General features: G+C 36.3%; 50 protein-coding genes, 1 tRNA gene and 1 other RNA gene. 48 read left to right on the forward strand and 4 right to left on the reverse strand.

Features of this window, described 5'->3' with window-relative positions:
• Nucleotides 1-604 precede the first annotated feature (604 nt).
• Nucleotides 605-1249 (forward strand): DedA family protein, encoded by a 645-nt coding sequence (locus tag ACQKMD_RS15635; RefSeq protein ID WP_427753121.1) that lies wholly within the window; start codon nt 605-607, stop codon nt 1247-1249.
• A 156-nt stretch (nt 1250-1405) separates the two neighbouring features.
• Nucleotides 1406-1873, forward strand: coding sequence for an S-ribosylhomocysteine lyase (locus tag ACQKMD_RS15640; RefSeq protein WP_427753069.1), 468 nt, complete (start codon nt 1406-1408; stop codon nt 1871-1873).
• 39 nt (nt 1874-1912) lie between these two features.
• Here the strand turns inward: ACQKMD_RS15640 and ACQKMD_RS15645 are convergent, their stop codons facing one another.
• Nucleotides 1913-2689, reverse strand: a complete 777-nt coding sequence (locus tag ACQKMD_RS15645; protein ID WP_427753070.1) for an enoyl-CoA hydratase-related protein — start codon at nt 2687-2689, stop codon at nt 1913-1915.
• 265 nt (nt 2690-2954) lie between these two features.
• Here ACQKMD_RS15645 and ACQKMD_RS15650 point away from each other — a divergent pair, with 265 nt between their 5' ends.
• The 21 genes from ACQKMD_RS15650 to ACQKMD_RS15750 all read left to right on the forward strand — a co-directional run bounded on the left by ACQKMD_RS15650 (nt 2955) and on the right by ACQKMD_RS15750 (nt 21393).
• A complete protein-coding gene (locus ACQKMD_RS15650; RefSeq protein ID WP_427753071.1) occupies nt 2955-4187 on the forward strand; it encodes an EAL and HDOD domain-containing protein in 1233 nt (410 codons plus the stop codon).
• 254 nt (nt 4188-4441) lie between these two features.
• On the forward strand, nt 4442-4771 hold the full coding sequence (gene cccB / locus ACQKMD_RS15655; RefSeq protein ID WP_427753072.1) for a cytochrome c551: 330 nt from the start codon (nt 4442-4444) through the stop codon (nt 4769-4771).
• A 372-nt stretch (nt 4772-5143) separates the two neighbouring features.
• Nucleotides 5144-6070 (forward strand): HPr(Ser) kinase/phosphatase, encoded by a 927-nt coding sequence (gene hprK / locus ACQKMD_RS15660; protein WP_427753073.1) that lies wholly within the window; start codon nt 5144-5146, stop codon nt 6068-6070.
• 35 nt (nt 6071-6105) lie between these two features.
• The gene (gene lgt / locus ACQKMD_RS15665; RefSeq protein WP_427753074.1) at nt 6106-6915 is read left to right on the forward strand and encodes a prolipoprotein diacylglyceryl transferase; all 810 of its coding nucleotides are present in this window, start codon (nt 6106-6108) and stop codon (nt 6913-6915) included.
• Between the two features lie 156 nt (nt 6916-7071).
• Nucleotides 7072-7737 (forward strand): pyrophosphatase PpaX, encoded by a 666-nt coding sequence (gene ppaX, locus ACQKMD_RS15670; RefSeq protein ID WP_427753075.1) that lies wholly within the window; start codon nt 7072-7074, stop codon nt 7735-7737.
• A complete protein-coding gene (locus tag ACQKMD_RS15675) occupies nt 7724-8248 on the forward strand; it encodes an acyltransferase (protein WP_427753076.1) in 525 nt (174 codons plus the stop codon). Before ppaX ends, ACQKMD_RS15675 begins: the two co-directional genes overlap by 14 nt.
• A 121-nt stretch (nt 8249-8369) precedes the next feature.
• Nucleotides 8370-9527, forward strand: a complete 1158-nt coding sequence (locus ACQKMD_RS15680; RefSeq protein WP_427753077.1) for an ATP phosphoribosyltransferase regulatory subunit — start codon at nt 8370-8372, stop codon at nt 9525-9527.
• 3 nt (nt 9528-9530) lie between these two features.
• Complete coding sequence (gene hisG, locus ACQKMD_RS15685) at nt 9531-10154, forward strand: ATP phosphoribosyltransferase (RefSeq protein WP_427753078.1); 624 nt, start codon at nt 9531-9533, stop codon at nt 10152-10154.
• 15 nt (nt 10155-10169) lie between these two features.
• On the forward strand, nt 10170-11465 hold the full coding sequence (gene hisD, locus ACQKMD_RS15690) for a histidinol dehydrogenase (RefSeq protein ID WP_427753079.1): 1296 nt from the start codon (nt 10170-10172) through the stop codon (nt 11463-11465).
• The gene (hisB, locus tag ACQKMD_RS15695; RefSeq protein ID WP_427753080.1) at nt 11452-12054 is read left to right on the forward strand and encodes an imidazoleglycerol-phosphate dehydratase HisB; all 603 of its coding nucleotides are present in this window, start codon (nt 11452-11454) and stop codon (nt 12052-12054) included. The genes hisD and hisB overlap by 14 nt, the downstream gene beginning before the upstream one ends.
• Nucleotides 12051-12686 carry an imidazole glycerol phosphate synthase subunit HisH gene (gene hisH / locus ACQKMD_RS15700; protein ID WP_427753081.1) on the forward strand — a complete coding sequence of 212 codons (636 nt, stop codon included), beginning with the start codon at nt 12051-12053 and terminating at the stop codon, nt 12684-12686. Before hisB ends, hisH begins: the two co-directional genes overlap by 4 nt.
• A complete protein-coding gene (hisA, locus tag ACQKMD_RS15705) occupies nt 12686-13423 on the forward strand; it encodes a 1-(5-phosphoribosyl)-5-[(5-phosphoribosylamino)methylideneamino]imidazole-4-carboxamide isomerase (RefSeq protein WP_427753082.1) in 738 nt (245 codons plus the stop codon). The genes hisH and hisA overlap by 1 nt, the downstream gene beginning before the upstream one ends.
• A complete protein-coding gene (hisF, locus tag ACQKMD_RS15710) occupies nt 13423-14178 on the forward strand; it encodes an imidazole glycerol phosphate synthase subunit HisF (protein ID WP_427753083.1) in 756 nt (251 codons plus the stop codon). Before hisA ends, hisF begins: the two co-directional genes overlap by 1 nt.
• Nucleotides 14175-14795 (forward strand): bifunctional phosphoribosyl-AMP cyclohydrolase/phosphoribosyl-ATP diphosphatase HisIE, encoded by a 621-nt coding sequence (gene hisIE, locus ACQKMD_RS15715; RefSeq protein WP_427753084.1) that lies wholly within the window; start codon nt 14175-14177, stop codon nt 14793-14795. The genes hisF and hisIE overlap by 4 nt, the downstream gene beginning before the upstream one ends.
• 73 nt (nt 14796-14868) lie before the next feature.
• The gene (locus ACQKMD_RS15720) at nt 14869-16395 is read left to right on the forward strand and encodes a tetratricopeptide repeat protein (RefSeq protein ID WP_427753085.1); all 1527 of its coding nucleotides are present in this window, start codon (nt 14869-14871) and stop codon (nt 16393-16395) included.
• Between the two features lie 105 nt (nt 16396-16500).
• Nucleotides 16501-17445 carry a thioredoxin-disulfide reductase gene (trxB, locus tag ACQKMD_RS15725; protein ID WP_427753086.1) on the forward strand — a complete coding sequence of 315 codons (945 nt, stop codon included), beginning with the start codon at nt 16501-16503 and terminating at the stop codon, nt 17443-17445.
• 296 nt (nt 17446-17741) lie between these two features.
• The gene (locus ACQKMD_RS15730; protein ID WP_427753087.1) at nt 17742-18224 is read left to right on the forward strand and encodes an NUDIX domain-containing protein; all 483 of its coding nucleotides are present in this window, start codon (nt 17742-17744) and stop codon (nt 18222-18224) included.
• A complete protein-coding gene (gene rapZ / locus ACQKMD_RS15735) occupies nt 18217-19101 on the forward strand; it encodes an RNase adapter RapZ (protein ID WP_427753088.1) in 885 nt (294 codons plus the stop codon). Before ACQKMD_RS15730 ends, rapZ begins: the two co-directional genes overlap by 8 nt.
• Nucleotides 19102-19105: 4 nt before the next feature.
• Entirely contained in the window at nt 19106-20086 is a 981-nt protein-coding gene (locus ACQKMD_RS15740; RefSeq protein WP_427753089.1) for a gluconeogenesis factor YvcK family protein, read from the forward strand.
• A 43-nt stretch (nt 20087-20129) separates the two neighbouring features.
• Nucleotides 20130-21077 carry a DNA-binding protein WhiA gene (gene whiA / locus ACQKMD_RS15745; RefSeq protein WP_427753090.1) on the forward strand — a complete coding sequence of 316 codons (948 nt, stop codon included), beginning with the start codon at nt 20130-20132 and terminating at the stop codon, nt 21075-21077.
• 58 nt (nt 21078-21135) lie between these two features.
• The gene (locus ACQKMD_RS15750) at nt 21136-21393 is read left to right on the forward strand and encodes an HPr family phosphocarrier protein (protein ID WP_427753091.1); all 258 of its coding nucleotides are present in this window, start codon (nt 21136-21138) and stop codon (nt 21391-21393) included.
• Between the two features lie 58 nt (nt 21394-21451).
• Here ACQKMD_RS15750 and clpP read toward each other — a convergent pair whose 3' ends face one another.
• On the reverse strand, nt 21452-22042 hold the full coding sequence (clpP, locus tag ACQKMD_RS15755) for an ATP-dependent Clp endopeptidase proteolytic subunit ClpP (RefSeq protein WP_427753092.1): 591 nt from the start codon (nt 22040-22042) through the stop codon (nt 21452-21454).
• A 177-nt stretch (nt 22043-22219) separates the two neighbouring features.
• On the opposite strand from clpP, the gene ACQKMD_RS15760 reads away from it, so the two are divergent.
• The 8 genes from ACQKMD_RS15760 (at nt 22220) to ACQKMD_RS15795 (ending at nt 26429) form a co-directional block, all read left to right on the forward strand.
• Nucleotides 22220-22291, forward strand: a tRNA-Arg gene (locus ACQKMD_RS15760).
• A gap of 168 nt (nt 22292-22459) precedes the next feature.
• Nucleotides 22460-22696 (forward strand): hypothetical protein, encoded by a 237-nt coding sequence (locus ACQKMD_RS15765; RefSeq protein ID WP_427753093.1) that lies wholly within the window; start codon nt 22460-22462, stop codon nt 22694-22696.
• Nucleotides 22687-23265: a hypothetical protein gene (locus tag ACQKMD_RS15770; RefSeq protein WP_427753094.1), complete on the forward strand. Its 579-nt coding sequence runs from the start codon at nt 22687-22689 to the stop codon at nt 23263-23265. Before ACQKMD_RS15765 ends, ACQKMD_RS15770 begins: the two co-directional genes overlap by 10 nt.
• A gap of 294 nt (nt 23266-23559) precedes the next feature.
• Nucleotides 23560-23694 carry a hypothetical protein gene (locus ACQKMD_RS15775; RefSeq protein WP_427753095.1) on the forward strand — a complete coding sequence of 45 codons (135 nt, stop codon included), beginning with the start codon at nt 23560-23562 and terminating at the stop codon, nt 23692-23694.
• 55 nt (nt 23695-23749) lie between these two features.
• Nucleotides 23750-23881 (forward strand): hypothetical protein, encoded by a 132-nt coding sequence (locus tag ACQKMD_RS15780; RefSeq protein ID WP_427753096.1) that lies wholly within the window; start codon nt 23750-23752, stop codon nt 23879-23881.
• Between the two features lie 338 nt (nt 23882-24219).
• Nucleotides 24220-24552 (forward strand): hypothetical protein, encoded by a 333-nt coding sequence (locus ACQKMD_RS15785; protein ID WP_427753097.1) that lies wholly within the window; start codon nt 24220-24222, stop codon nt 24550-24552.
• A gap of 641 nt (nt 24553-25193) precedes the next feature.
• Nucleotides 25194-25736 (forward strand): hypothetical protein, encoded by a 543-nt coding sequence (locus tag ACQKMD_RS15790; RefSeq protein WP_427753098.1) that lies wholly within the window; start codon nt 25194-25196, stop codon nt 25734-25736.
• Between the two features lie 519 nt (nt 25737-26255).
• Nucleotides 26256-26429 (forward strand): hypothetical protein, encoded by a 174-nt coding sequence (locus ACQKMD_RS15795; RefSeq protein ID WP_427753099.1) that lies wholly within the window; start codon nt 26256-26258, stop codon nt 26427-26429.
• A gap of 206 nt (nt 26430-26635) precedes the next feature.
• Here ACQKMD_RS15795 and ACQKMD_RS15800 read toward each other — a convergent pair whose 3' ends face one another.
• Nucleotides 26636-27544 (reverse strand): TetR/AcrR family transcriptional regulator, encoded by a 909-nt coding sequence (locus ACQKMD_RS15800; RefSeq protein ID WP_427753100.1) that lies wholly within the window; start codon nt 27542-27544, stop codon nt 26636-26638.
• Between the two features lie 170 nt (nt 27545-27714).
• Between ACQKMD_RS15800 and ACQKMD_RS15805 the strand changes: the two genes are divergently transcribed.
• On the forward strand, nt 27715-29256 hold the full coding sequence (locus ACQKMD_RS15805; RefSeq protein ID WP_427753101.1) for a DHA2 family efflux MFS transporter permease subunit: 1542 nt from the start codon (nt 27715-27717) through the stop codon (nt 29254-29256).
• Between the two features lie 58 nt (nt 29257-29314).
• Here the strand turns inward: ACQKMD_RS15805 and ACQKMD_RS15810 are convergent, their stop codons facing one another.
• Complete coding sequence (locus ACQKMD_RS15810) at nt 29315-29938, reverse strand: spore coat protein (protein WP_427753102.1); 624 nt, start codon at nt 29936-29938, stop codon at nt 29315-29317.
• A 187-nt stretch (nt 29939-30125) separates the two neighbouring features.
• Between ACQKMD_RS15810 and ACQKMD_RS15815 the strand changes: the two genes are divergently transcribed.
• From ACQKMD_RS15815 to ACQKMD_RS15890, 16 genes are all read left to right on the forward strand, one after another.
• On the forward strand, nt 30126-30707 hold the full coding sequence (locus ACQKMD_RS15815; RefSeq protein ID WP_427753103.1) for a LemA family protein: 582 nt from the start codon (nt 30126-30128) through the stop codon (nt 30705-30707).
• Nucleotides 30704-31504: a TPM domain-containing protein gene (locus ACQKMD_RS15820; protein WP_427753104.1), complete on the forward strand. Its 801-nt coding sequence runs from the start codon at nt 30704-30706 to the stop codon at nt 31502-31504. The genes ACQKMD_RS15815 and ACQKMD_RS15820 overlap by 4 nt, the downstream gene beginning before the upstream one ends.
• Nucleotides 31505-31609: 105 nt before the next feature.
• The gene (gene rpoN, locus ACQKMD_RS15825; protein WP_427753105.1) at nt 31610-32884 is read left to right on the forward strand and encodes an RNA polymerase factor sigma-54; all 1275 of its coding nucleotides are present in this window, start codon (nt 31610-31612) and stop codon (nt 32882-32884) included.
• A 12-nt stretch (nt 32885-32896) separates the two neighbouring features.
• On the forward strand, nt 32897-33130 hold the full coding sequence (locus tag ACQKMD_RS15830) for a glutaredoxin family protein (RefSeq protein WP_427753106.1): 234 nt from the start codon (nt 32897-32899) through the stop codon (nt 33128-33130).
• A gap of 191 nt (nt 33131-33321) precedes the next feature.
• The gene (locus ACQKMD_RS15835; RefSeq protein WP_427753107.1) at nt 33322-34350 is read left to right on the forward strand and encodes a sugar-binding transcriptional regulator; all 1029 of its coding nucleotides are present in this window, start codon (nt 33322-33324) and stop codon (nt 34348-34350) included.
• 25 nt (nt 34351-34375) lie between these two features.
• The gene (gene gap, locus ACQKMD_RS15840; protein ID WP_427753108.1) at nt 34376-35383 is read left to right on the forward strand and encodes a type I glyceraldehyde-3-phosphate dehydrogenase; all 1008 of its coding nucleotides are present in this window, start codon (nt 34376-34378) and stop codon (nt 35381-35383) included.
• Between the two features lie 238 nt (nt 35384-35621).
• Nucleotides 35622-36806, forward strand: coding sequence for a phosphoglycerate kinase (locus ACQKMD_RS15845; protein WP_427753109.1), 1185 nt, complete (start codon nt 35622-35624; stop codon nt 36804-36806).
• A 17-nt stretch (nt 36807-36823) separates the two neighbouring features.
• Entirely contained in the window at nt 36824-37585 is a 762-nt protein-coding gene (tpiA, locus tag ACQKMD_RS15850) for a triose-phosphate isomerase (protein ID WP_427753110.1), read from the forward strand.
• Nucleotides 37578-39104: a 2,3-bisphosphoglycerate-independent phosphoglycerate mutase gene (gene gpmI / locus ACQKMD_RS15855; protein ID WP_427753112.1), complete on the forward strand. Its 1527-nt coding sequence runs from the start codon at nt 37578-37580 to the stop codon at nt 39102-39104. The genes tpiA and gpmI overlap by 8 nt, the downstream gene beginning before the upstream one ends.
• 20 nt (nt 39105-39124) lie before the next feature.
• Nucleotides 39125-40420, forward strand: coding sequence for a phosphopyruvate hydratase (eno, locus tag ACQKMD_RS15860; RefSeq protein WP_427753114.1), 1296 nt, complete (start codon nt 39125-39127; stop codon nt 40418-40420).
• A 245-nt stretch (nt 40421-40665) separates the two neighbouring features.
• Complete coding sequence (gene secG / locus ACQKMD_RS15865) at nt 40666-40893, forward strand: preprotein translocase subunit SecG (RefSeq protein WP_427753115.1); 228 nt, start codon at nt 40666-40668, stop codon at nt 40891-40893.
• A gap of 118 nt (nt 40894-41011) precedes the next feature.
• Complete coding sequence (locus tag ACQKMD_RS15870; protein ID WP_427753116.1) at nt 41012-41758, forward strand: alpha/beta hydrolase; 747 nt, start codon at nt 41012-41014, stop codon at nt 41756-41758.
• A 43-nt stretch (nt 41759-41801) separates the two neighbouring features.
• The gene (rnr, locus tag ACQKMD_RS15875; protein ID WP_427753118.1) at nt 41802-44213 is read left to right on the forward strand and encodes a ribonuclease R; all 2412 of its coding nucleotides are present in this window, start codon (nt 41802-41804) and stop codon (nt 44211-44213) included.
• 33 nt (nt 44214-44246) lie between these two features.
• Nucleotides 44247-44714, forward strand: coding sequence for an SsrA-binding protein SmpB (gene smpB, locus ACQKMD_RS15880; protein ID WP_038188785.1), 468 nt, complete (start codon nt 44247-44249; stop codon nt 44712-44714).
• Nucleotides 44715-44896: 182 nt separating this feature from the next.
• Nucleotides 44897-45256: a transfer-messenger RNA gene (ssrA, locus tag ACQKMD_RS15885) on the forward strand.
• Between the two features lie 163 nt (nt 45257-45419).
• Entirely contained in the window at nt 45420-46394 is a 975-nt protein-coding gene (locus ACQKMD_RS15890; RefSeq protein WP_427753119.1) for a tyrosine-type recombinase/integrase, read from the forward strand.
• Nucleotides 46395-46581 lie beyond the last annotated feature (187 nt).

The raw sequence follows: 46581 nt of genomic DNA on the forward strand, positions 1-46581 counted from the left end.
GGACAGTCCAAGACCCTGCAGGAGCATAGCGACGAAGCGGCTTGGCGCCCGCCCGCGGAAAGCGCCCACTGTAGCGGAAATCAACGGTCTTATCTATTTTTAAAAAAAGACCGTTGGTAAATTTGGATTTCTTCGAGTTTGTCTACAGTCTGGAAGGATCTCGTCATTATTTTTCATCGCCTCAAAAGTTTTGTTTTTATTCCATGTGTAGTTGATTGGAGCGGAGGTGGCGACTCCTGCGGGAAAAGCGGGACAGTCCAAGACCCTGCAGGAGCATAGCGACGAAGCGGCTTGGCGCCCGCCCGCGGAAAGCGCCCACTGTAGCGGAAATCAACGGTCTTATCTATCTGTTTTTTTATTGTTAAAATTTTTTAATGAAATGATAGTCTAACTTTTATTAAATTCCACTTCCATCGTATCCATCATACATTCATGGTGATATCCGGTTGCGAATAAATTAACAAAAGGTTCCGTATAATATACGGAACCTTTCACTTTTCACTACGTTCATTAAAAGACATACATATTTATAAATCCGTGACAGTATAGTGAGAAAACAGTATGATAAACAAGTGACAAAAAAAGATTGCGAGTGAATTGAATGATTGGACTAATACAGAACTTATTTAGCTTTATAATGCATATTGATCAGCATCTCGTTGAAATAATTCAGCAATTTGGTGTTTGGTCATATGGCATACTCTTTTCTATTGTTTTTGTAGAAACGGGTGTGGTAATATTCCCGTTCTTACCAGGTGATTCTTTACTATTTGCCAGCGGTGCGTTTGCAGCACTTGGCGCCTTTAATTTACCGATTCTTCTTTTAGTGTTTTTCGTAGCAGCTGTATTTGGAGATTCAGTAAACTATGAGATTGGACAAAAGGTTGGAACTGCTATTTCACCGAAGAGCTTTTTAGGGCGTATTATTAATCAGGATCGTATGCAAAAAGCACAGGACTTCTTTAATAAGCATGGTGGAAAAACGATCATTTTTGCTCGTTTTATGCCATTTATTCGAACCTTTATCCCGTTTATAGCGGGTGCGAGTCGAATGCATTATCGTCAATTTATTATGTATAACATTATAGGCGCATTTCTATGGGTTACGATTTGTACATTAGCAGGATATTATTTTGGTAATATTCCAGTAATTAAAGATAACTTCTCAAAAGTTATCTTAATTATTATTTTCGTTTCAGTGTTACCAGCGATTATTGGTTTTATGAAATCCAGAGTAAAGAAAAAATAGATTCAAAAACACTTTAGTTACTTGGCTAAAGTGTTTTCTTTTTTTTATATCCTATTTAACTAATAAGAATTATTGGAATATTTAGTGAAAAGTAGAGTGGAAAATGTTAGTATTGAAGTTATATAAAGAAAAAATTTATTAAAGGAGTTTGATATCATGGAAAAAATGAATGTTGAAAGCTTTAATTTAGATCACACAAAGGTCGTTGCGCCGTTTGTCCGTTTAGCAGGCCTTAAAAAAGGTGTAAATGGTGATGAAGTTTATAAATATGATATTCGCTTTAAACAACCAAACAAAGAGCATATGGAAATGCCTGCCCTACATTCAATTGAGCATCTAATGGCTGAGAATATTCGTAATCATACGGATCATGTAGTCGATCTAAGTCCAATGGGATGCCAAACGGGCTTCTATTTATCAATGATTAATCATGATAACTTTGATGAAGTTCTGGATATTTTAGAAAAAACTTTTGAAGACGTTTTGGCTGCAACGGAAGTACCAGCGTGCAACGAAGTACAATGTGGTTGGGCTGCGAGTCATAGTTTAGACGGTGCAAAGGAACTTGCAACAGAAATGCTTGCGAAGCGTAGTGAGTGGAAACAAATCTTTATAGAAGAATAAACAGCAAAGAGGCTGCGCATACTAGCAGCCTCTTTATTATTATCTTCCTGTAAAGTTTGGTTTTCGTTTCTCAGAGAATGCATTGAGTGCTTCAATACGATCTTCTGTAGGGATGGTGATTTCATATGCTTTACGCTCAATTTGAAGGCCTGTTTGCAAGTCGGTATTCATACCATGTTTGATAGCAAATTTTGCTTGTTGTAATGCAACTGGACCATTAGCAAGCATCAACTCTGCGAAAGCGACTGTTTTTGCAAGAAGTTCATCACGTTGTTCGATTTTAGTCAGCAGACCATAAGTTAAAGCTTCATCAGCCTTTAATCTTTTTGCAGTTAAAATCAGCTCGAGTGCTTTCGCTTCTCCTATGAGTCTAGGAAGTCGTTGTGTTCCACCAGCTCCAGGAATAATGCCAAGACTCGTCTCTGTTAAACCGAGAGTAACATCATCGGCTGCAAAACGGAAGTCACATGCTAATGCTAATTCGGTACCCCCACCGAAAGCATAGCCATTAATCATTGCAATAGTCGGTTGGGGCAAGTTTTCGATAGCTGAAAAAACTTCACCGATTTTATAAAGATTACGCTTTACTCGTTGTTCTGTTAAAGTTTTTCTTTCTTTTAAGTCAGCACCAACACTAAATGATTTGTCACCTGAACCTGTAAAGATGACAACACGAATATCAGGATTAATACGAATAGATTCAACAACTTGCCCTAGTTCAGCTAATAAATCATAATTGAATGCATTCATCGCAAGCGGCCTATTTAACGTAACAAATGCCAAATGTTCTTGTTGTTTATAAATTAGTGTTTCCAATAGAATTTCCCCCTTATTGTAAAAAATTACTCCCAAATTAACGATAGCATGTCTACGATTTTTCGTCATCTTTAAATAATCACTTCCAGTTATTCACCTCTGATAACTATCCGTATATTTCAAATCACAAAAAATAATTATATAAAATGTGTATAACCATAAAGTTATAGGTAAAATGAAAGGGGTAATGTAATGAGTAAACTAAATAATTTAAGTAAAATTACCGATATAATGAAATGGAAATAGATTTTAAAGGAGAAACCATATGGAAGTATTTATTGGTCGACAACCTATATTTAATAAACATAAGCAAGTTTTCGCATATGAATTATTGTATCGAGACGGAGCTGTCATGAACGAGTTTCCAGCTATTGACTCAGATAAGGCAACTGTTGAAGTTTTGATCAATTCATTATTTTCAATTGGTTTTGATGAGCTTGCAAATGGTAAACCATGCTTTATAAACTTTACTGAAAACCTTTTAATGAGTAACATATTTGATCATTTACAGCCTGATCAAATAGTAATTGAAATTTTAGAAGACGTTCCCATTACGGCAAAACTGGTGAAGAGAATCAAACAATTAAAAAGCCAAGGTTATAAAATTGCTCTTGATGATTTTGAATTGCAAAATAACGTGACAATTTATAATGAATTATTTACATATACAGATTATATAAAAGTAGATTTTCTCCTTTCTTCAGAAGATGAAAGAAAAGAAATTGAGAATCGTGTAAGAAATGAATTTCCACAAATTATTTTATTAGCTGAAAAGGTAGAGACACGTTCCCAATTTCACATTGCTAAAGAAAACGGGTATCAACTTTTTCAAGGTTATTTCTTTAAACAACCGCAAATTATCCGAGGTAATGATATACCAACCAATGTATTACAATATTATCGTGTTATCTCATTATTACGTGGAAGGGATCCGGATATTGATGATATCACAAAGCAAATTGAACATGACGTCGCGATGTCGTTCAAATTATTGAAACTGATTAATTCATCGTCTAAACGTAAAAAATCTAAAATTCGATCAATTAAACAAGCTATTCTGTTATTGGGGTTAGCGGATTTACGTAAATGGATATATATTTTAGCGTATCGTGAATCACAAAATGATGAGCAAGCTGACGTGTATGATGAATTGATGAAGGCTTCATTATGTAGAGCTAAAATTTGTGAAATGTTAGCACGTTATAAATATAAAGAGAATTACTCCGAATATTTCTTAGTAGGAATGTTTTCATTAATTGACGCAATCTTACAGAGGTCGATGAACAATATATTATCGCAGTTGCCTTTAGCAGATAATATTATCGAAACAATTTTAGAGGGAGAAACAGAGATGACGCCGTATTTACAAATGGCTATTGCTTTGGACAAGTTAAATTGGGATAAAGTTGCAGAATTGGCGGTTGAGATTGGGATAAGCGGAAAAGATTTATTTGCTATATACCAAGAAGCAAATAAATGGTCAGATAATATGCTTTAATTTGTACTATAGTTATTGTTCTAAAAGAGCTAAAACGATATACCTAAAGACTAACATAGTAGAATAAGCCCTTCATTTTTGGGGATACTGAAAAAGTAAAATTCACAAAGTTGAAACAACTAGATGAAAGCGTTGATATACCTGTGTTTACTGCGTTTTCTAACTGAAACACTTGGCAGTGCAAGGTTCTAAAAATACCTATATTTGGTATAATTATTTATGAAGTAATACAAATTTTTTGGGAGGGTAAAAGAATGAAAAAAACTCTACTTGCTATTTTATTCGGTTCAGCTCTTGTACTCGGCGCATGTGGTGGTAAAGAAAAAGTAAAAGAAGAAAATGTAAATACTTCTGAAACTGCTGCTGTTGATACGCAACAAATTATTCAATCTAAATGTATTTCTTGTCACGGTGAAAATCTTAAAGGTCAAGGTAACTTCCCTGACATTTCAAAAATCGGTGCGAAACTTTCTAAAAAAGAAATTTTAGATGTTATTAATAATGGTAAAAATGGAATGCCTAAAGGACTTATTACTGGTGACGATGCTGAAGCAGTAGCTAAATGGTTATCTGAGCAAAAGTAAGTTCTATATCAAAACTAGCTTTCTGAGGGGAAGCTAGTTTTTTTGTGGAGAAAAAATGACCTAATATGAGCAATCTAGGTAGTATATGGATTGCTTTTTTTGTTGTGAAATAATGTAACGGCTGTATTCTTTAACCTCATAGTGTCAATCATAGTTGGACAAACGCGCTCAGCATTAAAGAAGATATCCAGCTTCGCGCGTTAGCTACTCGGTCACTTCAGTCTCTCAAACAAAGGCAAAAAGCGCCTTTGTTTCGATTCTTCCAGTGTCTGATGTAGCGGTACGAACGCGCTCAGCATTGAAATTTATGTTAATATATATTGCAAGTGTTGTTGATATTAATGGGTAGTTTTATGGAAGGAAGTGTTGATTTTGGATCAAGTCTGTACAAAAGATGTTATCAAGATGTTTGATTTGAAACTTATCAGTGGCCATGAGGGAATTGGCCGACATATATTAACAAGTGATATATCTAGACCAGGACTTGAGATGGCAGGGTATTTTACGCATTATCCTGCTCAACGTGTTCAGTTATTAGGAAAAACGGAGTTATCATTTTTTGATATGTTGCCAAAAGATGTGCAGTATGATCGAATGAACAAACTTTGTTCACAAGATACGCCTGCTATTATAATTTCGCATGATATGGAAGTTCCTGAAGCATTGTTTGTTGCTTCTAATGAACACCATGTTCCGGTACTATCGACGAAAATGGCTACAACACGTTTCTCTAGTTTGTTAACGAATTATCTTGAAAGTCAGTTAGCACCAACGACAGCTGTCCATGGTGTATTAGTAGATATATATGGTATTGGTGTTTTGATTACAGGTAAAAGTGGTGTAGGTAAAAGTGAAACCGCGCTTGAACTTGTAAAAAAAGGACATCGCCTTGTTGCTGATGACTGTGTAGAAATTCGTCAAGAAGGAGAAAATACATTAATAGGTAATGCTCCTGCTCTAATACAATATTTACTTGAAATTCGTGGCATTGGTATTATTGATATTATGACATTATTTGGTGCAAGTGCAGTTAGAAAGCATAAGCGCATTTCACTTGTCATTGATTTAGAAGTATGGGATTCTGATAAAATATATGATCGTTTAGGTTTAGAAACTGAAACGATGAAAATCATTGATACAGAATTACCAAAGTTAACAATTCCCGTAAAACCTGGTCGAAACCTATCCGTTATCATCGAAGTAGCAGCGATGAATTATCGATTGAAAAAGCTTGGTGTCAATGCAGCTGAAGAATTTTCAAGAAGACTAGATAGTGTGATTGAGTCGAATGAAAATTAATGTAAATAGACTTCGTAGTTTGAAAGGAGAAAAGTATGGATTCAATATTATTAGGAATTAATCCTGTAGCGCTTGAGTTAGGGCCAATTTCAGTTAGATGGTACGGGGTTATTATTGCAACAGGCATTATTATTGCCTTTTTAATCGGACAACGTGAAATGGTGAAACGTGGGTTTCATGTTGATTTTTTAACAGATTTATTGATTTGGGCAGTACCAATTTCTATTATTTCCGCGCGTATTTACTATGTGATTTTTAAATGGGATTTTTATAGTGCAAATCCAAGTGAGATTATTCAGATTTGGCATGGTGGAATAGCCATACACGGTGCATTAATTGGTGCATTTATTACTACATATATTTTTGCTAAAAAACGTGGGGTTAGCTTTTGGAAAATTGCAGATATCTTAGCTCCGAGTCTAATTGTCGGTCAAATTATTGGGCGTTGGGGTAATTTTATGAACCAAGAGGCTTTTGGTGGTGCTGTAACTAGAGATTTCTTAGAAGGATTGTATTTGCCAAACTGGATCATTGAACAGATGAATGTGAACGGTATTTATCATCATCCCACTTTCTTATATGAATCGTTATGGAATATAATAGGCCTCGTATTGTTACTTGCTTTACGTAAAGTGAACTTACGACGTGGCGAAATATTTTTAACTTACATTATTTGGTACTCTTTTGGCCGTTTCTTTGTAGAAGGATTACGTACAGATAGTTTATTAATAGGTGATTTACGCATGGCACAAATTATGTCATTAGTCGGTTTAGTAATAGGTGTTGCACTTTTCATTTATAGAAGAATGATGGTAAAACCAGTTGTGAAGTATTTAGATAAATAGAATATCAGAAAAAAGTGATGCGACGGGTTGATCCGTTATGAATTTCGATACTGCCGTTGTTTTTAATCTGTGTTACGACAGCATTCACTTTGACCATTGTTGTACCGACACTTTGACGACGAGCTGAAGAAAAGAAAGAAAAGGAGCTGCATTCGTATGACAACTAAAAAAATTAAAGCACTATTATTCGACTTTGACGGTACTTTACTAGATACAAACGAACTTATCATTCAAACTTTTTTACATGTATTAGATACGAAATTCCCCGGGAAATATAGCAGAGAAGATGTTCTACCTTTTTTAGGACCTTCTTTAAAAGAAACATTTTCAATTGTCGATTTAGAGCGTGTAGATGAATTAGTACAAGATTATCGTAAATGGAACATTGCTCATCATGATGAGCTTGTAACAGAATTTGATGGTATTTTAGAAACATTACATGCATTGAAAGCTGCCGGGATTCGACTTGCGATTGTTTCAACAAAACGACAAGAAATGCTAGCAAGAGGACTTCATGTATTAAAAGCAGAGGAATTATTTGAAGTTATTATTGGATTAGATGATGTGAAAAATGTTAAACCAGATCCTGAACCGATTTTATTAGCTTTAGAAAAAATGAACCTGCAAAAAGACGAAGTAATAATGATTGGTGATAACTCTCACGACATTGAAGGTGGTAAAAACGCTGGTGTAAAAACAGCAGGAGTTGCATGGTCATTAAAAGGCGAAGCTTTCTTAGCACAGTTTAACCCAGATTATATGTTACATCATATAAGTGATTTACTAAAGATTGTTGAGGAAGTTGCCAATGAGAAGAACTGAGAGATATCCAGTTAAAGGGGCTAGTTCGCTTTGGCAAATTTATAAAACAGTTTCCTTTTGGAAAGTAGCAAAAACATTCATCGTTATACAAATGGCGCGTTATACGCCGTTTTTATCGATGAAAAACTGGCTATACCGTACATTTTTGAACATGAAAATAGGAGACAAGACGGCTTTTGCCTTAATGGTGATGCCAGATACGATGTTTCCTGAACGTATTCAAGTAGGTAGTAATACTATAATTGGTTATAATACGACGATATTGGCACATGAATATTTAATAGAAGAATATAGATTAGGCGATGTAATTATTGGGAATCGTGTAATGATTGGTGCAAATTCAACAATATTACCTGGTGTTATCATAGGAGATGATGCAATTGTCTCTGCAGCAACATTAGTTAATAGAGACGTTCCAGCTGGCGCATTTGTCGGAGGTAATCCGATGCAAATCATTTACACGAAAGAACAAATGGATGCAAAAAAGTCAGTTAATTCGAAAAACTCATAAAGTTTATATGCTTTATGAGTTTTTTCTATTGACGATAAATAATAATTAAGATAAAATACTTTCATGCATTATCACTCTATCGCTCTAGTGAAGTAAAGTATATAAGTTAGGAAGTGTCCCTATGTCACCAATTCGAAAGTTTGAAAAACCGCTTGGAATGCGCGATACGTTTCCGAAGATTTTTGAGAAAAAAGAAGTTGTTAGACAGACCGGCAGAGACTTTCTACAATTGAGGGGCTTTGACTTTATAAAAACACCAACCCTTGAATATTACGATACAGTTGGTAAAGCCTCTGCAATCGTCGAGTCATCTTTATTTAAGCTAGTAGATAGTCAAGGTAATACATTAGTCCTTCGCCCAGATATGACAGCACCAATCGCACGTGTTGCTTCATCAAAGCTGTTAAAAGAAAAAATTCCACTACGTTTAGCTTATTTCGCAAACGTGTTCCGTGCTCAAGAAACAGAAGGTGGACGCCCAGCAGAATTTGAACAAATGGGTATTGAAATTATTGGAGACTCCTCCGTCTATGCAGACGCTGAATGTATATTAACAGTGATCGACCTATTAAAAGCATTAGAAGTAAAGCAATTTAAGTTAACAATCGGAAATGCAGGGATTTTAAATACGATTCTAACTCAAAATGTCAGAACAGAAGAGCAATTCAAAGAATTGAATAAACTACTTGTGAAAAAGAACATTGTAGGCTTTGAAGAAGCAGTTAAACTTTTCGAGTTACCTCAGAAAAACAAACAAACATTGTTAACTTTTATTGAAGAAGCGACAAATTTAAAAAGCATTAATCAAATTGAAAAATATTTAGTAGAAAAAGATGATTTTATATATATGGAAAGATTGCAAAAGATATTAGCGATTTCTGAAGCGGAAAAGTACATCTATTTTGATTTTACATTAGCAAGTCATATGAATTATTACACTGGAATGCTATTTGAAGTATTTGCAACAGGGGCAGGTTTTCCATTAGGAAATGGTGGTCGGTATGACGGGTTACTTGATGAATTTGGATCTCTAGTTGGAGCTATTGGCTTTGGACTACGCGTGGACCAATTGTTAGAAGCTATGACTTCACTTCAAACGAACAAAGAAGAAGTACTCGTATTATTTGAACAGTCTGAGTTTCTTAGAGCAGTAGCAAAGGCGACCTCTCTTCGTAAGGAGGGCAAACGTACAACTTTACAATCAATTGATGGTCTAGAGAATAAAGAGACATTCGAGCAACTATTTTCTCAAGTTGTACGTATGGGCAAGGGGGAATAAGTCATGACTGAATTGACAATCGCAATGCCTAAAGGGCGCATTTTCGAAGAAGCATATGAAATGCTCATTCAAGCGGGCTTTGATTTGCCTGAAGAAGTAGAAATATCACGTAAACTAATGATTGAGATTCCATCTGAAAAAATTCGGTTTATCCTAGCAAAACCAATGGATGTACCTACATATGTCGAACACGGTGTAGCTGATATTGGTATAGCGGGCAAAGATGTTCTGTTAGAACAAGGAAGAGCGGTACATGAATTACTTGATTTGAAAATTAGTAAATGTTATATCGCTTCTGCAGGACTGCCAAATACAACGTTAAATGATATCGCACCACGTATTGCGACGAAATATCCAACAGTTGCTTCTAACTATTACCGTGAAAAAGGAGAGCAAGTTGAAATTATTGGCCTGAATGGTTCGATTGAATTGGCGCCAATGATTGGACTTGCTGACCGTATTGTGGATATTGTTTCAACTGGCCAAACGTTAAAAGAAAATGGACTCATTGAATATGAATACATTACAGCTGTGTCATCTCGATTAATCGCAAATCCGGTGAGCTATCGGATGAAGAATGAGCGAATTCAAGATCTCGTAAAACGTTTAAAAAAATGTGTGAAATGAGAGAAGGTTAAAACGATGAAGATTCAAGACTTAACAAATAATATATCCTTACAACGCCCTTTAGAGAGAGGCAACGAGGAGCAATTACAAACAGTTAGGGAAGTGCTAGTCAATGTTCGTCAAAATGGTGATGCTGCTGTCAAGGAATATAGTGTCAAATGGGACGGTGTATTGCTTAATGAACTGCGCGTGTCACCAGAAGAAATAACTGAAGCAGTTAGCAGTATGGATGATCAATTGATTGGAGATCTGAGAGAAGCTGCTACGAATATTCGAGCATACCATGACAAGCAAAAACGCCAAGGTTTTCGTCTAGATTTAGAAAACAATTCTTGGTTAGGTCAACGTATTACAGCGTTAGCGGCTGTTGGTCTTTATGTGCCGGGTGGTTCAGCTGCTTATCCCTCATCTGTTTTAATGAATGTTATTCCAGCACAAGTAGCTGGTGTTGAACGAATCGTTTTAGTATCACCTCCAGGAAAAGACGGTAAGCTACCAGCTGCTGTTTTGACCGCAGCATCCATTTTAGGGATAACAGAAATTTATAAAATTGGCGGTGCACAAGCAATTGGTGCCCTTGCTTACGGTACAGAATCGATTCATGCAGTTGATAAAATTACAGGGCCAGGGAATATTTTTGTTGCATTAGCAAAACGCGAAGTGTTCGGTGAAGTAGCCATTGATATGATTGCTGGACCAAGTGAAATTGCTATCATTGCAGATGAAAATGCATATGCAGATGAGATAGCAGCAGACTTATTATCTCAAGCGGAACATGACCCGATGGCAAGTGCGATTTTAGTTACAACAAGTGAAAGGCTTGCTAAAGAAGTAGCGGAGGAAGTTGAAAATCAGTTAACATCATTACCGCGAGAAGCAATTGCACGTAAAGCAATCGAAAACTTTGGCTGTATTTATATAGCTGAGACACTTGCTGATGCTGTGCAAGCTATCAATCAATTAGCACCAGAGCATTTAGAAATTGTTACTAATAACGCTGAAGCTGTTGCTGAGCAAATACGTAATGCGGGCGCTATTTTTATCGGGCGCTATAGTTCAGAGCCAGTAGGAGATTATTTTGCAGGCACAAATCACGTGTTACCGACTAATAGTACAGCACGTTTTGCTAGTGGTTTAAATGTTGATGACTTTATTAAAAAAACAAGCGTTGTTTATTATGCAAAAGAAACTTGGGCACAAAATTCTGCGAAAATAGCTAGACTTGCAAGACTAGAAGGATTAGAAGCTCATGCCAGAGCAGTAGAGTCTAGAGGCTGGGATAAAGGAGACGAATCAAGTGGAAGCAACTAAAAAGCGTTTTGCAAAAATTGAACGAAAAACAAATGAAACTCAGATTGCAGTAGAAATTAATTTAGATGGTGAGGGAAAATCGACTATTTCAACTGGTGTTCCTTTTATGGACCATATGTTAGATCTGTTTATGAAACATGGTTTATTTGACGGTTCTATTACTGCCAATGGTGATATTTATATCGATGACCACCATACAACCGAGGATTTAGGTATTGTTTTAGGTCAGGCAATTAAAGAAGCTTTAGGTGATAAAAAAGGTATTAAGCGCTACGGTAACGCATTTGTGCCAATGGATGATGCATTAGCACAAGTTGTTATTGATTGTTCAAACCGTCCACACTTAGAATTCCGAGCAGAAATCCCAACAGACAAAGTTGGTACTTTTGATACCGAGCTAGTGCATGAATTTTTATGGAAATTTGCATTAGAGGCTCGTATGAATGTCCATGTCATCGTTCCTTATGGACACAATACTCATCATATTATCGAAGCGATCTTCAAAGCATTAGCTAGAGCGCTTGATGATGCGGTATCGATTGATCCACGCGTGAAAGGTGTACCGTCAACTAAGGGGCTGTTAACATGAAAATTGGCATAATCGATTATGGTATGGGGAATTTATTTAGCGTTGAACAAGCTATTAAACGCTTAGGCTATGAGGTTTTAGTATCTACTGATAAAGAAGAGCTACAAGCAACAGATACTCTTATTTTACCGGGGGTTGGTGCTTTCCAAGATGCTATGAAAAGACTACAAGAAACGAATTTGGTTTCACTAATAAATGAGTCAGAAAAAAGTAATAAACCTTTACTAGGCATTTGCTTAGGTATGCAATTATTATTTCAAGAAAGCGCAGAAAATGGCGGTGGCAAAGGACTAGGTATTTTCACAGGGGAAATTGAGCGCTTTGATGGTAGAGCTAATCGAGTACCACATATGGGATGGAACGAACTACAATTTGCTAGATATCCAGAATGGTTACAAGAAAATGAAATGACAGGTGATCGTTTCGTATATTTTGTTCATTCATATTTCGCAACTAATATGAATCAAGCGGATTTAGTTGCATTTGCTCATTATGGCGATAAACAAGTGCCCGCTATTGTACAAAAAGGCTCAATTACAGGTATGCAATTTCATCCTGAAAAATCAAGTGAATTCGGAGTGCTACTATTGAAACAATGGTTAGATGGTGTGAAAAAAGGAGTTGTCGTGTAATGGGTTCTATTCAAGTTTTCCCAGCAATCGATATGAGAGGTGGCAAATGCGTACGCTTATTTAAAGGTGATTACGCACAAGAAACAGTATATGCCAACTCACCATTTGAAATGGCAAAAAGCTTTGCAGGTGCAGGTGCAAGCTTTATACATATGGTCGATTTAGACGGGGCAAAAGACGGTGAGCGTACACATGCAGCTGAAGTAATACGTGTTGCAAAAGAATTACCTTTGAAAGTACAAATTGGTGGTGGCATTCGTTCTGAGGAGGATATCCGATTCTACCTTGAAAATGGTGTGGATCGCGTGATAATTGGTAGTCTAGCTATTCGTGAACCGGAGCTAGTCGCAAGCTTTATAAAAGAGTTTGGGGCAGAACGCATTGTGATTGGACTAGATGCAAAGGATGGCATGGTAGCAACACACGGTTGGCTTGAAACGTCTAACAAAACCGCTATTGAAGTAGGGCGATACTTTGCACAGGCTGGTGCAAAGTATTTTATCTTCACTGATATTGCAACAGACGGCACTTTAGCTGGTCCAAACATTGCTGCTAATGTAAAACTTGCTGAAGCTACAAAGGCTGTAATTATCGTATCTGGAGGGATTAGTTCACTTGAAGATATCCAGCAAGTGAAAGAGGCGTCACAACATTCAACAGTAAGTGGCGTTATTATTGGCAAAGCCCTTTATGCAGGTAGATTTACATTACTTGAGGCACTTAAGGAGGCGGAATAATGCTTACGAAACGAATTATTCCATGTCTTGATGTTAAGGAAGGTCGCGTTGTAAAAGGTGTTCAATTCGTCTCATTACGAGATGCTGGAGATCCTGTAGAGCTTGCTAAGTTCTATAATGAACAAGGTGCAGATGAACTTGTTTTTTTAGATATTTCGGCTTCGCATGAAGGTCGTGAAACGATGGTTGATGTCGTACGACAAACAGCATCTACTTTAGCGATTCCTTTTACAGTTGGAGGCGGCATTCGAACACTTGAAGATATGAAACGACTTCTACGTGCAGGTGCTGATAAAGTGTCAGTCAATTCTTCTGCATTACAACGTCCAGAGCTTATTAAAGAAGGTTCAGATTACTTCGGAGCACAATGTATCATTGTGGCAATTGATGCTAAATGGAGTGAAGAAGACGGTACTTGGATGGTATACACGCACGGAGGTCGTAACAAAACAGAGTGGCAAGCAGTGGCTTGGGCGAAAGAAGTAGTAAGACTTGGCGCAGGTGAATTACTTGTCACAAGCATGGATCAAGATGGAGAGAAAAATGGTTTTGATCTCCCCTTAACAAAAGCAATCCGCGAAGCAGTCAATGTACCAATAATTGCGAGTGGTGGCGCAGGTAATGCAGAACACTTTTACGATGTTTTACAACTAGATGCAGATGCTGCATTAGCGGCTTCTATATTTCACTATAAAGAAACAAGTGTCGCAAAAGTGAAAAATGAATTGCGACAAAGGGGAGTGTTCGTGAGATGATAGAAAATCTTCAATTTGACGAAAAAGGTTTGATTACTACGGTAGTACAAGATGCACAAACGAAAGAAGTATTAACTGTTGCATACATGAACAAAGAATCTTTAAAAAGAACTTTAACAACAGGGGAAACATGGTTTTATAGTCGTTCTCGTCAAGAGTTATGGCATAAAGGAGAAACAAGTGGTAACACACAAAAAGTGATAGCTATTCGTGCTGATTGCGATCAAGATGCACTAATTGTAGAAGTTTTACCGGTAGGACCCGCATGTCATAACGGTACGACTAGTTGCTTTACGGAAATCCTTAAAGAAAAATCAGCAAATGTGGGTTCTTTAGATATTATTACGGAACTTCGTAGTGTCATTCAAAACCGTGAAAAAGAAATGCCTGAGGGTGCATATACAACTTACCTATTTAATGAAGGTGTCGATAAAATTTGTAAAAAAATAGGTGAGGAAGCAACGGAGGTTGTTATTGCTTCAAAAAATCGCGATGTGGAAGAGTTAAAATGGGAAACAGCAGATTTAATTTATCACCTATTGGTACTATTACAAGAGCAAAAACTAGATTTATTTGAAGTTTTAGGTGTACTTCAAAAGCGCCATGAGCAACATTAAATATGTTATAATGAAGGATACTAGAGTATAAGGGACGTTCTATACGTTCCTTATTTTTTTCGGAGGAATTTTTTTGGAAAAAAAACGTAAACTAAAACCGCGAGAAAATGTCGTATCTTTTATTCCGAATGGGGATTTTTATTATAATAAAGCATTACAAGCGTTAGATCGAGAGCAATTTGATAAGGCGCATAAATACTTACAAAGAGCAGCAGAACTTAGTCCTGATGATTCACTTATATTAATGCAATATGGCGTCATTAAAATGGAACTTGAGCAGCATGATCATGCTTTAGAGCTATTAAGAAAAGCACATGCAATTGATCCTGATGAATCTGAGATTGTATTGTTTTTAGCCGAAGTCTCTGCTCATCTTGGCATGTCAGATGAAGCTGGAAAATATGCAAAGCTTTATCTAGAATTAGATCAACAAGGTGTCTATGCAGAAGAAGCGCTTGAAATTATCGACTTCTCTGAGCAAATGAAAGAGCAACCAACAGCTGAGGAACCGCAAGACTCAGAGGTTGTGTATTTACAAGAAAAGGCTCGCCGTATGATGGAACAGGGGAATTTTAAAGAGGCCATCGAGCAATTTGAAGAGATCATTCAAGCTAACCCAGATTTCTGGGCAGCATATAATAATTTATCCCTTGCTTATTTTTATCTAGGAGAGTCTGAACAAGCAAGAGCGTTATTACATCAAGTGTTAAAAGGGAATTTTGGTAATTTACATGCGCTTTGTAATTTAACGGTTATGGCTTATTACGAAAAAAACAAAGAAGAATTGGACGAGCTTCTTGAGCTGTTAGTGAAAATCCAGCCATACTCATTTGACCATCGATATAAATTAGGTGCTACATTGGCTCTTGTTGGGCGTTATGAAGAAGCTTATAAATGGCTACGTAGCTTGCAAAAGCGTGGATTTGAAGGCGATCCTGGATTTTACTTTTGGTTATCCCATGCCGCTTATTTCTCAGGCAGAAAAGCTGTTGGGAAAAGTGCTTGGAAAAAATTATTAGAAATCGATCCTGATAAGGATGGCTTTGAGCCATGGGCACATGAAAGCCGTGTGACAAATCCAAATGCCATCGAGCAAAATCGCGAATATATCGTTGAAAAGCTTGAAAGTAAATATCGAAGTGATCGATTGTTTGGTCTTTATTTATTAGGGAAAACAATTCATAAACAAGAAATCATTGCACATCCTAGCTGGATAGATGTCGATGAATATTCTTCAATGGAAAAGCTCTTCCTAGCCTATGCACTCGATCATGAATTTGATGCGCAGGATAAAAGTATCGTACCGTTTTTAAGAGCGATGGAAGCATCTGATATTTTATATATGCAATCCATGCCTATTACAATGCCTTCCACATTTTTGTTCCAAATGTGGTTCGTATTATGCGAAAGAGCATTAGATGAGAATTATCAATTTAAAAACCCAAAGGCTCTTGCAGCAGCAACGGATTATATGTATAAATCTTCACGTATGAAAAGTGTAACTAAAAAATCAATTGCAGAAGCATATGGAGTTACAGCAGCTACTTTAACGAAATATGTGAACGAATTAATACGTTTTTTACCTGTGTTTGACGCGTAAATGTCGAAATGGTAAGCAGAAATATTGAACGTACACCAGTTATCCTCTACCATGGATATTATTAAATATAATGAAATGCTTTATACAGATCTAGGAGGAACAGATATGTCAGAAGAAAAAATTTATGATGTAGTTATTATTGGAGCAGGCCCAGCAGGAATGACAGCTGCTGTTTATACATCTCGTGCCAACCTGTCTACATTAATGCTAGAACGCGGTATTCCAGGCGGACAAATGGCTAATACTGAAGAAGTTGAAAACTATCCAGGTTTCGATTCTATTTTAGGACCTGAATTATCTACTAAAATGTTCGACCACGCGAAAAAATTTGGGGCTGAATACGCTTATGGCGATGTTACCGAAATTATAGGTGGCGAAGATTATAAAACAATTAAAGCAGGCTCAAAAGAATTTAAAACTCGTGCTATCATCATTACTACAGGTGCTGAGTACAAAAAAATGGGCGTACCTGGTGAAAAAGAACTTGGTGGCCGTGGGGTAAGTTATTGTGCAGTATGTGACGGAGCATTCTTTAAAAATAAAAACTTAGTTGTTGTCGGTGGAGGAGACTCTGCTGTTGAAGAAGGAATTTACTTAACTCGCTTTGCAGAAAAAGTAACAATTGTTCATCGTCGTGATAAATTACGTGCCCAAAAAATCATTCAAGATCGTGCATTTGCAAATGATAAAATTGATTTTATCTGGAACAATACGGTTAAACAAGTGAATGAAGAAAACGGTAAAGTAGGTAGTGTAACGCTTGTTTCTACAGTGGATGGTACTGAACAAGAATTTGATTCTGATGGTGTATTCATTTATATCGGAATGTTACCATTAACAAAACCATTTGAGGGCTTAGGAATCTTAAATGAAGCTGGATATATCCCAACAAATGAAGAGATGGAAACAACTGTTCCTGGTATCTTCGCTGCTGGTGACGTACGTGAAAAAACATTACGTCAAATCGTTACTGCAACTGGTGATGGTAGTATTGCGGCTCAAGCAGTACAACATTATATTGAAATGTTGAAAGAAAAAATTAGTAATTAATTGCTAATTTTAACGTCTTCTTAACATAGCTGTAACTCATTTGCAATATAATAAGGGTATAGTTATAAGTGCAATAACCCCCTATCAAGATAGATATATTGGTAAGGCTGTTTCGCGGTATTTTGCCGTTAGAAGCAGCCTCTTTTTTTTATACATAATGGTTATATAGTTTTGAAAAAAGGACTAGACTAGTGAAAACATGTGAAATCACTGTCCTTTCGTACATATTTTTGTATGCAATGGTTTAACAATGTATAATAATGATTATAAGTTTACAATGATTTGGAGTGTCGTGAGTGCAGAGAATAGCAAATTTAATTGTTAAAAAAGATAACAAAGTTCTTTTACTGAAAAAACCACGACGAGGCTGGTATGTTGCGCCGGGGGGTAAAATAGAGAGTGGAGAGTCTATCTATATAGCTGCTAACCGTGAATTCCGGGAAGAAACGGGGACAATCCCTTTAAACCCGCATTTAAAAGGTATATATACAATGGTGATAAAGAATGATCAAGATATTGTAAATGAGTGGATGCTCTTTACTTTTGTTGCAGAGGGCTTAGAAGGCACCCCTTATGAAGATACAGTTGAAGGTGTCCTAGAATGGCATCCAATTGAAAGTTTGCACCATTTACCTATGGCCGAAGGAGATCGTACTAATCTATTGTTTGCAGTATGCGAAAAAGGCATGCAATATGGTACTTTTACTTATACAGAAGACTTTGAACTATTAAATGAAACAATTCAAATTTCAACTGAAGGAGATGGCGTCGATGCCTAGCACTCAACGGGTTAATGAATTGATCATTATTACAGGGATGTCAGGAGCAGGTAAAACGGTTGTAATCCAAAGTTTTGAAGACTTAGGTTTCTACTGCATCGATAACTTACCTCCTGCATTACTACCCACTTTTTTAACTCTAATGAAAGAGTCGAAAAAAGAATTTTCTCGTATCGCAGCTGTGATGGATTTACGAGGTGGTGATTTCTTTTCGTCACTAATTGATGCATTAGAGCAAATCGAGAAACAAGATTTAGTAGCGACAAAAATTTTATTTTTAGATGCAGATAATGAGTCGCTGGTGAGACGTTATAAAGAAACACGTCGCTCACACCCACTTGCTCCTGCTGGTGGATTGCCGTTAGAAGGGATCCATCATGAAAGAGAATTACTTGCTGAAGTGAAACAAAAAGCACAATTTATATATAATACATCAAGTATGAAACCTCGAGAGTTACGTGAGCGAATTATTGCGCAATTTTCAGGTGTAAATTCTCGAAGATTTACAGTCAATGTTATGTCATTTGGCTTTAAGCATGGCCTCCCAATTGACGCAGACTTAGTATTTGATGTGCGTTTTTTACCAAATCCTTATTATGTGGAAAGTTTACGTGCTAAAACAGGGTTGGAGAAGGACGTATCATCGTATGTTCTAAAATATGAAGAAGCGCAGACGTTAATAAAAAAACTGACGGATTTATTTGAATTTATGGTGCCTCTTTATAAAAAAGAGGGTAAAACACAACTCATTATTGCATTTGGTTGCACGGGGGGGCAGCATCGCTCTGTTACTTTAGCCGAATATTTTGGTGATTATTTGAATAAAGATGTGCCAACGGTTATTACGCATCGCGATATTGCGAAAAGAAAGGGCTAATTCTATGGAGAAACGAAATGCGCGAATCGTCATTCTTGGAGGAGGAACTGGATTATCAACTCTTTTACGAGGTTTGAAAAAATTTCCGATTGATATAACAGCCATTGTGACGGTAGCGGATGATGGAGGAAGCTCTGGTAGATTAAGAGATGACTATGAAATACCGCCACCAGGTGATGTACGTAATGTCATTGCTGCACTATCTGGAGTTGAACCTCTGGTAGAGGAAATGTTCCAATATCGATTTTCAGCATCTGATGATTTAAGTGGTCATTCACTTGGGAATTTAATGTTAACTGCATTAACGGAGATAACTGGCGATTTTTCCCATGCGATACGGGAAATGAGCCGTGTATTAAATGTGCACGGTAAAGTATTGCCAGCAGCAAATCAAAGAATTACCCTTTTTGCTGAGCTAATTGATGGTACAATTGTAAAAGGTGAATCTAAAATTCCGACATTCAATACGGGCATCAAAAGGATCTTTTTGTCGCCTGAGGATGTGAAACCGCTACCAGAATCTGTAAGCGCAATCAAAAAAGCAGATATTATTATTATAGGTCCTGGAAGTTTATATACGAGTATTTTACCAAACCTGTTAGTAGATGATATCCATAAGGCCATTATTAGTGCTAAAGGAAAGAAAGTCTATATTTGCAATCTCATGACGCAAGCAGGGGAAACACAAAACTTCGCTGCATCGGACCATGTGCAAGCATTAAATGATCATGTAGGGCAACCTTTTATCGAAACGATTCTAATTAATAAAGAAGAGGTTCCTGCATCTGTACGAGCGGCTTATAAAGAAGAAGAAGCAGAACCGGTTTATTTTGATGTTGAAGCATTAGAAAAAATGGGCATCCAAGTCGTGAAAAAAGAAATTGCTACAATTCATGATGGTGTTGTACGACATAAAGCCTCAAAGGTTGCAGAATGGTTAGTTGAGTACGCACATTCTTTAAATAATGATATAAAAATGATATAAAATCCGTTATTTTATATAAATTATGATAGAGAGGGGGATTAATATGTCATTTGCTTCAGAAACAAAAAAAGAATTAACGCAAGTTGAAGCAGGCGATACAGGCTTAAAAGCAGAATTATCTGCCCTCATTCGAATGAATGGTTCTCTGTCATTTGCAAATCGTCAACTTAGTCTTGATATTCAAACTGAAAATGCAGCAATTGCACGAAGAATCTATACAGTTATGAAGAAGTTTTATAGTTATAGAGTGGAGCTCCTTGTTCGAAAGAAAATGCGTTTAAAGAAGAATAATGTTTATATCTGTCGTGTTAGAGAAGGCGCAAAAGAAATTTTGGAGGATTTAGAGATTGTCTCTGGAAATTTTTTGTTTAATCATACAATCGCAGATGATTTAGTCGATACAACAAATAATAAACGTTCATATTTAAGAGGTGCATTTTTAGCTGGTGGCTCCGTTAATAATCCAGAAACATCTGCGTATCACTTAGAAGTGTATTCGTTGTACAAAGAGCACGGTGAGGCACTTGCTGATTTAATGAATAAATTCGATCTAAATGCAAAAACAATCGAAAGAAAAAAAGGATTTGTCACATACTTAAAAGAGGCTGAGAAAATTTCAGACTTTTTAAGTTTAGTAGGTGCACATCAGGCCATGATGAAGTTTGAAGATGTGCGCATTGTACGTGACATGAGAAATAGTGTGAATCGACTTGTGAACTGTGAAACGGCCAACTTAAACAAAACGATTGGTGCAGCTGTGCGCCAAGTAGAAAATATCCGATATATTGATCATAGTATTGGTATTGATCAACTACCTGAGAAGCTTAGAGAGATTGCACGATTACGTGTGGAATATCAAGAAGTAACATTAAAAGAACTTGGTGAAATGGTATCAGCAGGTACCGTTAGTAAATCAGGTGTCAATCATCGCCTTCGTAAAATTGACGATATTGCTGAAGCATTACGTCGAGGCGAAGCAGTGAAGCTTTAATGGAATGAAAATGCACGGATCATGAATATATGAGTAATTAGTAGGAGGAGTAAAACGAATGGCAGAACAACAAGTAGAAGTAAAACTTAAATCAGGATTACAGGCAAGACAGGCAGCCTTGTTTGTACAAGAAGCAAATCGCTATTCTGCGGATGTATTTTTGACAAAAGATAATAAAAAAGTAAATGCGAAAAGTATTATGGGTATTATGAGTTTAGCTGTTGCAAAAGGATCTAATGTTATTTTAACTGCAGATGGTGCAGATGAAGCATTTGCATTAGAGGGCCTAGTAAAACTAATTCAATCTGAGGATTAAATGAATAAAATATAAAAACCGCTATTCTCATCTTGTGAGAATGGCGGTTTTTAGGTGATTATTTAATTTCGTTACGTTCAAAAATTTGATCGATTAAACCGTATTCTTTCGCACGTTCAGCTGTCATGAAGTTATCACGATCTGTGTCTCTTGCTAAAACTTCAATTGGTTGACCTGTACGTTCAGCTAAAATACCGTTTAGTTTTTCGCGAAGGAATAAAATGCGTTTTGCAGCAATTTCAATTTCAGTCGCCTGACCTTGTGCACCACCAAGTGGTTGGTGGATCATAACTTCGGCGTTTGGTAATGCGAAGCGTTTACCTTTCTCACCAGCAGCAAGTAAGAAAGCACCCATAGATGCAGCCATACCGATACAAATTGTTTGTACATTTGGTTTGATAAATTGCATAGTATCGTAGATTGCCATACCAGCTGTAATGCTACCACCAGGGCTGTTGATGTATAGAGAAATATCTTTCTCTGGATCTTCAGCTTCAAGGAATAGTAGTTGAGCAACAATTGCGTTTGCAACGTTGTCATCGATAGCACTACCTAATAAAATAATACGGTCTTTCAATAAGCGTGAGTAAATGTCATAAGCACGTTCACCGCGGTTTGTCTGTTCAATAACTGTAGGGATTAAGTTCATAAGAATATCCTCCTTAAAAGGTAAATTCAATTTTCCTGTATAAAAGCAATTTGCTTCTATTGCATCTTTATCATACACATTATGGTCAAGGAAGGTCAAATAATTCGAATCCAATATTCCAATGGTTGAATTGTTTTAGTTTCCTTTGTATAATAGTAAAGTCACAATTGATGAATTGCCCTCGTAGTGTAATGGATAACATATAAGATTCCGGTTCTTAGGCTGGGGGTTCGATTCCCTCCGAGGGCGTAATAAAAAGAGAGGTAAACCCTTACTACATAAGGTTTTACCTCGAACAAGGAAATAGAACGGGGCATAGAACTAGAACTAATTATACCCATTTTTTCCCTTGGTAAATCATCTTCTAATCAAAAAAATTGATTGGAGGATTTTTTTTATGAAAAAAATAAAGGGTTATTGAGCGTTGATGTTGATTTATCTCAGTTAATGCAACAAGGTAAAAATGAAAAGAAGCAGAAGGTAACAGAAAAGCCTACCAATAGTCGTATAAGTATCGAAAATGCAATGGAAACATTAAAATGCCAAATGGAAATAAATGAGTTTTGGGAGCGTGCATTCATCGATTACAATTATATGATGGGAATTTTGAGAGAAAGAAAGCTAAGAAAAGAGGTGGAAATCAAGTGTATATAAAATTACAGAGGATGGACAGGCATGAGATTGAAGAATTGATTCCATTTAAATTTGCTGGTGAATTAGATTATAGTTATTTTGTAAATATTGTACATGAAAATTCGGTAACGGAAGAACTATTGGAATTAATTTCAAAAAAATTGGAGATTAATAGGGCTTATTTTTATATGCAGATTGATCATATGATGGAAGATAATATTATTGAGTATTGTAAAGTGAAAAAGATAGACCTTAATTTTCTTCAAAAAGTAGGTAATTATAAATTTGCACAAATATTAATTAAAGATGTAAAAACTTTTTTACAAATGTTTCACATTGTAAATATTTTAACTGTAAATATGGAGAATATTACTTTATTTTCAACAGAAGCGAATTTAAAAATTTCGACTAATCAAAGAAATAAAGGTTTTTTTAAAGCTTTCCCTATAGAATTAGAACTAACAGAAACAACAACAATTCTTGTACCAGATGATACCAATTCCTTCTTCACTTTTTATTCTAATGAAGCAAAATTTAGCCCCGAATCATTAAAATTAATATTCCTGGAGAGAATGATTGATATATACTAATTTTATTCCTACAATAAATAATTTAATGATGATAAAATTTAGTGAAAAAGTTCTGACGTAGTAAACTAGGGAAGAGAAGCGACGAAGCGCACAAATTAAAGTGCGCTTTTTCTTTTCCAGTCCATGTTCTAGGGATAGCAATCGTCGTCCAGACGACAGCGTTACACAGGATATTACTATTATGACGAAACGAAGAACTACTATTTACAAGCACGTTATTATAATCCAGTAGGAAATATTGATCCTAACGGTCTGTTGGATGTTAGAACAAGAGATTTGGTGGCTGGGGTAAATGTGGCAGTATCTTTAATGCCATATTTAGGGCCACTTCAAAAAGCAATGAAATCAGGCGCTAGAAAAACCGTGAAAAAATTGATGGATAAAAGTAAAGTAGTCGATAAACTTACAAGAGCAGTTTATATGCATTAGTTAAATTGAAAGTTAAAACAAAAAAGCAAGAGATATATCTAAAGGTGTTGCTAGTGTGATAAATGCTGCTGTTGGATATTCTATTGGACAAGCTGTTGTTTATATATTGAAAAAGAAATTTAAAACAAAATATAAAAAAGTTAAATCATGGTACTTCTTTGGAAAAAGAAAAATTATGAATATATAAGATATTCAAAGAAGTAAAAGTTTATACAAAAACACTCTAATGATATTTGAGTGATCTTACTGGTTTTTAAATTAAATTAAACAATTTAGTTGATGTGTAGTTTTATAAAAAAACTGATTATTTATAACAAAGTTTGATTAAAACAGCTTCTGTGGATATCATGTCCATAAGAGTCCATAAGAGGTTCTTACAATTAAAGAAAGTTAATAAGGAGGGATTAGAAGGCTAAAAAAGCGTTCGAAATCATATGAAGGGAAATTTAAAGAGGGTTATGGTCAAGGAAGCGGAATTGATTATAATATGAATATATTAAATTCTATTGATTGGAAGATTAAAAGATGAGAAATTTTATAGACCTTTGGTTAGGATTAGCATGTTGGATATTAGTATTAGTACCGACGTTTAGTGATGGCATTATGAATAGTAAAATTTATTTAATATTGTGTAAATCAATTCTCGTATTATATGTTGTGTGCATCGTGTCGTATGGTTTTTGGGGCGAAGCCCAAGACATTTTTATATTCATATTGTTCCACATTTTTTTACTTTGTGTGATGATTAGCCTTTTCTTTTTATTAAAGGCATTTCATGAAAAAGCAAATAAGAAAAAAGTTATTGCACTTTCTTTAATATGCGGCTTATTTACGGTAGTGTTAATTTTAACTCCATGAAATTAAAAATTCTATTATGTGAGATTAAATAAAAACAAGTTTCTTTCACAGGTTTCTTAAAATCTTGTAATCAATCTTTATTATAAAAACTATCATTATCAAAAAACAAACCCACACATTTTGATCAATCTTTGTTCAAAATATGTGGGTTTCTTCTATACGAATCAACGTGGTGATGTGTTAAGTGCTCGTGACAGTGAAGATAAAGAAGCTGGTTCATATCAATATGATGAGTATGGAAATGTATTATCTGTGGAGGGTGATGTCGCAAATATTTTAAACGAAGGAAGTGATAATCATGTGGGAAAGTCCATATATAGGTATTCCATTTCTTTTACTACCTATAAGTTTACTGTTTTTTGGAACACGACGAAAAACAAGAGAAAGTTATTATAACGATCCTAAATGGGAACCGTTTAGGAGAATTACTCCGTTTTCTACTAAAGTGAATTTTTATCTTTGGGCAATTTTTATCTTTGCAGGTTCGATTTTCATGCTGTATGCTATGATATCTAAAATTCTTTTTGATTTTGGTTGGATCAACTAAAACATTATAAATCAGACGTGCATTACATTATGGCTGCATTCTTACCAAGTAATGTCTATATAAAAACATCAGCAAAATATAAGGTGGTATGGTAATGGAAATATCATTAAATGATTTTTTAGTTGGAGACGGTTTTTCATATATCTTTAAATCTGGTAAGAGAGGGATGATTAATTTTTATTTTTTTATTGATTCAGATGAAGAGGATTTAACTACGAGTTATAGCCAAAGCTTAAATGAATTTTTTAAAAAATTAAATAAGTATCCGATTTATTTGCATGGAATTAGTGGTTCGAAGGAAATTAATATTTCGAAAGGAGCAAAAACATCAAAAGTTGCTCCTAGAAATTTTTATCATTTAGTAGAAATTAATAATATTGAAGAGCTCACAAATTATTTCCCTAAAGCCTATTTGGACTCATTTAACAATGAAAGTATTTTGTTTTCTACTGAGAAAGAAATAGAAATGGATTTTACGAGTGACATTGGTTTAGCCAGATTTATTTTGGATTATACAACAACATGTAAAGATAGATATTATCTTTGGGTAGGCCATGATGGAATAGGTTTTGACTTCGTTTCGAATTTTTCTGATTATCCATACAATAAAGTTCCGATTACAAGTGATGAGGATTAAACGAAAACGTATCAATTTATTATTAATCGCTACGGTGATGTATTAAGCATTCGTGATGCAGAAGATAATGAAGTCAGCTTATATATATATGATGCGTACGAGAATATTTTAGCGGTTGAAGGTACAATTTCGATGGACTCCCTTTTGCTATTGATGGAGAGGTATTACATGCTATTAACTTTGGCGATATATATTTACCTAATATAAATAATTATGTAAATACAGTGGAAATTTGTTGAGAGTTTAACAGAATATGCTTTATATTTTTGTATTGAAATTGACTTAATCGATACAGATGATTTCAGAAAGAAATGTTCAGAATCTAATATAGATATTGTTACTTTAATTACTTTATTTTCAAATGACTCGATAAACTTTTGGTTATTGACTATTAATGAAGCTTCTAAATTACTTGCGATCATCGCAGATTTAATTATATTAAGTAGTGCAAGTAAAATAGTCATGTGGTCTACAAATACAAATAGCTTCAAAATTGAGAATAGACAATGGGGAAATTCCATGAAAAAAGCTACAATAACAGTCTATTTTAAAGAACAAACTAGTATATTTTTTATAGGAAATGATGTAAATGAAATTATCGTTTTATCAAATGAAAATAAATTTTCTTCTTTCGATAAGTTCACCCAATGCTTACCAAAATTCATAATACCTATTTTAGTTGAATACAGTTAATAATTAATAGCGGACTTTTCTTTTAATTTAAAGACACTCGACAATTGTACTTGGCAAAATTTTAAAATGGAATACAAGTTAACACAAAATCATAAAAACCAAAGTATAAAAAAATAACAAAAGACATTCAGGATGTGAGGATTCTGAATATCTTTCGTTGAAAAACTGAGTCGCTTTTATATTAAAAAGCGACTTTTTGTGTCCAACTAATTACTGTTTAATGTGTCTAAGCTGTTGTTCTGGCGTAAAAAAAGCCATAACAGATTAGAAATTTCTTGAGCTTCTGCAGCATGTATAGTGCTTTTAAAACTACTGTTAAAGGGCAATACTATTGCTTCAATGATATAAAATGGGATGTTTTCTTCTTGTAATGCTTTTATTAGGCAAGTTGTATATTCTTTACCAGCTTGTAAATTATCTTCAATAAGACCTTTTGAAAATCCACCTAGCTGTTCAGTCAAATATTCTTTCGTTACATGTTTATGTTTGAAATTTTGATGTAAGTACTTTGCTAAATCGCATCCTAGGAAATATTCACCCTTTTCGATTTGAGCAGGTAAAATGGCGTCTAGTTGGTTGATGGCGTATTTTACTACTTGTACTGTGTCTATTGCATCTTCACGCGTTATCTTCCAAAGATGTACCATGTGTTGAATCATCCCGAATGTTAGAATGGCAGCATCGTAACAGTGTGGCTTTGATGCTTCGCCATAAACATCTACAATACGCATTGAAAGCCAATTTAACTCATTCAAATGGAACCTCATCATGACTTTTTTGAGTTCAGGGTCACCAGAGTGGAAAATCGATTCAAAAATGGGTATTAAATTTTGATCACGGTTCACTTGCATCAATACAGCTATTTGTTTAGCTAACAGGTCTTTATCTTTTGGGTCTTGCCCTATAAGCATTTCATGTTTGCGAACATCTGCCTCCTCGCGACCTTTAGCTAATATAGCGATTAAACATTCGTTTTTTGAAGAAAAATAATTATAGAAAGTACCTTTAGAAATATGCGATTCATCTAGAATGTCTTGAATGGATGTATTTTGAAAACCTTTTTCGACGAAAAGCTTTTGAGAGGCAACGATAACTTGACGTTTACGATTGTTCATAAATTCACCTGTTTTTCAATTAGTGTACTATCATTCTAACTTGTAAACGCTTTAATATCAATGTTTATAAAATGATAATAATTTTTAGTTGAAAAATTTGTACCGTGAGTATAAAATGAATCAAGTAAACTTCTATATACGAAATATAATGAAAGTAGAGTGGATAGATTATGAATAGTAACGAATTACAGAAAAAGCCACCTTACGCAATGATAGTAATCTTGTTTATAGGTGCTTTTGTTTCTTTTCTTAACAACACATTATTAAATGTGGCATTACCAACGATTATGAAGGAGTTTGAGGTAGGGCCTTCTCAAGTTCAATGGTTATCAACAGGTTATATGCTTGTCGGTGGGATTTTAGTTCCAGCAAGTGCTTTCTTTATCACTCGATTTAAAAACCGTCATTTATTTATTACATCAATGACTTTATTTTCTATAGGTACAGCATTAGCTATCTTAGCTCCTGAATTCTGGGTACTTATTGCAGCTCGTATGATTCAAGCAGCAGGTGCAGCTGTATTAGGACCTTTATTAATGAATGTCATGTTAACAAGTTTTCCAATTGAAAAACGTGGATCTGTTATGGGGATCTTTGGTCTAGTAATGATTTCTGCTCCAGCTATCGGACCAACATTATCAGGCTGGATTGTAGAGCACTATGACTGGCGTATGTTATTTGAAATCATCTTGCCTTTCGCAATTTTTGTATTATTACTAGCGATCTTTAAGTTAGGGAATGTTATGGAGACAAGAAAAGTAAATCTAGATGTCTTATCTTTAATCTTGTCCACAATTGGATTTGGTTCTTTACTTTATGGCTTCAGTTCAGCTGGAGACAAAGGTTGGGATAGTCCAATCGTCTACGGCACAATTATTGTCGGTGTCTTAGGTGTTTGTGCATTTGTTATTAGACAGCTACGCTTAGAACAACCATTACTAGATGTTAGAATCTACAAGCACCCGATGTTTGCGCTATCTTCAGCGATTTCAATTGCCGTTTCAATGGCAATGTTCTCGGGAATGATTATTACACCTATTTATGTTCAATCAGTTCGTGGTATCTCACCATTAGATGCTGGATTATTAATGTTACCAGGTGCACTTGTGATGGGTATTATGTCACCAATTACAGGTAAACTATTTGATAAATTCGGTCCTAAAGCATTGGCTCTTATTGGATTAATGATTACGACTCTTGCGACATTTGAGTTAACAAAGTTAACTGCTGATACAAGTTATGGTTATTTAATGTTTGCATACACAATTCGTATGTTTGGTATGTCAATGGTTATGATGCCAATTATGACAAATGGTTTAAACCAATTACCAATGAAGATGAATCCGCATGGTACTGCCACGAATAATACCTTACAACAAGTTTCTGGTGCGATTGGTTCAGCTGTATTAATCACAATTATGACTAAACATACAGCAACTCGTGCAAAAGAACTTGGTTTAGAAATGAAAGAAAAAATGGCTTCAGCTGCGCAATCTGGTAAAGTACCAAGTGCAACAGAGATTGCTCAAATGAAAGCGCAAATTGGTGAACAAGCGTTGATTGATGGTATTAACTTCTCATTCTTAGTAGCGATGGGTGTTACGATCGTCGCTCTTATCTTAGCGTTATTTGTTAAACGTGTTCCGGTTAGTGGGAATTCAATGAAACCAACAGAAAACACGCAAGACCAAAAGGAAGAGATTAAAGCTTAAATAATTGAAAAAAGAAAACGCCTAATCATGATGTGGGGTCATGATTGGGCGTTTTTTGTTATTGTAAACGGGAGTTTGGGGCGGGGGCAAAGGCGTCTAACAATGCCTGCATATCTTTACCATCTAATTGTGGTACTTGATAATATTTATGTTTGTTTTGATAAAGGGATAATTCGTAAGCCATTTCGATGCAGTTCGGTATTGAGTCTGCTAGCACACGTCTTACGACTGGGTTAGTTACTTCGACGGCAGTCATTGCTTTGCCTGCGGCAAGTTGTTTATGCCCACCTAGTAAGTAACCTGAAATCATTTCGTCATTTAGCTCAGAAGCATTGGTCATTGGTTTTTTTGGTTGAGATGGTTCTAGACCATAGATGAAATCATGGCTAAGTTTCATCTGATAACTCCCTGTAGGATGTGATGGGTCACGTCCTGTTCTAAATGATTCAACTGTAATGTTGTACTCATCTAAGCTGAAATTGTACTGGCGGTCCAAAATATCGAGTAATTCTGGGTCTTGTACGTGTGGACGCAAAAGTACAGCTTGATTAAGCATAGCAACAGACTCTGATAATATTTCTTTCATATCTAAAACTTCATGTCCACCATGATTCATCATCGCAGATTGTGGTTGATACATATTACCCTGTTGTGGTGTTTGTCCAAATTGGTTATTAGTCAATTGTTTGGCCTCCTTAATGAAATAGCGTTTTACCGCAACAGTAGTATGGATTTAATGCAAAACATTATACGATGAAAATGAAACATCTAAATGTTTGGAACGTATAATAAGTCGTATGTTTTTTCATTAGGAAGTAAGGTAAGAATGATTTAAAAAAAGAATGTTAAAAAATAAGGAGGTTATTCATTTGAAAAAGTTGGTCACACCATTAATAATAATAGCCGTAATTATTGGTGTTTTAGCGATGATGATTGTGCCACGCTACAACAATTTAGTAAATGCAGATGAGCAAGTAGATTCGAAGTTTGCTCAAATTGAAAATCAATTACAAAGACGTTTAGATTTAATACCTAATTTAGTGAATACTGTAAAGGGGTATGCAAATCATGAGAAAGAGATTATGACGAGCATCGCTGACTCACGATCAAAATTAGCTGGAGCAAATACACCGCAAGATAAAGCTATTGCAAATGATGAATTAACAGGAGCATTGAATCGATTATTGGTCGTTGTTGAGAAATATCCTGATTTAAAAGCTGATGCGAATTTCCGCCAATTGATGGATGAACTATCTGGAACGGAAAATCGTATTGCTGTTGCACGTGAAGATTATAATGAAGAAGTAAAAGGCTATAATAAAATAAGAAGATCATTTCCTGGTAATCTTATTGCAGGAATGTTCAATTTTGAAAAAAAAGAATACTTTAAAGCAAATCCAAATGCCAATGATGCTCCGGCAGTAGATTTTGGCGGAAATGATTCAAAATGAAAAAAGTCAATCTTGTGCTAGGTATATTATTTACTTGGACGCTTTTTTTTATAACTTCTGTAACGACTCAAGCGGCAACTTTGCCAAAGCCTGAGCAGGATGGTTACGTGCAGGATTTTGCACATGTTGTATCAAATGACACAAAGGAAGAATTGAATGAGCTATCCAAAAAGTTAGAGATTGCAACTGGTGCACAAATTTATATTCTAACCGTAGATACTTTAGGAGGTATGGATGCCGCCACATACGGTACGAAAATTGTGCGTTCATGGGGAATTGGAAGCAAAGAAAAAAATAATGGTGTTCTTATTTTAGCAAGCTTTGGTGAAGCTGAAGGTGATCGTGATTTACATATTACTGTTGGTCAAGGTCTTGAAGGCGCTTTGCCTGATGCTAAAATTGGACGAATTTTAGATGAATATATGGTGCCGAATTTAAGGGCTGAGAATTATGATGCTGCTTTTAGTTCGGCATATAAGGTTATATACAATATAGTTGCAGAGGAATATAACTGGAATGGGACAGTAGATAATCCTGTAAAATCTGAAGAAGATGGTTTATCGCCACTAACGATTATCATCATCGTTATCCTTTTTTTAATCATATACAGCATATTTTCAAAAGGCGGTGGCGGATCTGGTGGTTCACGAGGTCGCCGAAGAGGTATGTATGATTATGGTGGAGGCTGGGGGAGTTTTAATTCCAGTGGTCGAAGTAAATCCAGTGGAGGAAGTTTTGGTGGATTCAATGGTGGCGGAGGTTCATCTGCTGGCGGGGGAGCAGGACGTAAATGGTAGAGGAGGCGGTTTCGTAAAATTTACGGAACCGTTTTTTAGTAAATGTGTTTTTCTTTTGGCATGCTCAGCGCAAAAACTTTATAATTGAGGTGGGGGTGTGAAGAAATGTCATTTCGCTTCGAGCAATCGCAAACACAAATTCAAAAACTAGCGCTAACGCAAGAAATGCGACAATCATTAGATTTACTGCAATATTCTTCTGAAGAACTGCACGCTTTTCTACAAGAAAAACAAGTGGAAAATCCCTTTTTAAAAATAAAAGTAAAACCATCAAAGAATCAACCAACTAAAGATTGGGTAGAATGGACAGCGTCAACAGGAACAGATTCAATTCAAAGTTCTATTATGGATCAGTTATTAAATCAAACCTTATCTCCTGAATGTAAAAGAGCCATCTCTTGGTTGATTAATGATTTTGATGATTTTGGCTTCTTAACAAGTACCGATGAAGAATATTCTAAGTGGATAGATCTGGATATTCTAACGATACAACAAGCAAGACAATACATATTACAATGTGAACCAATTGGCATTGGCGCATACTCAATGTCACATTGTTTACTATTACAAGCAGAAAAAAGGCGGATGGATGAAGTCGTTTGTAATATTTTGTCCAGTTATTATACATTATTTATAGAAAAAAGGTGGAAAGAGCTAGCGCGCATATCTAAATATTCTTTAAAGCAAATCCAACAAGCAGCTGATGCAATTAGTACGTTGAATCCATCTCCTATTGATTATTTAAGAACATCAAAAACAGAATATATTAATTCAGAAGCAGATGTTTTTATGGAAAATGGTAAACTGTTGATTCGATATGCAAAAGAAGCATTCCCTTCTGTCGAGTTAGATGAAGAGTATGTTAAGCAAATCCAGGTGGATCAAGAATCACTTGCATATATCAATATAATGAAGGAACAGGTACGTATTATAGATAAGCAATTATTGCAAAGAAAAGAAACGTTGCGCCTAGTTATTCAAGAAATTGTTAAAAAGCAATCAGCATTTTTTTCAAAAGGTTATGACGCTATTGTTCCTTTTACAATGACAGAACTAGCTACAAAATTAGAATTACACGAGTCGACGATTAGTAGGACAATTAAAGATAAATATATCCATTCTGCATTGGGTACTTTGCCATTACGGAGGTTTTTTTCACAGCGTTCAACGATGATAAAAGACGAAGATATTTCTGTAGATCATGTTAAAACTCAATTACAACAATTAATTCAAACTGAAGATAAAACAAAACCGTTATCTGATCAAGCATTAAAAATTTTGCTCGATCAGCAAGGTTTAGTATTATCAAGACGAGTCATAGCGAAATATCGGGAGCAATTGGGCATACTTGCTTCAACGAAACGAAAAAGATTTGAGTAATGAGGTGAATAAATGAACATTAAATATTATGGTCGTCCAGGTTGTGGGCTTTGTGAAGAAGGAATAGTACTGTTAAAGCTAGTACAAGAAGATGTTCCTTTTATAATAGAAGAAATTAATATTGAAACGGATGATTTATTGCATGAGCGCTTCATGTTAATGATCCCGGTCGTTGAAAAGAACGGGGAAATTATTCAATACGGTGCACTGGATTATGTGACTTTGTTAGAGGGGTTAGCTGGTTAAGAGGGAGAGTCACCCTCTTTTTCTATATTCTAATAAATGTAAATAGATGAATTACAGTTCAATTATTAGTTGCGAAATTTGAAAAGCAAATGTATACTGAATGCAGGAAATAAATTTTTTTACCCCTAGTGGGACAAAAATGAAACTAGTGGGACGAAAAATAACCCACGACTGATGGAGGACGCAATAATATGTATACATTATCGGAAGCGCAATTAAAATTACTACCCGAAATGTCTGACATCCTTCAAATCAGATATCGACTACTTCAAACGATTCAGATGATGGGTCCGATTGGCCGTAGAGCATTAGCAGAGCAACTATCAGTAACTGAGCGTGAAGTACGTAAGGAAACTGATTTATTAAATGAGCAAGGATTGATAATTACCAGCCGTTCAGGTATGAGTATTTCGGATAGTGGGTATCATGTACTCAGTAAACTAAAGTCTCTCGTACATGAATGGTCAGGAATATCGTCATTGGAAACTAGACTCACAAGACATTTTAATATTCAAAGAGTAATCATTGTACCGGGCAATAACGATTTTGAGCCTTCTGTCAAAATTTTAATGGGTGCGGAAGCTGCAAATGAGCTAGAACGTCTAGCAAATACTAAGAAAACCGTAGCTGTCACCGGAGGAAGTACAATTAGCGCAATTGCTGAAAGTTTGACTCCAACAAATAAACTTTCACAACTACAGTTTATAGCAGCTAGGGGTGGCATTGGTGAAGAAATGCAACTACAAGCAAATACCATTGCATCCGTTTTTGCTAGTAAAACAGGTGGTAGTTATCGTACGTTGTATTTACCGGAATATTTAAGTGAAAATGCTTATTCTACAATGATGAAAGAACCTATTGTGAGAGAAATGATAGATCTATATGAACAGACTGATATTGTTTTACATGGTATCGGTTCTGCAGAGGAAATGGCCGTTCGCAGAAAATCATCAACTGAAGATTTACAAGCGCTACAAAGTTTTGGAGCAGTCGGTGAAGCATTTGGTTATTATTTTGATGAAACGGGTAAGGCAGTACATAGAATTCGTACTGTTGGTATCCAGCTGGAACAAGTTCATAAATGCCCTTCCATTTTAGCGGTGGCAGGAGGAACTTCGAAGGCTAAGGCAATTCTCTCGTATATTAAAAACCCTGCTGAGCAAACTATTCTTATAACAGATTTAGGTGCGGCAGAAGAAATGATTCGATTACTTAAGTAATTACAAACAAATGGAGGAATATAACATGACTTTAAAATTAGCGATTAACGGATTTGGACGTATTGGACGATTAGTATTTCGAAATGCAGTACAGCATGAGAATATTGAGGTAGTAGCAGTAAACGATTTAACAGACGCAGCAATGTTAGCTCATTTGTTAAAATATGATTCCGTACACGGTATTTTAGATGCAGAAGTATCTTCTGAAGGCGAATATCTAATTGTTAATGGTAAGAGAGTACGTGTTTATGCTGAAAAAGATCCAGCAGTTTTACCTTGGAAAGAACTTGGAGTCGATATTGTCATCGAGTCTACAGGACATTTTGTTAAAACAGAACTAGCAAGTAAACACCTTGAAGCAGGTGCTAAAAAGGTAATTGTTTCAGCACCAGGTAAAGGTAATATGCCGACATTTGTTATGGGTGTGAATCATAAAGAATACAATTCTACAGAGCATGATGTTGTTTCAAATGCATCTTGTACTACAAACTGTTTAGCACCAGTAGCGAAAGTATTAGATGAGAAATTTGGTATTAAACGTGGCATGATGACTACAATTCACTCATATACAAATGACCAACGTATTTTAGACTTACCACATTCTGATTATCGTCGTGCACGTGCAGCTGGCGAATCAATGATTCCGACAACTACAGGTGCTGCAGTAGCAGTAGCAAAAGTTTTACCGAATTTAAAAGGCAAACTAGACGGGATGGCAGTACGTGTGCCAACACCTAATGTATCTTTAGTAGACTTAGTAGCTGAATTAGACAAATCGGTATCAGTAGAAGAGATCAATGCTGTGCTAAAAGACGCTTCAGAAAACGAACTAAAAGGTATTTTACATTACACAGATTTACCACTAGTTTCAATTGATTATAATGGTAATAAAGCATCATCAACAATCGATAGCTTATCAACAATGGTCCTTGAAGATAACCTAGTAAAAGTACTTTCTTGGTACGACAATGAATCAGGATATTCTGCTCGTTGTATCGACCTAGCGCTTTACATGTACGATCAAGGTTTGTAATAGAAAAACCATAGCCTTTATGAACCCGAGCGTTTATAATGTATTAGGGTAAAAGGAGAAGGGATTACTCTTCTCCTTCTTTTATTACTACGAAGAGAAAGCGCTTGCTTACTAGTAGTATTGGAACAAGCTTTTCGAATATTGTCGAAAGGCCTGTTTTATTATAGAAAATTATTAATACGATGCTTATTTCGCAAAGTTAAAAAAGCAATATAAACAATTGGAGGAGGCTCTCTTCATGTATCAGAAGAAGACGATGAATGATGTAGAAGTAAACGGAAAGCGCGTATTTGTACGCGTAGATTTTAATGTACCTATGGAAGATGGTAAAATCACCGACGACACTCGTATCAGAGCAGCACTTCCCACAATTTCTAGCTTAGTTGAAAAAGGTGCTAAAGTAATTTTAGCAAGTCATCTTGGACGTCCAAAAGGTAAAGTGAAAGAAGAGTTACGTTTAACAGCAGTAGGTAAACACCTAGCTGAATTACTAGGACAACCTATAACAAAATTAGACGAATCCATCGGTGAAACGGTTGAAAAAGTAGTAGCAAACATGAAAAACGGTGATGTTGTATTACTTGAAAACGTTCGTTTCCATGCTGGCGAAGAAAAAAATGATGCTGACCTTGCAGCAAGCTTTGCTAAATTAGCAGATGTTTATGTAAACGATGCATTTGGAGCAGCTCACCGTGCACACGCAACGACAGCGGGCATTGCTGAATATATCCCAGCTGTTTCAGGTCTATTAATGGAGAAAGAGCTTGATGTATTAGGCAAAGCTTTATCGACTCCAGAACGTCCATTCACAGCGATTATTGGTGGCGCGAAAGTAAAAGACAAGATTGGCGTAATCGAAAATCTTCTAGATAAAGTAGATCACTTAATCATTGGTGGCGGTCTATCATACACGTTTTCTAAAGCGCAAGGCTATGATATTGGCCAATCTTTATTAGAGGAAGATAAAATTGAATTAGCGAAATCTTTTATTGAAAAAGCGCAAGCTAAAGGTGTGAATTTGCATATGCCTGTTGATGTTACTGTTGCAGATACTTTTTCTAAAGATGCTAATACAAAAGTTGTTGATATCGATCAAATTCCTTCTGATTGGATGGGGCTTGATATTGGACCTAAAACAACTGCAGAATATGCAGATGTTATTAAAAACTCTAAGTTAGTCATTTGGAATGGACCAATGGGTGTATTTGAAATGGATGCTTTTGCTAACGGAACAAAAGGTGTTGCACAAGCAATGGCAGAAACTGATGCCTACACTATCATTGGCGGAGGCGATTCAGCCGCTGCAGTCGAAAAATTCCATGTAGCAGATAAGATGAACCACATCTCAACAGGTGGCGGTGCATCCCTTGAATTTATGGAAGGCAAAGCTTTACCAGGCGTTGTCGCACTAAACGATAAATAGTAATGGAGGGTATTCACATGCGTAAACCAATTATTGTAGGTAACTGGAAAATGTATAAGCACTTAAATGAAGCAGTAGAATTCGTAAAAGCGGTAAAGTCATCAATCCCAAACAAAGCTCAAGTTGACTCAGTCATCTGTGCTCCAGCATTATTTTTGCCAACACTTGTAGAACAAGCTAAAGGCTCTAATTTAGCAATTGGTGCACAAACAATGCACTTTGAAAAAGAAGGTGCCTTTACAGGTGAAGTAAGTCCTTCTCAACTAGCGGACATCGCTGTTTCATATGTAGTATTAGGTCACTCAGAACGTCGTGAGTATTTTAACGAAACAGATGAAGCAGTCAATAAAAAAGCACATGCTGCTTTTGACTATAACTTAATCCCAATCGTATGTGTTGGTGAAACTTTAGAAGAGCGCGAAGCTGGAAATACAGTTGCAAAAGTAGATGGTCAAGTACGTGCAGCGCTTCAAGGGTTATCAACAGAGCAAGTACAACAATCTGTTATTGCTTACGAACCTATTTGGGCAATCGGTACAGGTAAAACAGCAACTGCAGAAGATGCAAATGAAGTTTGTGGAGCGATTCGTGCCACTGTGGAAGAAATTGCAGGTGCAGAAGCTGCTGCAGCGATTCGCATTCAGTATGGTGGAAGTGTAAAACCTGAAAATATTGTTGAATTATTGACAATGGAGCACATTGACGGGGCTCTTGTCGGTGGAGCAAGCCTACAATCAGATTCATATTTAAAACTCTTGGAGGCGGGCGCAAATGCCTAAAAAACCAGTAGCACTTATTATCTTAGACGGATTAGGTTTACGTAATGAAGTGTTCGGAAATGCCGTAGCTCAAGCGAAAAAACCAACATTTGATCGTCTATGGAATACGTATCCTCATTCAACACTGCTCGCTTCAGGTGAAGCAGTAGGCCTGCCAGATGGACAAATGGGTAACTCAGAGGTAGGTCACTTGAATATTGGTGCTGGACGTATTGTGTATCAAAGTTTAACGAGAATTCAAAAGTCTATTAAAGATGGTGACTTCTTCGAAAATGATGCATTAGTGCAAGCAGTAAAATATGCAAAAGAGAATAATACAAAATTACATTTGATGGGTTTACTTTCTGATGGCGGTGTACATAGTCATTATGAGCACTTATTCGCTCTATTAACACTAGCTAAGAAATATGGTTTAGATGAAGTTTATATACATGGTTTCTTAGATGGTCGTGATGTCGCACCAAAATCAGCTGTTTCTTATATTGAAGAAACTGAAAAACAAATTGCTGAAATTGGTGTAGGGAAATTCGCATCAATTAGTGGGCGTTATTATGCAATGGATCGCGACAATCGTTGGGACCGTATTGAAAAAGTGTACGATGCACTTGTCGATGCTAAAGGTGAAGAAGCAACTTCTGCAAAATCAGGCGTACAAAACTCATATGCAAAAGATATTACAGATGAATTTGTTGTACCGTTTGTAGTAAAAGAAGACGGCAAACCTGTAGCAACAATCGATTCAAATGATGCGGTTATTTTCTTTAACTTCCGTCCTGATCGAGCAATTGAACTTTCAAAAGTCTTTACGAATCCTGCATTTAATAGCTTTGAATTAAGCAAAAAACACCCTACAAATATCAAATATGTAACGTTCAAGCATTATAGTGATGAAGTAACTGCTGAGGTTGCGTTTGAAAACGACAACTTAGTAAATACTATCGGCGAAGTATTAGCGAATGAAGGATTAACTCAACTGCGCATTGCTGAAACTGAGAAATATCCTCATGTTACATTCTTTATGAGTGGTGGACGTGAAGAGAAATTTGCAGGAGAAGAGCGTATTTTGATTAACTCACCTAAAGTAGCAACATATGATTTGAAACCTGAAATGAGCGCTTATGAAGTAACAGACGCACTGTTAGAAGCAATTGAATCTGATACGTTTGATGGTATCATTTTAAACTTTGCAAATCCAGATATGGTTGGACATAGCGGTATGCTAGAACCAACGATTAAAGCAATTGAAGTCGTTGATGAGTGTCTAGGTAAAATTGTAGATGCTATCATTGCAAAAGGTGGAGCAGCAATTGTAACAGCAGATCATGGTAATTCTGATGAGGTTACTACTCTAGAAGGACAACCGATGACAGCTCATACAACGAATCCTGTACCGGTAATCGTCACAAAAGAAAATATCGTTTTACAAAATGGTGGAATTTTAGCCGATTTGGCTCCAACCATGTTAAAATTACTTGGAGTGGAACAACCACTTGAAATGACAGGAAAACCATTATTTTAAAACTGAGGAGAGTTAAAACAATGCCAATTATTACAGACGTACAAGCTCGTGAAGTATTAGATTCACGCGGTAACCCAACAGTAGAAGTAGAAGTATTCACAGAAAGCGGTGCATTTGGTCGTGCAATCGTACCATCTGGTGCATCTACAGGGGAATATGAAGCAGTAGAATTGCGCGATGGCGATAAAGGTCGCTACCTTGGAAAAGGTGTTTTAAAAGCAGTTGATAATGTAAACAACGTCATTGCACCTGAGTTAATCGGTCACTATGCTGTGCTTGATCAAGTATCAATTGATAACAGCATGATCGAATTAGATGGCACTGAAAACAAAGGTAAACTTGGAGCAAATGCTATTCTTGGAGTATCTTTAGCAGTTGCACATGCAGCAGCAGACTATTTAGGAGTTCCTCTTTATCAATATATCGGTGGAGTAAATGCTAAACAATTACCAGTACCGATGATGAACATTGTAAATGGTGGCGAACACGCTGATAACAACGTAGATATTCAAGAATTTATGGTAATGCCTGTAGGCGCTGAATCTTTCCGCCACGCATTACGTATGGGTACTGAAATCTTCCACAGCTTAAAAGCTGTATTAAAAGAATCTGGACATAATACTGCAGTTGGTGATGAAGGTGGCTTTGCGCCAAACCTTTCTTCTAACGAGGAAGCACTTTCTACAATTATGACAGCAATTGAACGTGCTGGATACAAACCAGGCGAAGAAGTATTCTTAGCAATGGACGTTGCATCTTCTGAACTTTACAGTAAAGAAGACGGTAAATACCATTTAGATGGTGAAGGCGTTGTGAAAACTTCTGAAGAAATGGTTGCTTGGTACGAAGAGATGACTACTAAATATCCAATCATCTCAATTGAAGATGGCTTAGATGAGAACGACTGGGCTGGTCATAAATTATTAACAGAACGTATTGGTAATAAAGTACAACTTGTTGGTGATGACTTATTTGTAACAAATACAAATAAATTATCTCGTGGTATCGAAGAAGGCGTTGGAAACTCAATCCTAATTAAAGTAAACCAAATCGGTACTTTAACTGAAACTTTAGATGCTATTGAAATGGCTAAACAAGCAGGCTACACAGCTGTTATCTCTCACCGCTCAGGTGAATCTGAAGATGCAACAATTGCTGATATCGCGGTAGCTGTAAATGCTGGCCAAATCAAAACAGGTGCACCTTCACGTACTGACCGCGTTGCGAAATATAACCAATTACTTCGCATCGAAGATCAACTACACACTACAGCAAGATATAATGGCTTAAAATCTTTCTACAACTTAAATAAATAAGTTAGAAAATTTACTTAAGCTCTGAATAACGTAGAGCTATTTCACTGTCGTAAAAAGGACGGTAGAAATAGCTCTATTTTTTCAATTGGTAGTCGTCAAAATTGTGTGGAAATGTTAGAATAAAACTTAAGAGCTAGTCTATATAAAGACTACATAGCATGATTGAATTAGAACAACGTTGTCATTACGTACAGTTTTTGGTAAGATAAGACTGTTGTGATGTTTCGAATCAGGAGGTGGAACATATGCATACTGTGATTATGACTTTATTAATCATTGTTTCTCTTGCATTAGTTGTCTTAGTATTATTACAATCAAGTAAAAGTGCAGGTCTTTCGGGAGCCATCTCTGGTGGAGCTGAGCAACTTTTTGGTAAGCAAAAAGCTCGAGGCGTGGACCTTATTTTGCACCGCATTACGGTAGTATTATCAATTTTATTTTTTGTACTAGCTATAGCTATTGCTAAAATTTAATGAGCGATATTTGAACCGCCTGACCACCTTATGGTTAGGCGTTTTCTTTTATAAAAGCATATAATTAATAATAGAACACTTACATACATGAAATGTATTATTAATGGAGGTTTGCTTCATGGAAGTTTTAATGTCACAGCCTTTCTTTTTTAAAGCTGGTCCACGTGCAGTTTTACTGTTGCATGGCTTTACTGGAAATTCTTCTGATGTACGAATGTTAGGGAGATTTTTGGAGAAAAAGGGCTATACTACGTATGCTCCTCATTATAAAGGCCACGGTGTACCACCAGAGGAATTAATCCATACAGGTCCATCAGATTGGTGGAAAGATGTTCTACAGGGATATAATACTTTAAAAGAAGCTGGTTATGAGGAAATTGCGGTTGCAGGTTTATCTTTAGGTGGTGTATTTTCATTGCGTTTAGGGTATACACTACCTATTAAGGGGATTGCGACAATGTGTGCACCAATGTCAATGCGCACTACGGATCTAATGTTCGAGGGTGTGTTGAAATATGCACGTGACTTTAAAAAAATTATTGGTAAAAAACCAGATGAAATTGAGCAAGAGATAATGGAGCTAAAGCAACAAGGGATGCCTTCGCTTTCAGAATTACGTGAGCTTATTTATCATGTTCGTGATCAGATTGATCATATATATGCTCCAATATTCGTTGCACAAGGATTATTAGATGACGTGATTGATAAAAATTCAGCGCAAATCATTTATGATCAGGTGGAGTCCAATGATAAGGATATAAAATGGTATAAAGAGTCTGGGCACGTTATTACTCTTGACAAAGAGAAAAAACAATTACATGAAGATTTATATGCTTTTTTAGAAAAACTCGATTGGCATGAGTAAAAAGGGCAATCTTCGCAAACGCTAATAGAAGGAGGGAAGAAAGATGAACAATCAAGAATTAACATTGCAAGAACGATTATTAACTTTCATGAAAGAAGAACAATATAAACCGCTTACTGTAGCTGAATTGGAACAACAATTTGGTTTTAAAGACGCGGATGAATTTAAAGAACTAGTAAAGACACTAGTAAGAATGGAACAGCAAGGGCAGGTGTTGCGTTCCAATACGAATCGTTATGGTACGCCGGAACGTATGAATTTATTAAAAGGTCGCTTTATCGGCCATGCAAAAGGCTTTGGCTTTGTTGCACCTGAAGAAGCAGGAATGGATGATGTGTTCATTCCGCCAGATGCGCTTAACGGTGCATTAAATGGAGATACAGTATTAATCCGTGTATCTAAAACAACTTCAGGAGATCGACGTGAAGGTAAAATTATACAAATTGTAGAAAGAGGAACAACGAAGGTAGTCGGAGTCTTTCAAGCTAATCGTGGCTTTGGTTTTGTCGTTCCAGATGATAAGAAATTATCAATCGACTTCTTTATCGCAAAAGGGGATACTCTTGGTGCGATGGATGGACATAAAGTAGTCATTGAAATTACTGGATGGCCTGAGGATAACCGCTCAGCAACGGGAATTGTAACACAGATTTTAGGTCACAAAAATGACCCGGGTGTCGATATCTTATCGATTATTTATAAACATGGTATCGCTATCGACTTCCCAAAAGAAGTGATTGATGCTGCATCAGCAATTCCAGATGAAGTAACACAAGCAGATTTAGAAAATCGTATCGATTTACGTGATCAAATGATTGTTACAATTGACGGTGAAACTGCTAAGGATTTAGATGATGCTGTAACGGTAACAAAAAATGATGATGGTACGTATAAGCTAGGCGTTCATATCGCTGATGTTAGCTACTATGTAACTGAGGGATCAGATTTAGATAGAGAAGCCTATGATCGTGCGACAAGTGTATATTTAACAGACCGTGTAATTCCGATGATTCCACATCGACTTTCAAACGGTATATGTTCGTTAAATCCACAAGTTGACCGTCTTACATTATCTTGTGAGATGACGATTACTGGCAGTGGTGAAGTAATAGGGCACGAAATTTTCCAAAGTGTTATTAATACGACTGAACGTATGACCTATACAGACGTTTATAAGATTTTAGAAGAAGATGACGAAGAGTTAAAAGAACGCTACGCAAATCTTGTTCCTATGTTTAAGGATATGGGCGAATTAGCACAAATCCTACGAAATAAGCGTATGGACCGCGGTGCTGTGGACTTTGACTTTAAAGAATCTCAAGTACTTGTAGATGAAGATGGCTGGCCAACAGATGTTGTATTACGTGAACGTACAGTAGCAGAACGTCTTATTGAAGAGTTTATGTTAGCAGCGAATGAAACTGTTGCAGAACATTTCAAATGGATGGATGTACCTTTCATTTATCGTATTCACGAAGACCCTAAACCTGAAAAACTCCAACGATTCTTTGAATTTGTAACAAACTTTGGGTTAGTTATAAAAGGTACTGGTAACACAGTTCACCCACGTGCATTACAAGAGATTTTAGAATCAGTTGAAGGATTACCTGAAGAGCCTGTTATTTCGACTATGATGCTTCGTTCTATGCAACAAGCAAAGTATAGTGCGGAATGTTTAGGACACTTTGGTTTATCAACAGAGTTTTATACACACTTTACATCTCCAATTCGTCGTTACCCGGACTTAATTGTTCACAGATTAATCCGTACGTACTTAATTAATGGTGACGTTTCACAAGCCACAGTTGCACACTGGAATGCTATAATGGACGAAATTGCACAGCATACGTCTGAGAGAGAACGTCGTGCAGTCGATGCAGAGCGCGATACAGATGCACTGAAGAAAGCACAATACATGGCTGATAAAATTGGTGACGAATTCGAAGGTATCATTAGTTCAATTACAAACTTTGGTATGTTTATCGAATTAGAAAATACAATTGAAGGTCTAGTGCATATTAGCAATATGACAGATGATTACTACCGTTTTGACGACCGTCAAATGGTAATGATTGGCGAACGTACAGGTCGTATTTTCCGTATCGGTGATGGGGTAGAAATTCGAGTTAAGGTTGTCAACGTTGAAGAATCTTCAGTGGACTTTGAAATTGTCGGCATGAAACGCGAATTCAACCGTACTCGCAAAGAAGCACCACGTGTCATTCATGCGAAGAAAAAAGAGGGCTCTAGAGGTGGCAGAGGGCAAGGTAGAAGCGAGAGTGGAAGCGGAAGCGGAACTCGAAAACCAAGTGGTGCTAAAGTGAATGGTAAAACACGAAAAGAAGAGCGTAAAGCATCCGGTAAAAGCGGTAGCCAAAAGAAAAAGTTCTACGAAGGTATTGCTAAAAAGAAAAAAGGTAGCAATGGTAAAAAGAAAAATAAAGAGAAGCGCTAGTCGCTTCTCCTCTATTTAATGAGGTGATTGATAATGGCTAAAGGGTCAGGAAAAGTTCTGGCACAAAATAAAAAGGCAGGACATGATTTCTTTATAGAGGAAACAATCGAAGCAGGAATGGTATTACAAGGAACAGAGATTAAGTCAATTCGTAACGGTAGAGTGCAATTGAGAGACTCATACGTCCGCGTCAGTGGTAATGAAGCTTGGATTTCAAACATGCACGTAAGTCCATATGAACAAGGAAACCGTTTTAATCATGATCCATTACGTTCACGTAAATTATTGCTTCATAAAAGACAAATTGCTGAGCTAATTGGTAGAGTTAAACGTGACGGTTATACTATCGTACCGCTGAAAATGTACATAAAAGATGGTTATGCAAAATTATTAATCGGTGTTGGTAAAGGTAAGAAAAACTACGATAAACGTGATGACCTACGTAAAAAAGAAGCAAAACGTGATATGGAACGTACATTCAAGGCAAAAAACCAAATCTAATTGAGATGCTCAAACTTGAAGTTTGCTCGATATTGCCTTATAATTTAAAAAGTAAACAAGCCAGTATAAATACTTTTTTTAAAGTATTTCCGAACGGCCTTAAGACATTTATGTCATAAGGTTCCCTAAGGCATTTAACTACAAGTAGTAGAAATACCTTGTAGAGATTTAGCCACTATTAAGGGGACGTTACGGATTCGACAGGGATGGTCTGAGCTTGAGTTGCGCGTCGGAGGTCTCGGCTTCGTCATCAACGGAAGTTATATAATAACTGGCAAACAACAAAACAACTTAGCTTTCGCAGCGTAAGCTGTTGAAACTGCCTGTCTACTCTATCGCCCATGTAGAATAGTTCAGGCTCACTTATAGTGGGATACGGTTACTAGTGCCACTTGAGCTAGTAACAAGAGCTTCCCAAGTTAGCGCTCATGATGCCTGCTTGCTGGCTAATGATGCGTGAATCCTAAATAGGCAAGATACACGCGTAGAAGCTTGAGTATTGGAGTTTCTGGACGCGGGTTCGACTCCCGCCGTCTCCATATTTAAAATGGCTGCAAACGTAGTCATATCAACGGTTTTCAGAATTAGGGATATTGAACGGGAGTTGAACTCTTGTTGAATGTCCCTTTTTTAATCCCTAGAGATTCTTCTTATATTTTTACTTGTTCAAGACCTTCTAATACAACAAATAGGAGGTTTTTTTGTATGGGTTCAAGAAATCGTAAACATGGAGTATTTGCAGTACCAGAGGAAGCGGGAACACTCACATACATTAATGACAAGAAACGTGAAGCGATGACGATTCACCATGCACTCGATACAGCGTTTCAACAAATGCGAGTCGGTGGCAATCGTGAAAGAACAATTAACAGCTATGAGTACATCTTTCAGCAGTTTGCAGAAGTCACCCAGCTTAAATATATAGAGGATATTACCGTTAATAGCATTTACTTATATTTGGACTCATTGAAAGTTTCAAGAGAGACGAAACTAATTCGCCTCAAATCCGTTAAAGCGGTGTTATCTCGCTTTCACAATAATGGATGGATACAGCGCAAATTCTGGGCAGGTATTCAAATCAAAATTGATAAGAAAGTCAAAACAGGAGCAGCAGAGGATGATATAGATAACCTGATTAGCCTAATCGACCAGAATACATTTATTGGCTTACGTGACACTGTTGCTATTTTAACCATGTACAAGACAGGTATCCGCATTAGAACGCTTGGAGAGCTACAGGAGCATCATATAGACATCGGTAACATGTACTTGAACATAGACGGTTCAGCAATGAAGAATCACAAAAATCTAAAATTACCAATTGATGATGAACTAGCGCAATTGTTCAAGACACTTATTCATATGAACAATGGTATCCGCTCCTACTATGATATAGAGAACAAATATATCTTTATTACACAGAATGGCAGCCCCCTCAATAATAGCAAATCATCAAACAATGCGATTTCAAAGCAACTTAATAAATATAGTAAACGCTTTGGGCTTGAGAACATCAACGCACACGCTATAAGAAGGGCATATGCAAAAAATCTGCTTAAGAAGGGAGCGAGTGTACCTCTTATTAGTAAAGCTCTAGGACACTCTGACATAGCTATTACAACGCAGTATTTAGATTTAGATGTGGATGAAGTTGCGAAAGATTTACGAAATTATTTATGAAGCAATGAACGGTATAATGTGAAGTTTGAAGTGAACCTCCTGATATAAAATTTAGGAGGTTTTTTGTATTTTAAAAAATCATGTCAATGGTATGAATCGGCTACACTAAGTTGGACAAAAAAAATAAGGGCTATTACACTTAGACTACCAACTTAAAGGAGCGTGCTACTATGTCACGTCAACGTCG

The organism is Viridibacillus sp. NPDC096237, from assembly GCF_050278625.1.
GTDB lineage: Bacteria > Bacillota > Bacilli > Bacillales_A > Planococcaceae > Viridibacillus.

What these genes read in the sequence shown, in the direction of transcription:
- ACQKMD_RS15640 (WP_427753069.1), top strand. Translation starts at nt 1,406, where the DNA reads ATGGAAAAAATGAATGTTGAAAGCTTTAATTTAGATCACACAAAGGTC.
- ACQKMD_RS15650 (WP_427753071.1), top strand. Translation starts at nt 2,955, where the DNA reads ATGGAAGTATTTATTGGTCGACAACCTATATTTAATAAACATAAGCAA.
- cccB (WP_427753072.1), top strand. Translation starts at nt 4,442, where the DNA reads ATGAAAAAAACTCTACTTGCTATTTTATTCGGTTCAGCTCTTGTACTC.
- lgt (WP_427753074.1), top strand. Translation starts at nt 6,106, where the DNA reads ATGGATTCAATATTATTAGGAATTAATCCTGTAGCGCTTGAGTTAGGG.
- ppaX (WP_427753075.1), top strand. Translation starts at nt 7,072, where the DNA reads ATGACAACTAAAAAAATTAAAGCACTATTATTCGACTTTGACGGTACT.
- ACQKMD_RS15675 (WP_427753076.1), top strand. Translation starts at nt 7,724, where the DNA reads ATGAGAAGAACTGAGAGATATCCAGTTAAAGGGGCTAGTTCGCTTTGG.
- ACQKMD_RS15680 (WP_427753077.1), top strand. Translation starts at nt 8,370, where the DNA reads ATGTCACCAATTCGAAAGTTTGAAAAACCGCTTGGAATGCGCGATACG.
- hisG (WP_427753078.1), top strand. Translation starts at nt 9,531, where the DNA reads ATGACTGAATTGACAATCGCAATGCCTAAAGGGCGCATTTTCGAAGAA.
- hisD (WP_427753079.1), top strand. Translation starts at nt 10,170, where the DNA reads ATGAAGATTCAAGACTTAACAAATAATATATCCTTACAACGCCCTTTA.
- hisH (WP_427753081.1), top strand. Translation starts at nt 12,051, where the DNA reads ATGAAAATTGGCATAATCGATTATGGTATGGGGAATTTATTTAGCGTT.
- hisA (WP_427753082.1), top strand. Translation starts at nt 12,686, where the DNA reads ATGGGTTCTATTCAAGTTTTCCCAGCAATCGATATGAGAGGTGGCAAA.
- hisF (WP_427753083.1), top strand. Translation starts at nt 13,423, where the DNA reads ATGCTTACGAAACGAATTATTCCATGTCTTGATGTTAAGGAAGGTCGC.
- hisIE (WP_427753084.1), top strand. Translation starts at nt 14,175, where the DNA reads ATGATAGAAAATCTTCAATTTGACGAAAAAGGTTTGATTACTACGGTA.
- trxB (WP_427753086.1), top strand. Translation starts at nt 16,501, where the DNA reads ATGTCAGAAGAAAAAATTTATGATGTAGTTATTATTGGAGCAGGCCCA.
- rapZ (WP_427753088.1), top strand. Translation starts at nt 18,217, where the DNA reads ATGCCTAGCACTCAACGGGTTAATGAATTGATCATTATTACAGGGATG.
- ACQKMD_RS15740 (WP_427753089.1), top strand. Translation starts at nt 19,106, where the DNA reads ATGGAGAAACGAAATGCGCGAATCGTCATTCTTGGAGGAGGAACTGGA.
- whiA (WP_427753090.1), top strand. Translation starts at nt 20,130, where the DNA reads ATGTCATTTGCTTCAGAAACAAAAAAAGAATTAACGCAAGTTGAAGCA.
- ACQKMD_RS15750 (WP_427753091.1), top strand. Translation starts at nt 21,136, where the DNA reads ATGGCAGAACAACAAGTAGAAGTAAAACTTAAATCAGGATTACAGGCA.
- clpP (WP_427753092.1), bottom strand. Translation starts at nt 22,042, where the DNA reads ATGAACTTAATCCCTACAGTTATTGAACAGACAAACCGCGGTGAACGT.
- ACQKMD_RS15785 (WP_427753097.1), top strand. Translation starts at nt 24,220, where the DNA reads ATGAGAAATTTTATAGACCTTTGGTTAGGATTAGCATGTTGGATATTA.
- ACQKMD_RS15790 (WP_427753098.1), top strand. Translation starts at nt 25,194, where the DNA reads ATGGAAATATCATTAAATGATTTTTTAGTTGGAGACGGTTTTTCATAT.
- ACQKMD_RS15795 (WP_427753099.1), top strand. Translation starts at nt 26,256, where the DNA reads ATGAAAAAAGCTACAATAACAGTCTATTTTAAAGAACAAACTAGTATA.
- ACQKMD_RS15800 (WP_427753100.1), bottom strand. Translation starts at nt 27,544, where the DNA reads ATGAACAATCGTAAACGTCAAGTTATCGTTGCCTCTCAAAAGCTTTTC.
- ACQKMD_RS15805 (WP_427753101.1), top strand. Translation starts at nt 27,715, where the DNA reads ATGAATAGTAACGAATTACAGAAAAAGCCACCTTACGCAATGATAGTA.
- ACQKMD_RS15820 (WP_427753104.1), top strand. Translation starts at nt 30,704, where the DNA reads ATGAAAAAAGTCAATCTTGTGCTAGGTATATTATTTACTTGGACGCTT.
- rpoN (WP_427753105.1), top strand. Translation starts at nt 31,610, where the DNA reads ATGTCATTTCGCTTCGAGCAATCGCAAACACAAATTCAAAAACTAGCG.
- ACQKMD_RS15830 (WP_427753106.1), top strand. Translation starts at nt 32,897, where the DNA reads ATGAACATTAAATATTATGGTCGTCCAGGTTGTGGGCTTTGTGAAGAA.
- ACQKMD_RS15835 (WP_427753107.1), top strand. Translation starts at nt 33,322, where the DNA reads ATGTATACATTATCGGAAGCGCAATTAAAATTACTACCCGAAATGTCT.
- gap (WP_427753108.1), top strand. Translation starts at nt 34,376, where the DNA reads ATGACTTTAAAATTAGCGATTAACGGATTTGGACGTATTGGACGATTA.
- ACQKMD_RS15845 (WP_427753109.1), top strand. Translation starts at nt 35,622, where the DNA reads ATGTATCAGAAGAAGACGATGAATGATGTAGAAGTAAACGGAAAGCGC.
- tpiA (WP_427753110.1), top strand. Translation starts at nt 36,824, where the DNA reads ATGCGTAAACCAATTATTGTAGGTAACTGGAAAATGTATAAGCACTTA.
- gpmI (WP_427753112.1), top strand. Translation starts at nt 37,578, where the DNA reads ATGCCTAAAAAACCAGTAGCACTTATTATCTTAGACGGATTAGGTTTA.
- eno (WP_427753114.1), top strand. Translation starts at nt 39,125, where the DNA reads ATGCCAATTATTACAGACGTACAAGCTCGTGAAGTATTAGATTCACGC.
- secG (WP_427753115.1), top strand. Translation starts at nt 40,666, where the DNA reads ATGCATACTGTGATTATGACTTTATTAATCATTGTTTCTCTTGCATTA.
- ACQKMD_RS15870 (WP_427753116.1), top strand. Translation starts at nt 41,012, where the DNA reads ATGGAAGTTTTAATGTCACAGCCTTTCTTTTTTAAAGCTGGTCCACGT.
- rnr (WP_427753118.1), top strand. Translation starts at nt 41,802, where the DNA reads ATGAACAATCAAGAATTAACATTGCAAGAACGATTATTAACTTTCATG.
- smpB (WP_038188785.1), top strand. Translation starts at nt 44,247, where the DNA reads ATGGCTAAAGGGTCAGGAAAAGTTCTGGCACAAAATAAAAAGGCAGGA.
- ACQKMD_RS15890 (WP_427753119.1), top strand. Translation starts at nt 45,420, where the DNA reads ATGGGTTCAAGAAATCGTAAACATGGAGTATTTGCAGTACCAGAGGAA.